Origin of the sequence: Exiguobacterium sp. s192, assembly GCF_018618795.1 — a bacterium.
Classification (GTDB): Bacteria; Bacillota; Bacilli; order Exiguobacteriales; family Exiguobacteriaceae; genus Exiguobacterium_A; species Exiguobacterium_A undae.
Genome location: NZ_JACSMS010000018.1, coordinates 1 through 41,565, shown reverse-complemented (window position 1 = coordinate 41,565; position 41,565 = coordinate 1). Strand labels below are relative to the sequence as shown.

Annotated in this window: 42 protein-coding genes and 1 rRNA gene; 15 read left to right on the top strand and 28 right to left on the bottom strand. The window is 48.0% G+C overall.

Going from position 1 to position 41,565, the window contains the following annotated elements; all coding sequences use genetic code 11:
* Positions 1-483 precede the first annotated feature (483 nt).
* From KNP87_RS16615 to KNP87_RS16590, 6 genes are all read left to right on the top strand, one after another.
* Entirely contained in the window at positions 484-1,116 is a 633-nt protein-coding gene (locus tag KNP87_RS16615) for an HNH endonuclease family protein (protein ID WP_026831610.1), read from the top strand.
* 15 nt (positions 1,117-1,131) lie between these two features.
* Positions 1,132-1,374 (top strand): hypothetical protein, encoded by a 243-nt coding sequence (locus tag KNP87_RS16610; protein WP_012371879.1) that lies wholly within the window; start codon positions 1,132-1,134, stop codon positions 1,372-1,374.
* A gap of 202 nt (positions 1,375-1,576) precedes the next feature.
* Entirely contained in the window at positions 1,577-2,362 is a 786-nt protein-coding gene (locus KNP87_RS16605; protein ID WP_026831609.1) for a hypothetical protein, read from the top strand.
* 140 nt (positions 2,363-2,502) lie between these two features.
* Positions 2,503-2,658 carry a hypothetical protein gene (locus KNP87_RS16600; RefSeq protein ID WP_214722324.1) on the top strand — a complete coding sequence of 52 codons (156 nt, stop codon included), beginning with the start codon at positions 2,503-2,505 and terminating at the stop codon, positions 2,656-2,658.
* 25 nt (positions 2,659-2,683) lie between these two features.
* Positions 2,684-2,872, top strand: coding sequence for a hypothetical protein (locus tag KNP87_RS16595; RefSeq protein WP_214722323.1), 189 nt, complete (start codon positions 2,684-2,686; stop codon positions 2,870-2,872).
* A 191-nt stretch (positions 2,873-3,063) separates the two neighbouring features.
* Positions 3,064-3,414 (top strand): VOC family protein, encoded by a 351-nt coding sequence (locus tag KNP87_RS16590; protein WP_214722322.1) that lies wholly within the window; start codon positions 3,064-3,066, stop codon positions 3,412-3,414.
* Positions 3,415-3,451: 37 nt separating this feature from the next.
* Here the strand turns inward: KNP87_RS16590 and KNP87_RS16585 are convergent, their stop codons facing one another.
* From KNP87_RS16585 to KNP87_RS16490, 20 genes are all read right to left on the bottom strand, one after another.
* Positions 3,452-3,805, bottom strand: a complete 354-nt coding sequence (locus KNP87_RS16585; RefSeq protein WP_051524762.1) for a hypothetical protein — start codon at positions 3,803-3,805, stop codon at positions 3,452-3,454.
* A gap of 113 nt (positions 3,806-3,918) precedes the next feature.
* Positions 3,919-4,362, bottom strand: coding sequence for a hypothetical protein (locus KNP87_RS16580; RefSeq protein ID WP_214722321.1), 444 nt, complete (start codon positions 4,360-4,362; stop codon positions 3,919-3,921).
* A 135-nt stretch (positions 4,363-4,497) separates the two neighbouring features.
* Positions 4,498-4,977, bottom strand: coding sequence for a 23S rRNA (pseudouridine(1915)-N(3))-methyltransferase RlmH (gene rlmH, locus KNP87_RS16575; protein ID WP_214722320.1), 480 nt, complete (start codon positions 4,975-4,977; stop codon positions 4,498-4,500).
* Positions 4,978-5,049: 72 nt separating this feature from the next.
* The gene (locus KNP87_RS16570) at positions 5,050-5,211 is read right to left on the bottom strand and encodes a CxxH/CxxC protein (protein ID WP_012371885.1); all 162 of its coding nucleotides are present in this window, start codon (positions 5,209-5,211) and stop codon (positions 5,050-5,052) included.
* A gap of 355 nt (positions 5,212-5,566) precedes the next feature.
* A complete protein-coding gene (locus KNP87_RS16565) occupies positions 5,567-6,859 on the bottom strand; it encodes a S1C family serine protease (RefSeq protein WP_035387548.1) in 1,293 nt (430 codons plus the stop codon).
* A gap of 106 nt (positions 6,860-6,965) precedes the next feature.
* Entirely contained in the window at positions 6,966-7,757 is a 792-nt protein-coding gene (locus KNP87_RS16560; RefSeq protein ID WP_026831603.1) for an MBL fold metallo-hydrolase, read from the bottom strand.
* 10 nt (positions 7,758-7,767) lie between these two features.
* A complete protein-coding gene (locus KNP87_RS16555; protein ID WP_026831602.1) occupies positions 7,768-8,604 on the bottom strand; it encodes a two-component system regulatory protein YycI in 837 nt (278 codons plus the stop codon).
* A 6-nt stretch (positions 8,605-8,610) separates the two neighbouring features.
* A complete protein-coding gene (locus KNP87_RS16550) occupies positions 8,611-9,927 on the bottom strand; it encodes a YycH family regulatory protein (protein WP_026831601.1) in 1,317 nt (438 codons plus the stop codon).
* Complete coding sequence (gene walK, locus KNP87_RS16545; RefSeq protein WP_026831600.1) at positions 9,924-11,774, bottom strand: cell wall metabolism sensor histidine kinase WalK; 1,851 nt, start codon at positions 11,772-11,774, stop codon at positions 9,924-9,926. The genes KNP87_RS16550 and walK overlap by 4 nt, the downstream gene beginning before the upstream one ends.
* 2 nt (positions 11,775-11,776) lie before the next feature.
* Entirely contained in the window at positions 11,777-12,487 is a 711-nt protein-coding gene (yycF, locus tag KNP87_RS16540) for a response regulator YycF (RefSeq protein ID WP_026831599.1), read from the bottom strand.
* A gap of 241 nt (positions 12,488-12,728) precedes the next feature.
* Positions 12,729-14,021: an adenylosuccinate synthase gene (locus tag KNP87_RS16535; protein WP_026831598.1), complete on the bottom strand. Its 1,293-nt coding sequence runs from the start codon at positions 14,019-14,021 to the stop codon at positions 12,729-12,731.
* A gap of 218 nt (positions 14,022-14,239) precedes the next feature.
* Positions 14,240-15,592: a replicative DNA helicase gene (gene dnaB, locus KNP87_RS16530; protein ID WP_026831597.1), complete on the bottom strand. Its 1,353-nt coding sequence runs from the start codon at positions 15,590-15,592 to the stop codon at positions 14,240-14,242.
* A 19-nt stretch (positions 15,593-15,611) separates the two neighbouring features.
* Positions 15,612-16,055 (bottom strand): 50S ribosomal protein L9, encoded by a 444-nt coding sequence (rplI, locus tag KNP87_RS16525; RefSeq protein ID WP_147512196.1) that lies wholly within the window; start codon positions 16,053-16,055, stop codon positions 15,612-15,614.
* On the bottom strand, positions 16,052-18,037 hold the full coding sequence (locus tag KNP87_RS16520; RefSeq protein WP_214722319.1) for a DHH family phosphoesterase: 1,986 nt from the start codon (positions 18,035-18,037) through the stop codon (positions 16,052-16,054). Before KNP87_RS16520 ends, rplI begins: the two co-directional genes overlap by 4 nt.
* 138 nt (positions 18,038-18,175) lie before the next feature.
* Entirely contained in the window at positions 18,176-18,406 is a 231-nt protein-coding gene (rpsR, locus tag KNP87_RS16515; protein ID WP_012371896.1) for a 30S ribosomal protein S18, read from the bottom strand.
* 47 nt (positions 18,407-18,453) lie between these two features.
* On the bottom strand, positions 18,454-18,981 hold the full coding sequence (locus KNP87_RS16510) for a single-stranded DNA-binding protein (RefSeq protein WP_012371897.1): 528 nt from the start codon (positions 18,979-18,981) through the stop codon (positions 18,454-18,456).
* 23 nt (positions 18,982-19,004) lie between these two features.
* A complete protein-coding gene (gene rpsF / locus KNP87_RS16505; protein WP_012371898.1) occupies positions 19,005-19,292 on the bottom strand; it encodes a 30S ribosomal protein S6 in 288 nt (95 codons plus the stop codon).
* Positions 19,293-19,415: 123 nt separating this feature from the next.
* Positions 19,416-20,516, bottom strand: coding sequence for a redox-regulated ATPase YchF (gene ychF, locus KNP87_RS16500; protein WP_026831594.1), 1,101 nt, complete (start codon positions 20,514-20,516; stop codon positions 19,416-19,418).
* Positions 20,517-20,771: 255 nt separating this feature from the next.
* Positions 20,772-20,960, bottom strand: coding sequence for a DUF951 domain-containing protein (locus KNP87_RS16495; RefSeq protein WP_012371900.1), 189 nt, complete (start codon positions 20,958-20,960; stop codon positions 20,772-20,774).
* Positions 20,932-21,861 (bottom strand): mechanosensitive ion channel family protein, encoded by a 930-nt coding sequence (locus KNP87_RS16490; protein ID WP_028105347.1) that lies wholly within the window; start codon positions 21,859-21,861, stop codon positions 20,932-20,934. Before KNP87_RS16490 ends, KNP87_RS16495 begins: the two co-directional genes overlap by 29 nt.
* A gap of 183 nt (positions 21,862-22,044) precedes the next feature.
* On the opposite strand from KNP87_RS16490, the gene yyaC reads away from it, so the two are divergent.
* On the top strand, positions 22,045-22,662 hold the full coding sequence (gene yyaC, locus KNP87_RS16485) for a spore protease YyaC (protein WP_035414299.1): 618 nt from the start codon (positions 22,045-22,047) through the stop codon (positions 22,660-22,662).
* A gap of 77 nt (positions 22,663-22,739) precedes the next feature.
* On the opposite strand, the gene KNP87_RS16480 is transcribed toward yyaC, so the two are convergent.
* The 8 genes from KNP87_RS16480 to rpmH all read right to left on the bottom strand — a co-directional run bounded on the left by KNP87_RS16480 (position 22,740) and on the right by rpmH (position 30,222).
* A complete protein-coding gene (locus tag KNP87_RS16480) occupies positions 22,740-23,507 on the bottom strand; it encodes a ParB/RepB/Spo0J family partition protein (protein ID WP_026831591.1) in 768 nt (255 codons plus the stop codon).
* 41 nt (positions 23,508-23,548) lie between these two features.
* Positions 23,549-24,385: a nucleoid occlusion protein gene (gene noc / locus KNP87_RS16475; RefSeq protein WP_028105345.1), complete on the bottom strand. Its 837-nt coding sequence runs from the start codon at positions 24,383-24,385 to the stop codon at positions 23,549-23,551.
* A 48-nt stretch (positions 24,386-24,433) separates the two neighbouring features.
* Complete coding sequence (gene rsmG / locus KNP87_RS16470) at positions 24,434-25,150, bottom strand: 16S rRNA (guanine(527)-N(7))-methyltransferase RsmG (protein ID WP_119923394.1); 717 nt, start codon at positions 25,148-25,150, stop codon at positions 24,434-24,436.
* 5 nt (positions 25,151-25,155) lie between these two features.
* Entirely contained in the window at positions 25,156-27,042 is a 1,887-nt protein-coding gene (mnmG, locus tag KNP87_RS16465; RefSeq protein ID WP_026831588.1) for a tRNA uridine-5-carboxymethylaminomethyl(34) synthesis enzyme MnmG, read from the bottom strand.
* 42 nt (positions 27,043-27,084) lie between these two features.
* The gene (gene mnmE, locus KNP87_RS16460; protein ID WP_214722325.1) at positions 27,085-28,464 is read right to left on the bottom strand and encodes a tRNA uridine-5-carboxymethylaminomethyl(34) synthesis GTPase MnmE; all 1,380 of its coding nucleotides are present in this window, start codon (positions 28,462-28,464) and stop codon (positions 27,085-27,087) included.
* A 151-nt stretch (positions 28,465-28,615) separates the two neighbouring features.
* Complete coding sequence (gene yidC, locus KNP87_RS16455) at positions 28,616-29,470, bottom strand: membrane protein insertase YidC (RefSeq protein WP_026831586.1); 855 nt, start codon at positions 29,468-29,470, stop codon at positions 28,616-28,618.
* A 99-nt stretch (positions 29,471-29,569) separates the two neighbouring features.
* Positions 29,570-29,920 (bottom strand): ribonuclease P protein component, encoded by a 351-nt coding sequence (gene rnpA / locus KNP87_RS16450; RefSeq protein ID WP_026831585.1) that lies wholly within the window; start codon positions 29,918-29,920, stop codon positions 29,570-29,572.
* A gap of 167 nt (positions 29,921-30,087) precedes the next feature.
* Entirely contained in the window at positions 30,088-30,222 is a 135-nt protein-coding gene (rpmH, locus tag KNP87_RS16445) for a 50S ribosomal protein L34 (protein ID WP_012371910.1), read from the bottom strand.
* A gap of 736 nt (positions 30,223-30,958) precedes the next feature.
* Between rpmH and dnaA the strand changes: the two genes are divergently transcribed.
* The 8 genes from dnaA to KNP87_RS16405 all read left to right on the top strand — a co-directional run.
* Positions 30,959-32,344 (top strand): chromosomal replication initiator protein DnaA, encoded by a 1,386-nt coding sequence (dnaA, locus tag KNP87_RS16440; protein ID WP_026831584.1) that lies wholly within the window; start codon positions 30,959-30,961, stop codon positions 32,342-32,344.
* Positions 32,345-32,531: 187 nt separating this feature from the next.
* Positions 32,532-33,665 (top strand): DNA polymerase III subunit beta, encoded by a 1,134-nt coding sequence (dnaN, locus tag KNP87_RS16435; protein ID WP_012368916.1) that lies wholly within the window; start codon positions 32,532-32,534, stop codon positions 33,663-33,665.
* Positions 33,666-33,805: 140 nt separating this feature from the next.
* Positions 33,806-34,027 carry a S4 domain-containing protein YaaA gene (gene yaaA / locus KNP87_RS16430; RefSeq protein WP_012368917.1) on the top strand — a complete coding sequence of 74 codons (222 nt, stop codon included), beginning with the start codon at positions 33,806-33,808 and terminating at the stop codon, positions 34,025-34,027.
* A 1-nt stretch (position 34,028) separates the two neighbouring features.
* A complete protein-coding gene (recF, locus tag KNP87_RS16425; protein WP_214722318.1) occupies positions 34,029-35,183 on the top strand; it encodes a DNA replication/repair protein RecF in 1,155 nt (384 codons plus the stop codon).
* A gap of 10 nt (positions 35,184-35,193) precedes the next feature.
* A complete protein-coding gene (gene gyrB, locus KNP87_RS16420; protein WP_200870747.1) occupies positions 35,194-37,107 on the top strand; it encodes a DNA topoisomerase (ATP-hydrolyzing) subunit B in 1,914 nt (637 codons plus the stop codon).
* A 27-nt stretch (positions 37,108-37,134) separates the two neighbouring features.
* Positions 37,135-39,780, top strand: coding sequence for a DNA gyrase subunit A (gene gyrA / locus KNP87_RS16415; protein WP_214722317.1), 2,646 nt, complete (start codon positions 37,135-37,137; stop codon positions 39,778-39,780).
* An 85-nt stretch (positions 39,781-39,865) separates the two neighbouring features.
* Positions 39,866-40,912 (top strand): HD-GYP domain-containing protein, encoded by a 1,047-nt coding sequence (locus tag KNP87_RS16410; protein WP_026831580.1) that lies wholly within the window; start codon positions 39,866-39,868, stop codon positions 40,910-40,912.
* A gap of 385 nt (positions 40,913-41,297) precedes the next feature.
* Positions 41,298-41,565 (top strand): 16S ribosomal RNA (locus KNP87_RS16405); the annotation flags it as partial.

The window sequence follows — 41,565 nt, the reverse complement described above, 5'->3', positions numbered from 1 at the left end:
GAACGAAGACAATGGAAACTACAAAAGATGACTCCGGTACAATACCGAAGCCATCTCATAGCAGCTTAAAACGTTAAGGGTGCTTTTATTAAACTGTCCAAACTCTAGGGCTCAGTTCATTCTTTGATTCGTTTGGTTTTTTATCAAATATTATTCTAGTTTTTTTAGTCGTCCATTTTTCAAAAAACGATCAGCTCACAATAAAGATCTGTAACCAAAGCATCCCAGTAGCGGGTGCTTTTTTCATGTTAAAAGTCTCTGTACTTTTAAATCATTCACTTCGTTTTGATCCGATATTGATTTTAATTTTTAAGTAATTTATTTCTCTGTTACTTTAGGCTTAATTCCAAAAAAATATTTTCGGTAAAAAGTATTCAACTTTTGTAATGTTTACATTATTTTAACCCTATCCAAAATATTCGGTGGCATACTGATTGAGTTGAGAGGGTTTTCTCATCACACTTACATAAGAGGAGGCAATTCATGTTCCAGAAAATCAAGCTACTCGCCGTATCGTTTGTTTTGTTTCTCACTGCGTTTCAGTTCGACCTCTCACCCGTTTCCGCACTCCCGTCCGGCATCCCGTCAAAAGCGACGGCTCAATCTGAGCTCAACGCACTGACAGTCAAGACCGAAAGTACGATGACCGGTTACTCCCGTGATCTCTTCCCCCATTGGAGCAGCCAAGGAAGCGGCTGTGACACCCGTCAAGTCGTCTTGAAACGCGATGCGGATTCTTACGTCGGCAGTTGTCCGGTCACGTCCGGCTCATGGTACAGTTATTATGATGGACTGACATTCACGAACCCGTCCGATCTCGACATCGATCATGTCGTGCCGCTCGCGGAAGCATGGCGTTCAGGTGCAAGCAGCTGGACGACAACGACACGTCAGGCATTCGCAAACGATCTCAACGGTCCGCAATTGATTGCCGTCTCCGCAAGCTCAAACCGTTCAAAGGGTGACCAGGATCCATCGACATGGAAACCAACCCGTGCCGGCGCAAGCTGTGCGTACTCGAAGATGTGGATCAACACGAAAAGCCGTTGGGGCTTAAGTCTCCAATCCTCTGAAAAAACAGCACTGCAAACGATGTTGAACACCTGTACATACTAAGAAGGAGTCGATTCGATGGAAACGAAAACCTCTACGTTTACCGCCACGCACGGTGTGATGACGAATGAAGTCGGCGTCATCAGCGGCGAACTGGAATTACGAACGACCTGCCAGGAAGACGGCACACTCGAACTCGCCATCTCCTATGTTGGCTCAACCGACGTTTACACATTACCTGGCAAGGATTATCAGCTGCATGATGTCCGCGATCACGAAGTCGTGCACCGGATGTTAGCGACGGTGTTAGAACGAACATAAAAAGTATAAAACAACACATTTCTTTTGATATCTCCCTTTATAAGACGAGCAGTTGAATGAATCTGCTTATCTTTATGAAGGGATTTTTCGTTACAACATATCTTTAAAGATGCTATCTCATTTCGTAAACACAGAATTCACATACCCATAGTTTAGATAGTGCTATTATTTGGTAATAATGGTCAAAGGAGGCGATATAGAAATGGATGATTCAATTACTCAACTGCTCATGAACAAAGTAAAAAAGTATAAGAAATGGACAGAGGGAGTGTTTGTTAATCCGGTGTATTGGATGGTAAATGGAACGCCTTATTATATGGCTGGATTTACTAAGAATAATGCTCCTGTGGCAACAGCATACTTGACAATCGGTGATGAAAAGCTAGACGAGGCATTAGAAGCTCAAAGACACTTGGCGATTTTTGCCGACTTAAATCATAATGTACTTGATATCGGCAAAGATTTTTTAAAAATTAATGCAAACTATTTTACACAACCGCTCAGTATACCTGTTGATGACTCTAATTTATCTGTATTGACTGGAAAAGAAGCATTTTCAGAGCTTTGGAAAAATCAACAAAAAATATTTACGCTAGTAACTGAATATAAGCAATATTATGAGAATGACGTATTAATACGCCGGGAAATCTTTATGAAAGACATTATTAAAACACAGGAAGCAGCAAATTTATTGACACTTTATCAATATTTAAATTTAAAAATTTTACTTGATAACAATGATGAAATACATGCTTTCTCTTCTTTTTTAAAGACAACGAAACAATGGAGGGAACTTGATCGACAATCTAAAAAATTCGTTCAAGGAATTAGTGGTAACCCTAGGAAAATGCGTAAGAGTATGGACAATCTGAACCTGATCATAGATGAGGATTTTGAAACCATGATCACCTTGAATTACAATAAAATGATAGAAGAAAATAAATCAATAATTGAAGGGCAGCGAAAATACATACGCTATCCTAAATAATCTACAGGTCGTTATATATTTTTCACTTACTCGTTACTAAATATTAAAAATACGTCGATTGATGTTGCTCCTATTTATTGAATATATTTGATTCATGATGAGAATTATTTATCAAATAATTTATTTAAGGGAGTTCTGTTATGAGAGAAGTTTTGATTGGATCAGGTGTAGCGTTAAGCAGTGCCGGTATTTTTATGTTGTTGTATGGACATATCCCACAGGGTTTTATCGGTTTGGTTACGGTCACTTTCGGTGTAGTCGTAGCAATGTTAACGAAAAAGAAGAAGGTAGATTGACCATTATGTATAAGGAGGTAACGTCATGATTCATGAATTAATACGAGCATCTGACGCTACCGCAATCGGTGGATCTATTGCAACGTGTGCTGACCCGATTTTAGCCCATGTCAATCCAGCGCAACTAAAGATCAAAGATTTGCTTGTCTCCATTCACAAAGATCATTCTATTTTTGCTGCGCGCATTCCTCTTGCAGAAGACGCATGGAACTGAATTGAACTCTCACCGGAAAATATCAAGAAACAAACCAGTCTGCCAGCTCCAAATACGTGTTACTTCGGCATCAAGCGGGGCGAATTACACGGAACATATCTAGTTTCGAATGATTTGATCGCAAACGAATATTTTTCAAATGAGCGGGATTATTTAGATTTCATCATGCTTTCAAAATAAGGAGGTTACTTATGAATCCGATTTTAAATCAGGTCGGGACCATCTTCATTCCCGTCAGTAACGTCGAAAAATCCCGAGATTGGTACTGTGATCTGCTCGGCTTACCATCCGACAGTGAGATTTTGTTTGGTCACCTGTACGTCATTCCGATGAATGGTGTAGACATCGTGTTAGACAGCAAAATTTTTTCAACAAACAATATTCTCAATACGCCACTTTTTCATTTTAATACAAACAATATCGAACAATCTTATACATATATGAAGAATAAAGGCATCGAATTGACGACAGAAATTGAACACGGTCACTGGTTCAATTTTAAAGATCTCGACGGTAATCATTTGATGATTTGTGCCTGTTAAGTCTATTTTAGTTAAGAAAAAAGCAGAAGAATACGTGTCATTCTTCTGCTTGCTTTGTTTCGTTGAAAAGAATGATTGGATCATAAGGTGCATTAGGATCATTTTTCAAATTGATAAAATGTCTTTGATCATTCCGATCCCCAAACTGCTCCGTATAGGGCATTTCCAATGACAGAAACGCTTCCTCATTTTTAGCCAGACCGACGTAGACTTCGTACCCTTCATCATCTGATGAGAAAAAGCCGCCTTCAGCAGCCTTAGTTTCAACCAGCGCTTCATCGATCAGATCTCTTAATTTCAATAATGCTTGTTTATTGCCAACAATAAAGGATTCTTGATGATTGGTATGCTGAGCATAAATATGCAAATACATCTGGTGTTTCCATGACATGATGCCTTCTCACCTCACCGGTTATTTTTTCAAGCGGACTTTTTATTTAGTATTGATTTTGAATATGGTCTAAATGTAATTGATAAAACCTTAAAACAAAAGGTACTTCATTTTTATCCCCTACTCCCATATCGATGCTGTTTTCCCATCCAATCATTTCTTTCTCTCCATCTAAGTTTTTTAGCTGATATCCAACTTACGTTCTGTTCGATATTGTTCGGATCGAAATCAATATCATCTGACCAGTAATAAGTATCATGCTGTTTTAAAATGACAGCCTCAAAAAGTATCGAGGAGAAATTTTCTGGTGTCGGAAGGATATGAATTCCTGTTACACCTTCAAACCATAATTCAATCGCAGACGGGTTTTTGAACTGACGTTGAAATAACAGTTTGATGTTTGTATCTAATCCGCTTGGAGCAGCCATCGTCAGATTCTCATCAACATACGTTTCGGTCCACATATGCATTTCCTTCAAACACCCGTCATGAAAATAACCAAAGTCCTCAAGTAATTCCCTGATTTCTGATTCCTCTTTTAGTTCAATCCAGTTCATGAGCGACCTCCCGTATACTGTTATCTAAATTTCAATATTCCTTGTTAAAAAATTTAATCCTTCTATGTCCAACATAAAAGACCGTATCAAATGAATAAAACATCATTTGATACGGTCTTTATATGCTAACTAGATTTATTTATGATACGGCTCATTCCGATTAATCCGATATGCCCGGTAAATCTGCTCACACAAAATCATCTTCATCAATTGATGCGGGAACGTCATCTTCGAGAAGGAAATCGTATCGTTCGCCCGTTGCATGACTTCCGGTGCGAGACCAAGCGATCCGCCGATGACAAACGCGATTTTACTTTTGCCGTACGTCGCCAGTCGATCGAGTTCTGTCGCAAACTGTTCACTCGTCCGTTGCTTTCCTTCGATAGCAAGTGCGTAGACATGAACATCCGCTCCAATCTTCGCTAAAATCCGTTCGCCCTCTTTTTTCTTCACTTGCTGCATCTCGGCGTCACTTAATTGTTCCGGTGCTTTTTCGTCCGGCACCTCGATTTCTTGAATCGAACAATAGGCGCCAAGACGTTTCGTATATTCGGCAATCCCTTGCTTCAAGTACTTCTCTTTCAGCTTTCCGACCGTGATAATGGTAATTTGCATCATTTTTCTCGCTTTCTGACAGAAAATTCAGGAGTTATCCACAGAGTTATCCACATGTCCACATGTTGATAATTATTTTTTGCTTGACACAAGATATGTCGCGGGCTGGTCACAGTACTCACACGTGACGTTTTTCTCTGCCGGCACCTCTTCCAAAATCGGGTACTCTTCCGTTTCATCGACTACTTCGTCGAGCGCTAACTCGACGTGTTCTAAACAGACATATTTATCCACAGGTCTTTTCCTCCTTTTAAGTTATCCACATTTATCCGCTACCAGTATAACAAAAATTGACTTCTCCGGCCGAAAAAAGTTATCCACAGCTTTGACGTTACTCACTCCACTGTTTCGCTATTCCCTTCATTCATCGTGTCCGCTACACGCGACTCCTACAGGAAAAAGCGCGGCTCGCCCGCGCTGTCAGAGGAAAACGAGACCCGGGCGTCGACGCCGACAGGCAAGAAGCCCGCGGCTTGTTCCTCGCCTGAGGAAAGCGCGTGACCGCGAATCACGATGAGAGCCGGAGACACCCTCTTTTCTGTGCACAAAAAAACTACCCGCACGCATACGAGTAGTTGATCTGAATCTGTTATTGCACCGTCGCCGCTTGCGCCGACAGTTTGACATCAAGTGTCTGTTTCTCGCCGCCCCGGTAGAACGTCACCTTGACGTTGTCGCCGACTTTCGCATCCCGGTACAGGACACTTTTTAGATCGGCAAACGAGTTGATGTCCTTGCCGTTGATTTCAACGATGACATCATTTTCTTTCATCCCTGCTTTTTCCGCTCCACTGTTGCCCGTCAAACCGACGACGACAATCCCGCGGGTGACGTCATTTGGTAACTTCAGACGATCTTCCCGGAACCCGCTCGGGAATTCCTGGACGTCCCGGATCTGAATTCCGAGTTGCGGACGAATCACTTCACCGTTTTGTTCAAGATCACGCATGATCGGCAAGGCTTCGTTGATTGGAATCGCAAAACCGACCCCTTCGACACTCGCTTCGGCAATCTTCATTGAGTTGATTCCGATTAATTGACCGGACGTATTGATGAGCGCTCCGCCTGAGTTCCCCGGGTTGATCGCGGCATCGGTCTGAATGACTTCGGTGTTGAAGTCCTGCTGACCGTCCTTGTTCGTATCAACCGGCACCGTCCGTTCCTGGGCACTGATGACACCGCGTGTCACCGAGTTGGCAAAGATCCCGAGCGGATTCCCGATTGCAAGGACCGTTTCTCCGGCACGTAACGTATCCGAATCACCGAGTTTCACGACTTGTGTCACTTTTGAAGCATCAATCGACAACACGGCTAAATCGTACGTCGGATCTTCTCCGAGGACTTTCGCTTCGAGTGCCGTTCCGTCCGATAACGTGACCGACAAGCGGCTGGCTCCTTCGACGACGTGATAGTTCGTGACGACATAGGCTTTATTGCCATCTTTTTTATAGATGACACCGGATCCGGCACCCGTCTCTTGAGCACCGCCTTGGAATGAGTTTTGCAGGTTCGTCACGCTGACGACGGCTTCTCTCGTCTGACTGACGGCGCCGACGATATCGTTTTCCGATTCCGTCGCGTTTGATGCCGCTTGTTCCGGTGTTGCCGTCGAGACCGGTGCCGGACTCGTCATCTCGTCACGGACGAACGGCCAGGCGATCAAGGCAATCAACAGCGCCCCGATGATCCCGCCGATCAAGCCGACAAAAAAGGCTTTTCCGCCGCCGCGGCGTTTTGGTGCAGGTGGTTCTTCTTCATATGATTCACGATAAGGACTGACCGGCTCGTCTTCACTTGGTCGTCGCGGCGGAAAGCCGCTTGTCTCATCGGTCGATGCGTAAGGCTGATCTGATTCGTTCCGTGGTTCTTCTGGTCGATCCATCGACACACGCCTCCTTCTAAACTCTCTTTACACAAGTATACCCCCATCACGTGGCGAGTTAGCCAAATGTGGGGGTCTTTTGAGCATATTCAGTAATTTCCCATAATCAGAGCTTTAAAAGCGGCGTCGGAATGACGGGATCGGTGTCGAGCAACTGGATCTTGCTGAGGTCGACATCGCGGCTCGCGAGCGTCTGGGAGACACTCATCCGGGCCAGCTCCTTCATGTTGTTGTCCTTACTCAAGTGGGCCATATGAATCCGTTTCGTCCGGTCGTCGAGCACTTCGCTCATCGCGATCGCGGCATCTTCATTCGAGACGTGACCGTAATCGCCGAGGATTCGTCGTTTGACGCTCCACGGGTAATGCCCCATCTGAAGCATCCCGATATCGTGGTTCGCTTCAAAAATATAGGCATCGGCGCCACGGATGACGCCTTTCATCCGGTCCGAGACGTAACCCGTATCCGTGATGTGCGCCAGCCTTTTTCCCTCGTGGGCGAACTGGAAAAACATCGGATCGGCCGCGTCATGACTGACGTTAAACGATTCGACCTCAATGTCACCGAACTGTTTGACCTCGCCGACTTCCCAGAGGAACTTCAGTGCGGGATCGATTTTGCCGATCTTCGCTTCCATCGCCGCCCACGTCTTTTCGTTCGCATAGAGCGGGATATTGTACTTCCGCGCCATGATGCCGACGCCTTTGATATGATCCGAATGTTCGTGGGTGACGAACAAACCGTCAATCTGATCCGGTGACCGGTGGATCTGGTCGAACAGGGCGAGCATCGCTTTTCCGGTCAGTCCGGCGTCTACGAGCAGGCGGGTCTGTTCACTTTCGATGTAGAGGGCATTCCCCGTCGAGCCACTGGCAAGGACGCTGTAGTGTAGGCTCATCGTGCATTCCTCATTTCTCTGAAACGGTATCAAGCCGTTCGATGGTCTGGACTCCGCCGTCAATCGCGTTGACGAAATACAGTTCTTCTCCGTTCAGTTCAATCTGCCATGTCGGCGGTAAGATCTGCACCGACTTCGTTCCTTCCGTCATCAGACAGAAGTAGCCGAGCTTTTGACTCGTCATCCGTTTTGAAGCCGGGAACAGACCCTGCTCCGACAGTTGGATGACGGACTCACTCGCGGACAATAACGTGACATCCTGAGCCTGACGGACGACTTTGTTTAAGTGACGTTGTTTGTAGCTGACGATTTCCTTTTGTTCGTTCAACTGGAGCACGAGTAACGACGGACCAATCATCGCATCATCCTCACGCGACTGTTGCGGCGTCGAATACAGCGGTTGTTCCTTGTACGTCTGAACGAACGTCATTTCTTTGCGTTTGCTGTCATACTTCCAAAACGTATAATCCGTCCCGTAGACAACTGATGCCTGGACAAATGATGTCGCTGAATCACGCATCGCCTTCGCTTCGAGCGGATGCGGCTTCGTCAGCCGGACGGACCATTCGATTTGGTTTTTGACCGATGTGATCGCATCCTGAATCGGTGACCCGGGTTTCGGAGCGAGTGAACTGGAATCCACTTCCGCCGTCAGATAACCAATCTCCTTCGAGACCGGCTGCAGTTTTTTTTCATCAATCTTCCGTTCTTTCAAAACGGTTTTCCCGTCCGCGTTCGTCGTTGCGATCCGGGGATCGACCATCCGATCAATCAGCTGAACGGCAAGATAGACGTTCAGAATCAGGAAAGTCAGAATCAGTAACGTTTTTGCTTTACTCCAATCCATGAATCCTTACCCCTCTTTTTCGGTAGCTTGATCGACCGTCATCCATTTCCCGTTTTGTTTAATGAACCATGTCGGTTTGAACAACGCAGAGCGACTTGTTGAAATTTGGTACGTCATCTCGTAACCCATTCGAATACCGGAAATCTGATCGCGCAGATCCGCTTCTTGCAGTTGTTGTTCAATCCGCTCGATCGACGGCAACGTCGTTTCGCGGAGCAACAGCTTCCGGTCGGCCCGCAGCATGCTCCGGCTGAGGGAACGGATTTGATTTTCTTCGAAGTTGATCTTGATCGTCGCCAAATCAAATTCCGGTTGCTCCAGCAACGGTCCCGTTTCGCCAAAAACCGGATAGCGGTTCAGGTACAGACGGAAGATTGCCGACTGTTCTTCATCCGATTTCGACATCTGGTCGAAGTAGTAGCGGAATCCGCTGCGTTGCGTCACCTGATCGAGCCAGCCGCCGTGAATGTTGATGTAGCTGACGAGTGTACTGTAATCGACGGAAGACGTCTGGGTGTTCGGTGATAACGTATTAAAACGAAACGCATTGTAATCCCGGTCGTACGTCGAGACACTGACACCGTCCGTCAAGACGTCGAGATCGTCCCGACTCTTGATTTGCTGGACGTTGGAGTTCTCCGTAAAGAACGCACTTTCAAGCCGCTTGAGCGGTTTCGGATCCTGTGCGACTTCATCGTAGACGAACACTTCTTCGAGCCGTGGCGGATTACTCGGGACATATGTGTAATCGCCGCCCTTGAGCTCCACTTTCGTCATCGGTTTCTTCTTATCGTAGGCAAACAGGCGTTTTAAGACCGTGTCATCGCCAATCAGCTTAAAGTCTTTGAAGCGGCCGGTCGTCGATTCGAGCCGGAGAATCGGTCCTTCGTAATCGAGCAGATACAGCCGCTTGATCGGTTCCGACATCGCAATCTGGTCTTCGCCGAGCAATTCCTCGAGCATCTTCGCACTGATCGGTGTCGGGAAAATCATTTCGACACTTCGTTTGCTGTTCGGGATATTCGACGCCTTATCCGTTAAGACCAGCACACCGACATCAAACGATGCGCCGATCCGGTTAAGAATCGTCCGGCCGATGATTTGTGTCTGGTAAGCCGTTTCCCCGTTCGAGTAGACGACGAGTTCCGGATTGACCAGCTGATTGCCTTCGACAGTCTTCGAAGCATCGATTTCATTAAACGACACTTCTTCTTGTTCAATCGATTCACTGCTCGGATGGTACGTCCAGAGCATGGCGGTCTGCACAATCGAGCCGCTGACCAATAAAATCAAGAGGATTGATTTCAGGCGCTGTCTCGTCATCCGATATCCACCTCTTCGATCACCTCATACGGAAGTGTAAAGTAAATCGTCGTCCCGCGTCCCCACTCGCTTTCTGCCCAGATGTCGCCACCGTGTGCCGAGACGACGTCTTTCGCAATCGAGAGACCAAGTCCGGTCCCGCCAATCTTACGGGCGCGGGCTTTATCGACCCGGTAGAACCGTTCGAAGATCTTCTGCAGGTTCGCTTTCGGAATACCGACCCCTTCATCCTTGATGCTGATGACGATCCGTTTAGCCCGGAGCATCGTCCGAACGGTGATCGTCCCGCCTTCCGGTGAATATTTGATCGCATTCGTCAAGATGTTGTCCGCGACCTGAATCAATTTATCCTGATCCCCACGGATGTAGACTTTGCGTTTCATGATTTTCCGGCGGAAGCGAATCCGTTCCGGCTTCGTCATGTCATGGCGGTCGAGAATCTCATTCAGGAACTGGATGTAATCAAAGCGGACTTTGTTCATCTTGTATTCCTTGCTGTCCATTTTCGACAGTTGCAACAGATCGGTGACGAGACGGATCATCCGTTCCGTCTCGTTTTGTGTCGTCTCGAGGAATCGTGGTGCCAGTTCTTCGTCCTGATACGCGCCTTCTGCCAAGGCTTCGAGGTAACTCCGCATCGTCGTCAGCGGTGTCCGGAGCTCGTGACTGACGTTCGCGACGAATTCGCGGCGGTCCTGTTCGACTTGTTCTTGCTCCGTGACGTCATGCAGGACGATGATCATCCCGGTAATCGGACCACTGTGTTTTTTGACCGGTGAGAAAAATGCCCGGACCAAAAATAGTTCATCTTCGCTGCTGAAATCAAGCAGGCGGGGCGGCATCGTTCCGTCTTCCGGAATCATGAAGTCGTCACCGAGTGCAAGCAGATCCTTCAGGTTCATGCCGACGATACCGGCATCATCCATCCCGACGATATCCTTCGCCTGATCATTCATCAAGATGACCCGTAACGTCCGGTCCGTCGCAATGACCCCGTCCGTCATGTTTTCAAGGACGCTCGTCAACTTCCGCCGTTCGGCTTCCGTCGTCGCATTGGCTTCAAGCAGCTCGTCCGTCAGTTCGTTGAAGGAGCGGGCCAGCTGACCAATTTCATCATCCGAATACACTTTTACTTTCCGCGAGAAATTCCCGCGCCGCATCTCAATCGCCTGCCGTCGCATATCGGAAATCGGACGGGTGATCGTCCGCGATAACAGGACACCAAGAATTGACGTGATGACGAGTGCAATCACTGTCCCCGTTGCCAAGATCCGTGTGACTTGTTGCATCTGGGCGTAAATCGATTCCATCGAAGCCCGGACATAAATCATGCCCGTCGTCGCGCCGGTCCGTTCCGAGGTGACAGGGACCGCAAAGATCCGGATCTTATCTTCTGTTCCGGGATCAAGGACCGTATCGACACGGGAGGAGCTGGTCGCCTGGGCCTTCTTGATCAGCGAGTTGGTCGCCCGTTGCCCGACAGCCGATTGGTTGTCTTCATCAGACGTCGCTTGGATGATCGAGTCCTGATCGATGATTTGGACTTCGAGAATATCGTTCCTTGAAGTGGAGCCACTACTAAACTCAGACAGCAGTTGCCCAAGAGAATCAGACAACTGCCGTTTTGAGGCTTCATCATCGCCTGTCTTATCAAATTCCTTACCGACATTGTACGCAACCAGTCCGGCTCGGTCTTCGACAGATTTTGAGAAGTTCGTAATGTACTGCTTTTCAAGCGAACGAACGAAATAAACGCCAATGACTTGCATCGCAACTAAAATCAACAACGCGTAAATGACGACAAGCTTCCACTGGATCGATTTAAAGAAGTTCGTTCCTTTTAACATCGTTATTCATTCTCCCCGTCTTGGAGATAATAGCCGACACCGCGGCGGGTCATGATGTAGATTGGTGTACTTGGGTTATCTTCGACTTTTTCACGCAAACGACGCACGGTCACGTCGACCGTCCGCACATCTCCAAAGTAATCGTATCCCCAGACCGTTTGCAATAAATGTTCACGGGTCATGACTTGCCCGATGTTTTTCGCTAAATAGTGCAACAGTTCGAATTCACGTTGTGTGAGTTCGATTTTTTGATCTTGTCGTGTGACGGTATGAGAATTCGTATCGATATACAGTTCTCCTACTTTCAACGGACCCGGTCCAGCATTGGCAGGCGTCGCCTCGACCACGTTCACATTCCGTAAATGTGCTTTGACACGGGCCAACAATTCACGTGAACTGAATGGTTTCGTCACGTAGTCATTCGCCCCCAGTTCAAGACCAAGAACCGTATCGATCTCCGAGTCTTTTGCTGTCAGCATGATGATCGGCACTTTTGACGTCTTCCGGACTTCCCGGCAGACTTCCATTCCGTCCATCAGCGGCAACATGATATCGAGGAGGATGAGGTCAGGCTTGAATTCTTCGACTTTCTCAAGCGCTTCGACACCATCGTTCGCTACGTCTACACTGTAACCTTCTTTTTCTAATTTAAATTTTAATATATCCGCAATCGGCTGCTCGTCATCGACGACGAGGATTTTACGTTCCGTCACTGGGTGTTCCCCCTTAGAAAATTTCTATTCAATCTATTTTACCTGTTTTTAATCCATATAGAAAGGTGGCGACGGAAACTCCCGGCGCCACTCGATGGACTACATGACTCGTCCACGTTCGTCGTTCCACGTGAAACATTACTTTCAGTATACGCTTTTTTGATTCATTTTGTGAATGTTTTCGCTTAGTGGGGTATAAAAAAAGCAGCTTCAGATCTGACATCTGAAACTGCTTTAACAATTACGCTTCTTCGTACAGGTCACGCAGGACAACCGTCTGTTCCCGTCCGGGTCCGACTGAGAATGTCACGAGTGAGATGCCTGTTAAATCAGCAATTCGTTTCACATAGTTTTGCGCATTGATCGGCAGATCCTCAAACTTGCGGATATGCGTGATATCTTCTTTCCAACCCGGTAACTCTTCATATACCGGGACACACGCTTCGAGATCACGGAAGCTTGCTGGATACTCGTCAATCTGTTTGCCGTTAAACTCGTACGACGTACAGATTTTGAGGGTATCGATTCCTGTCAGGACATCGATCGAGTTGAGCGAAAGGTCTGTTAAACCGCTTGTCCGGCGTGAGTGACGCACAACCACCGAATCAAACCAACCGACACGGCGTGGACGGCCTGTCGTCGTACCGTATTCACGGCCGACTTCACGGATCTGGTGACCGATTTCGTCAAACAGTTCCGTTGGGAAAGGACCATCTCCGACACGTGACGTGTACGCTTTACAGACACCGACGACATGATCGATCCGGGCTGGACCAACACCGACGCCTGAGGCGACGCCGCCGGCAGAGGCATTGGATGATGTGACGAACGGATACGTTCCGTGATCCAGATCAAGCAACACACCTTGTGCGCCTTCGAAGAGGACTTTTTCCCCTTTGTCGAGGCTGTCGTTGACGACGACCGACGTATCGCAGACATATTTCGCGAATTCTTGACCATACGCATAGTATTCTTCGAAAATATCATCGAACGCAATCGGTTCCGCGTCATACATCTTCGTGAACATCCGATTTTTTTGTTCGAGGACGATTTTCAGTTTTTCAGCGAATGTTTCTTTATCGAGCAAGTCTGCCATCCGGATTCCGATTCGTGCTGCTTTATCCATGTAGCACGGTCCGATTCCTTTGAGCGTCGTTCCGACTTTCGCATCGCCTTTCGCCTCTTCTTCGAGCTGATCCTGCAGTTGGTGATATGGCAAGATGACATGTGCCCGGTTTGAAATAAGTAAGTTATCTGTTGAAACACCACGATCGTGCAGATACTTCAATTCCTTGACGAGCGATTTCGGGTTGACGACCAAACCATTCCCGATGACACATTTCTTGTCTGAGTAAAAGATCCCTGATGGAATCAAGTGCAACTTATACGTCTCATTGTTAAATACAATCGTATGTCCTGCGTTGTCTCCACCTTGATAACGAGCGACGACATCGGCTTTTTTCGAAAGAAAATCGGTAATTTTCCCTTTTCCCTCATCGCCCCACTGTGTTCCGACTACTACTACTGATGACATATTCTCATCCACCTCCACGTACGATTCAAAACCACGACTAAGTGTAACGCGGAAAAAAACAGAAGTCAACCAAATACCGAACGATTTATTGTTACATTTCTCTTTCGTTCGTTTAAAACGCGATTTTAAATCACTTTTTTCCTTTCTCTTCAAGATATTCGAACATAACGATTCAAAAAACTCCCCTGCCAGAATCGGCAGAGGAGAATCGAATGGATTTAAGCGGGTGGTGCATACGAATTGCTTGGCTCAAGATCCACGAACTTATTAAATTCTTTCCGGAAGGCGAGTTTGACGGTACCGGTCGGACCATTCCGCTGCTTGGCGATGATGATCTCGATCGTGTTCGCATCTTCCGTTTCTTTGTTGTAGTAATCATCGCGGTACAAGAAAGCGACGATATCGGCATCCTGCTCGATCGCTCCGGATTCCCGGATATCGGACATCATCGGCCGTTTGTCCTGCCGGCTCTCCACTCCCCGTGATAACTGTGATAACGCAATGACGGGGACTTCGAGTTCACGGGCAAGCGACTTCAAGGACCGGGAAATCTCGGAGACTTCCTGTTGCCGGTTATCGCTTGAGCGGCCGTTCCCTTGAATCAATTGAAGGTAATCAATCATGATCATCCCGAGACCGTGTTCCTGCTTCAGACGACGGCATTTCGCCCGGATGTCGTTCACCCGGATGCCCGGCGTATCGTCGATATAGATGCCGGCCTGAGACAGACTGCTCATCGCAAGTGATAGCTTACCCCAGTCCTCGTCTTCCAGCTGTCCGGTCCGGAGACGCTGTGCATCCACATTCCCTTCCGCACACAACATCCGCATGACGAGTTGTTCCGCCCCCATCTCAAGACTGAAGATGGCGACGTTCTCGTCGGCACGTGTCGCGACGTTTTGGGAGATGTTCAAGGCGAATGCCGTTTTCCCGACAGACGGACGGGCCGCCACGATGATCAAATCGTTTCGTTGGAAGCCGGCCGTGACTTGATCGAGGTCGCGGAATCCGGTTGGAATCCCGGTCGTCTCACCGCTTTGTTTGTGCAGCTTGTCAATCGTCGCGTAGGCACTCGTCAAGACGTCCGAAATCGGAATGAAGCTCGCGCTTCCTTTTCCTTGTGAGACTTCGAGAATCTTCCGTTCTGCTTCATTCAGCAGGACATCGACCTCGTTTTGCCGTTCATAGCCATCCGTGACGATTTCATTGGCCGTCCGGATCAGTCGGCGTAACGTTGACTTTTGATCGACGACATTGACGTAGTAATTGATGTTCGCCGCAGTCGGAACCCCTTCGGCGAGTTCACCGAGGTACGCCAGTCCGCCGACTTCCTCGAGTATGCCGAGCGTACTGAGTTCCGCCGTGACCGTAACCAAGTCAATCGCTTCGCCGCGGTCCGACAAGACGAGCATCGTCTCAAAAATCCGTTGGTGCGCTGCCCGGTAAAAATCTTGTGGCAATAATCGTTCGGACGCACTGATCAGTCGATCAGCATCGATCATGATCGCCCCAAGGACGGCTTGTTCCGCCTCAATGCTTTGGGGTGGCGTATTTTGCATTAGATCACTCATCACCGGTCCCCTTTTCTAGTCACGCTTCTTTGACCTGAACGTTGAGCGTGGCTGTGACTTCATTGTGCAATTTAAGCGGTACTTTTGTGACGCCGAGTGTTTTGATCGGGTGCTCGAGTTCGATTTTACGTTTATCGATTTTGTAGCCCATCTGTTTTAACTCGTCGGCGATTTGTTTGCTTGTGACTGATCCGAAGACACGACCGCCTTCACCTGTTTTCGTCGAAACGATGATCGTTTCTTTTTCGATCTTGTCTTTTAACGCTTGGGCATCAAGTAACGCTTGTTTCGCTTCTTCGGCTGCTCTGCGCTCGTGTGCCTCATGTTGCTTGAGGTTCCCGGTCGTTGCCGGACGTGCTAGTTTCTTTTTGAATAACACGTTGTTTGCGTATGCATCGGCGACTTCTTTAACGTCCCCTGTTTTACCTTGGCCTTTTACATCTTGTAAGAAAATAACTTTCATTCTGTTTCCTCTCCTTTTGTTTCATCTTCTAAATAGTGATCAATCGCTTTTCGTAATTCTGTCGCGACCGTCAACACGGATTCGGTCATCTGGGTCGCGGCATTCGTTAAATGACCGCCGCCTCCGAGCGTCTCCATGATCAGCTGGACATTGACCTCACCGAGCGAACGGGCACTGATCGCCGTCCGTCCGTCCTGCAGTTCCGCAATGACGAACGCAGCCCGAATGCCTTGAAGGGACAAGAGTTGATCGGCTGTTTGCGCAATCAAGACTTGATCATGGATGACCCCCGGCTCAGCCGTCGCAATCGCCATCCCGGCGGCATAAATTTCTGTCCGCTCCAAGATCTGTGACTGCTCGACGTATGTCTCGAGGTCCTGACTGAGGAACTCTTGGACTAAGACCGTATCGGCACCTTGCGAACGCAAGTAAGAAGCTGCGTCGAACGTCCGGGAGCCGGTCCGTAATGTAAAGCCTTTTGTATCGACGATGATGCCGGCCAGTAACGCCGTTGCTTCGAGCATCGCCAGTTTTTGATTCGTCGGCTGATACTCAATCAGTTCCGTCACGAGTTCGGACGTCGACGACGCATACGGTTCGAGATAGACGAGGACCGGTTCTTCAATGAAGTCCTCTCCCCGTCGGTGGTGGTCGATGACGACCATCCGTTCGAAACGATCGAGTAATGCCGGAACGACGACGAGTGACGGTTTGTGGGTATCGACGATGATCAGTAAGGCTTGATCATCAATCAACTGATCCGCCTGGAAAGCGTTGACGAAACGGGTCGCAAGTTTCGGTTCCTCGCTGATTTCGTTCATCATCCGCCGGATGCCTTGACCGATTTCTGCTTCCGGCAGGACGATGTGTGCCTCTTTATCGTTCATCTCGGCGAGTTTCAGGATTCCGATCGAGGAACCCAGGGAATCCATATCCGGATTCCGGTGACCCATGATCAGGATCCGACTGGATTCCTGCATTAAATCACGCAGGGAGTTGGCAATGACCCGGGCACGGACACGGGTCCGCTTTTCGGTCGGATTGGTTTTCCCGCCGTAGAAGCGAACCTTACCATCCCGTTTGATGACGACTTGATCGCCGCCTCGTCCTAATGCTAAATCTAAACTAGATTGTGCCATCAGTCCAAGCGCAGGGATCGGGTCACTGCCGCAGCCGATGCCGATCGACAACGTCAGTTGGACACCACGTTGGCTTGTTTCTTCCCGGACCGTATCTAAAATCGAAAACTTCGAGCGTTCCAAGATCCGTAAATTTTCTTCCGTCGTCACGATGAAGTAACGGTCGGAAGCGGTTCGTTTGATATACGTTCCGTGATCGGCCGCCCAATGGTTCAACAGTTGTGTTACACGGCTGTTCAGTTCACTGCGCAGCTGATCCTCGATCCCTTGTGTCATCTCATCATAGTTATCCAGATAAATGACGCCAATAACGGTTTGATTGTCCACTAACTGTTGTTCGACCTGAGCTTCTTCTGTCATATCAAACAAATAGAATGTCCGGTTTTCACTGTTGGAAAAGACACGATAGACCGATTCACCGATCTCGAGCGTCGCCTGATCCTCATCCACAGCAATCATCTCGACGAACAACGGATCGAGATCCGTCAAGATGTTCCCCATCGCCAAGTTGTCAAAAATCTCGCGCATCGGATCGTTAAACCATGTGACGCGTGTCTCTTCGTCATACAGTAAGATTCCGATCGGCATGTTCGTCAGAGCGTCCTGACCTGTGTCTTCCACTTGAATCGAGATGCCGGCGACATATTTTTCCCACGACTTCCGACCACGTCGCTCCTCCAGAATATGAAGGGCAAACAGACCTGTCGTCAAGACGGCACCAATTGCTGCGATAACGGGGTGATCGACGGCGACGACAAACAGTAGAGCCACGATTAATAGATACGGAACGAAACGAAAGAATCGTCGTTCTCGTTCGGGTGATACCTGCTGACCTGACCCCATCGCGTCCTCCTTGTATACTGAATAGACTCTTCTTAAAAAATTCGTTAACTTGTATATTATAACCGAAAAGCAGGACAGGTTGAAAGCGAAGCGAAAAAAAGCGCTCTTCCTTCGAGAAGGAAAAGCGCCAGACCGTAATCAGTCAGCTACGTATGGAATTAAAGCCATTTGACGTGAACGTTTGATTGCGATTGTAAGTGGACGTTGGTATTTCGCTGAAGTACCAGTCACACGACGTGGAAGAATCTTTCCACGTTCCGAAATGAAACGTTTGAGAAGTTCTACGTCTTTATAATCGATATGAGTGATGTGGTTCGACGTGAAGTAACATACTTTACGACGACGTTTTCCACCTGGACGACGTGCCATGTGATTAACCTCCTTTTTAGAGTAAATTTTTCAATCCGACGTTCCCATTAGAATGGGAGATCGTCGTCTGAAAGATCGATCGAACTGCCGCCGCTGAACGGATCAGCGCCGAAGCCCGAGTTCGATGAAGATGAAGCCGGTGCTGGCGAGGAAGAGTTGTTCTGCTGTTGCTGTGAACCCCATCCTGCAGCATTCCCGTTTCCACCTGTATTTGAATTCGAAGAGTAGCTATCACTATCGGAAGAACGGCTTGCATTGCGTGATTCTAGGAATCGAACACTATCCGCGACGACTTCTGCACGATAACGACGTTGACCATCTTTATCGTCATAGCTACTAATCTGAAGGCGACCCTCAACACCTGCAAGGCTCCCTTTTTTCAAATACTGAGCAACGTTCTCTGCTTGCTTGCGCCAAACGACGCAATCGATGAAGTCAGCTTCTCGCTTCCCATCTTGTCCTGTAAACGGACGGTCACAAGCGAGTGTGAATCGCGTTACCGCAATCCCGCTCTGCGTATAACGCATTTCAGGGTCACGAGTTAACCGACCGACTAAAACGACGCGGTTAATCATCAGAATCACTCTCCTGTTTCAGCTTATTTCTCGTCTTTTGTGATCATTAAGCGAACGATATCGTCACTGATCTTCATGAGACGGTCAAGTTCTTTTGTAGCTGCTGGTTCAGCAGTCACGTTAAGAAGAACGTAGAAACCTTCACGCATATCATTGATTTCGTAAGCAAAACGACGTTTACCCATTTCAGTTGTTTTTTCAACTGTACCACCGTTGTCAGTGAGGACTTTGTTGAAACGCTCAACTAGAGCTTTTCGTGCTTCCTCATCAACTTCCGGACGGATGATGTAAAGTACTTCGTATTTACGCATATCTGTCACCTCCTCTTGGACTGGCGGCTCGATTCATCGAGCAAGGAGCAATAATTCATTACTCACATTTGTTAATACTATCAAAGTATTTTGGTTTATGCAATAAAGATTCGTTTGCTTCGCTTAAACGTTGAAGCGGAATGTGACAACATCGCCGTCTTGGAAGACATATTCTTTTCCTTCAGAACGGTAACGGCCTTGTTCTTTGACGGTCGCCATGTTTCCAGCTGCTGCTAAATCGTCGTAAGCGACAACTTCAGCACGAATGAAACCACGTTCGAAGTCAGAGTGGATGACACCCGCACATTGTGGCGCTTTCATCCCTTTTTTGAATGTCCAGGCGCGGACTTCTTTTTCGCCGGCTGTGAAGTACGTAGCCAGTCCAAGCGTGTTGTAAGCTGCATGGATCAACTGGTCGAGACCTGATTCTTCGATTCCGAGATCCACGAGGAACTCTTGGCGTTCTTCCGGCTCGAGTTCAGCGATTTCTTCTTCGATTCGGGCACAAATGACGATGACTTCTGCCCCTTCTTGTGCGGCGAATTCACGAACAAGACGAACGTTTTCGTTGCTGTCGGCGTCAGCGACTTCGTCTTCCCCGACGTTTGCGACGTACAGCATCGGTTTCATCGTCAACAATTGGAAGTGTTTGACGATTGCGGCTTGATCTTCATTTAATTCTGCGAGACGGGCCGGTTTTTCGTCTTCCAGTAGAGCCAAGACGATTTCGAGTGCTTCGAGTTCACCTGCTGCGTTTTTATCACGCGATTTTACTTGTTTTTGAACGCGTTGGATCCGTTTTTCCACCTGTTCGAGATCGGCGAGGATCAATTCGAGGTTGATCGTCTCGATATCATCGATTGGTGACACTTTTCCTGAGACGTGCGTGATGTTTTCGTCGATGAAACAACGCACGACTTGACAGATCGCGTCCACTTCACGGATGTTGGCCAAGAATTTATTTCCCAGTCCTTCTCCTTTTGACGCGCCCTTGACGATTCCCGCGATATCCGTAAATTCGAATGCTGTCGGGATGGTCTTCTTCGGATTGACGAGTTCCGTCAATTTACGAAGACGTGCGTCCGGCACCTCGACGACACCGACGTTTGGATCGATCGTCGCGAACGGATAGTTCGCCGCCTCGACACCTGCTTGTGTAATTGCATTAAAAAGTGTTGATTTTCCTACGTTTGGTAAGCCAACGATTCCTGCTGTTAATCCCACTTGGAATTCCTCCTTTTCGGTATTTCCTAGGAAATCCGTGCTAGCGGCCGCAGTGGGTAGAATGATTACACCACGTCAGCACATCTTTCACAATTATAGATAGTTCAATTTTTTTAAGCAAGGAGATGCTGGTTCTTTTTTAACCGTCCCGCTGTTTGATGTACGTTTTTTCGTAGTCTGAGGCAACGGATGACGTGTTTCCTGAAATCTGAACGAAAAAAAGAATCCGGCTGGTTTCCGGATTCTTCTTCAGAGTCATTCAGGTAATACTTTTTTGAGGCGTTTGTCAAAATCCCGGCGCGGCATCAGGATGCTCGCACCGCAACCTTGACACTTGATCCGGATATCCATTCCGACCCGAATGATTTGCCATCGATTCGTGCCGCACGGATGTTGTTTTTTCATTTCGACATAATCATGAAGATTGTACGTTTTTGGCATCATCGGCTTGACCACCATTCCCTTGTTCTGTGTTCATCATGACCATCCGTGGATATGGAATCTTGATTCCTTCCAGTTCCAGTCCTTGTTTCAGTTCTTTCCGGATTAAGCGTCCTGCCTGGAAGTGTTGCATCGGCGGGACTTCTGCCATCAAGCGGTAGACGACTTCAGACGGTCCAAGCGTCTGGACACCCAGCATTTGAATCGGTTCGACGAACATGTCTTCATATTTTTTGGTCGTCGTATCGGCAATTTGATGGAGAACCCGTTCAACCCGTTCCAAATCTTCTTCATACGAGACTTGAACATCGACTAAAGCAAAACTGTTGTCGACGGAGAAGTTCGTCACCTGTAAGATTTGACCGTTCGGGATGATATGGATTTCTCCATTTAATCCTTTTAACTTCGTCGTCCGAATTCCGAGTTCCGTCACGACCCCTTCGATCAAGCCGACCCGGACAAAGTCGCCGACTTTAAATTGGCGTTCGAAGATGATGAAGGCTCCCGTGATGATATCCTGAACCAAGTTTTTCGCACCAAACGAAATCGCAAGCCCGGCGATACCGGCACTGGCGACAAGTCCGGTGATGTTGATGCCGAACTGACTGAGCACCGTCAGCAACATGACGATTCCGAGAACGTACCGAATCGCATTTTGCAACAATTTCAATAACGTCTCGTTTTGACGTTGTGCCAGATAATCGTGTTCACTGATCTTTCGAATCGTAAATAGCCTCGACACCGCCCCCGTCAACACACGCGTCAATATATAAAAACCGGCGATGATAATCAGGGCGATCAACAACTTGAGCCCAAACCGGATCCACATGTCCGGATCCATGACTTGTTCAAAAATCCGATCCACTTGGGCGACTGAATTTTGTACATCTTGATTGGTAGCCATTCTCTCCATCCTTTCCATTCTCTCTATTACGACAGTATACGTGATTTTAAATGACTTTCAACTAAAGAACCGATTTTGACGTTAGATTTTCTTAAAAACCGGGAAAGGAAAATCATTACAGAACGCCTTCACTCTCACCATGACACCAAGACGCTGACACCAGGAGAAGAAAGGATGATCTCGATGAATTTTCGGTTCCATTCCCATGAAAAAAAGCCCTATTCCTTCTTTTTAGAATATACCGAACCGTTCGCCAAAGAACGACTCGCGGAACAACTACATGAGCAGGTCAGTGCGATGAAAGACAACCGTCCCGTCGTACTTGTTTGCATCGGCTCCGACCGCTCGACCGGTGATTCGCTTGGTCCACTCGTCGGGACCTTTTTGGAAAAAAACCGTCCGTCGAACATGCATGTCTACGGAACACTGGCCAAACCGGTCCACGCGTTGAATCTGGCAGAGACCATCCATTCGATTCAGACGACACACTATCGTCCGCTTGTCATCGCGATTGATGCCTGCCTCGGTCGATTGTCGAGTGTCGGGCACGTCTTCTTCTCCGAAGGTCCGCTTGCACCGGGTGCCGGTGTCCAAAAAGAACTGCCGGCCGTCGGTGATTTTAATATCAAGGCCGTCGTCAACGTCAGTGGTTTCATGGAAATGATGATTTTACAAAATACACGACTGCACCTCGTCTATGAATTGGCGGAATTGGTCGCCGACAGTTTTGCCTTACTCGACACCAAGCTGTCCGCCGAGACGACCCGTACCACGATTTCCTTCACACCACGCTCGATTTGATCGACTCATCTGTCCGACGATCCTGACGTACGTTCAATCAAAAGGATCCACTCCGCATTGGTACGGAGTGGATCCTTTTATTCGTGTTCTTCCGGCAGCAGCAGTTCGAGAATCCGGTTCAAATCGTCTTCATCGATGAAATCAATCTCCAGTTTCCCGGCCTGCTTCGTCGTTTTGATCCGAACCGTCGCCCCGATCCGGTCCCGTAAAGCTTCCTCGATGAAATCCAGTTCTGTCGGTTTCACCGCAACAGGTCGTGCCTGTTTTTTCTCCCGCAATTCCTGTTCGAGGCGGCGAACCGTCCAATTTTCCCGCATGACCCGTTCGGCCATCCGTTCGATTTTCAGCGGATTTTTTAAGGCCAACAAGGCACGGGCATGTCCCATCGATAACCGTTCTTCCATGACGGCTTGCTGGACATCAACCGGCAACTGCAACAAGCGGAGACTGTTCGTGATATGGGACCGGCTTTTCCCGACCCGATTCGCCAGTTCCGCCTGCGTGACGTTAAACTCTTTGAGCATCTCAGCGTACGCCATCGCTTCTTCAATCGCACTCAAATCGGCGCGCTGAATGTTTTCAATCAACGCCAGTTCCATGACACGGGTTTCATTCGCTTCGATGATCAGGACGGGGACACGTGAAAATCCGGCCTGCTTCGCCGCTTGATACCGTCGCTCGCCGGCAACGATTTCGTAAAACCCTTCGCGTGGACGGACGACAATCGGTTGGATCATCCCGTGTCGTTTCAAGGAGTTGGACAATTCCGCCAACGCCTTTTCGTGAAACTGCTTGCGCGGCTGTCCGGGATTGGGCCGAATGGCTCCAATTGGTATTTCATTCATACGTAATCTCTCCTAAACGTAGCGGAAGGCACGACCGCTCGTTACGGACGTGCCTTCACGATGCGGATCCGCACCTCGACATATTCTTCGCAATCCAGTTCTTCTTTTTCGACCGTCAAACCGGTCCGTTCGATCATATCAACGGAATCACGAATTGTATTTAAGGCAATCCGCGTGTCCCGGGCAAAACTTTTATGACGTTTTTTCGGAACTTTCGGCGTCAACAGACGTTCGACCCGTTGTTCCGTTTCCTTGACGTTCCATTCCCGTTCGATGATTTCGCTTAAGACCTGAGTCTGTAAGTCGGTTTCTTTTAACGGCAGAAGGGCGCGGGCATGCCGTTCCGTAATCTGGCGTTGCTTGAGGGCTTCCCGGACTGTGTCCGGCAACCGGAGTAAGCGGAGCTTATTCGCGATCGTCGACTGACTCCGTCCGAGTCGGCGCGCCAGCACTTCCTGGGTAATTTCTTGCATCGCCAGCAATCGGGCATACGCTTCCGCTTCTTCAATCGGCGTCAGCTCTTCACGTTGCAGATTTTCGATGAGTGCGAGGGCAGCTGTCGTCTCGTCCGTCATCTGTTTAATGATGGCGGGAATCGTATCCCATCCGAGCGATTGTACAGCCCGAAAACGGCGTTCGCCGGCGATGATTTCGTACCCTTCGCCTTGTTTTCGGACGACAATCGGTTGCAGTAAACCATGTTCTTCGATCGTGGTCGCTAGTTCAGTAATCCGCTCCCCGTCAAAAACGGTCCGCGGCTGGAACTGGTTTGCCACCAGTTCCGTTAATTTCAACTCACGGACAGTGTCTTGTGGATCCAGCTTAAGGGCAGCGGTTTGTCCTCCCTTACCGAGCAGTTTGGCAATTGCATTCTTCACGTTGGTGTACCTCGCCTTCATCAGTCATCGTTTCACGTGAAACGGTGTTTAACCTAGTGGATCTTTTGCCGGTGTACCTGCTTTACGCGGATATTTCCCGGGTGTTAATCGTTTTTTATCGACAATAACGATATTACGCTCACTTTCCTCACCTGGCAATTGGAATTGGAAACTTTCCCGCAAATTCCCACCTAACACTTTCAGGGCTGTTGCCCCTTCTTCGAGCTCTTCGCCCAGTTTCGCGGCTTTTAAGGCTACGAATTGACCGCCGACTTTGGCAAGAGGCAGACAGTACTCCGCAAGCACCGACATCCGGGCGACCGCACGGGCCGTCACGACATCAAAATGTTCCCGGAACTGTTTATTTTTCCCGAATTCTTCCGCCCGACCATGATGGAAGGCGACTCCTTCGAGTTCAAGTTCCGTCGCGAGCATGTTCAAGAAGCCGATCCGTTTATTCAGCGAATCGATGATCGTGACTTTCAGATGCGGGAACATGATTTTGATCGGCAGACTCGGGAAACCGGCACCGGCGCCGACATCACAGACCGTTTCGACTTGCGTGAAGTCAAAGTAGAACGCCGCTGTGATCGAATCGTAAAAGTGTTTTAAATAAACGCCTTCCTCATCCGTGATTGCCGTCAAATTCATTTTTTCGTTCCATTCGACGAGTAGTTCATAATACCGTCGGAACTGTTGCAATTGATGTTCCGAGACCTCGAGACCTTGTTCCGCCAATGCTGTTACGAATTGCTGTTGATTCATTCTCTTCACTCCGCAGTCAATGCGTATTGGCCTTGTTCGATATAGACGAGCAAAATCGAGATATCAGACGGGTTGACCCCTGAGATTCGTGATGCTTGTCCAATCGAGAGCGGACGCACTTGGTTTAGTTTTTGTTTCGCTTCAATCGCAAGACCACTGATGACGTCATAATCGAGACGTTCCGGGATCCGTTTTTTCTCCATCCGCATCATCCGTTCGACTTGATCAAGCTGTTTGTCGATGTAACCGGCATATTTGACTTGGATTTCGACCTGTTCCGCTGCTTCCGGAGAAAGCGCGACCGGTGCCGGTGTCATCTCGGCGATCATCGCATACGTGATTTCAGGACGTTTGAGCAGCGTGATGGCGTGTAGCGCCTCTTTTAACGGGGAAACACCAATTGCCGTCAACTGTTCGTTGACCTCACTCGTCGCTTTGATGACGACTTTTTCAAGTCGTTTCATTTCCCGCTTGATTTCGTCTTTTTTCTCGGCTAATTTCGCATGACGTGTCTCATTGATCAGACCTAGTTCATGTCCGATGTCGGATAGACGTAAATCGGCATTGTCGTGACGCAACAACAAGCGGTATTCGGCACGTGACGTCAACAGACGGTACGGCTCGTTTGTTCCTTTTGTCACGAGATCATCGATCATGACGCCGATATAACCTTGGGAACGCGACAGGATGAGTGGTTCTTTTTCCTGAACTTTGAGTGCAGCATTGATGCCGGCCATGATTCCTTGTCCGGCCGCTTCTTCATAACCGCTTGTGCCGTTGATTTGTCCGGCTGTAAATAATCCGGCAATCCGCTTCGTCTCAAGTGTCGGCCAGAGTTGTGTCGGGACGACCGCATCGTATTCGATCGCATAACCGGGACGCATCATCTCTGATTTCTCAAGTCCTGGAATCGACCGTAAAATATCATGTTGGACGTCTTCCGGCAGACTCGTTGAGAGTCCTTGGACGTAGACTTCTTCCGTGTCACGACCTTCCGGCTCCAGGAAAATCTGGTGACGGGGTTTATCGCTGAACCGGACGACCTTGTCTTCGATCGACGGGCAGTAACGGGGACCCGTTCCTTTGATCATTCCGGAGAACATCGGGGAACGATGGAGATTCGCATCGATCAACTGGTGCGTATATTCGGTCGTATACGTCAACCAGCATGGAATCTGTTCCGTAATCATCTGTGTCGTTTCATGACTGAACGGCAATGCGACAGCATCACCCGGTTGGATTTCCGTTTTCGAATAATCAATCGTTTTCCCATCGATTCGCGGCGGTGTACCGGTTTTGAAACGGGCCAGTTCGAAGCCCAGTTCTTCCAGATGTTTCGACAAGTTGACCGATGGCATCTGATTGTTCGGACCGCTCTCATACGACAACTCACCGATGATGATTTTTCCGCGCATGAATGTGCCGGTCGTGATGATGACCGCTTTTGCCCGGTACTCGGCTCCTGTATTCGTGACGACGCCGACACACGTATCGTCTTCGATCAACAATCGTTCGACGAGAGCTTGGCGCAGTAACAGATTCGGTTCATCTTCGAGGGCTTTTTTCATCCGATTTTGGTATTCGAATTTATCTGCCTGTGCCCGAAGTGCACGAACGGCTGGACCTTTTGATGTGTTGAGCATTTTCATTTGAATGTACGTGGCGTCAATCGCCCGTGCCATTTCTCCGCCGAGAGCATCAATTTCCCGGACGACGATCCCTTTTGCCGGACCGCCGATCGACGGATTACAATACATGAATCCGACCATGTCCGGATTCATCGTCAACATGACGGTTTTTGAACCCATACGAGCGGCTGCGAGGGATGCTTCAATCCCCGCATGACCGGCTCCGATGACGATGACATCGAATTCGCCTGCTTGATAAGCCATAACTGTGGTTCCTCCTTTTAAAAATCAACAACCTGGCAACGTTTATTTCCCTAAACAAAATTGCGAGAACAATTTATCGAGCAAACTGTCTTGCGCTGTATCTCCATTAATTTCACCGAGTGTATCCCACGCCCGGCGTAAGTCGATCTGGACCATATCAATCGGCATCGACGCTTCCGCCGCACCGAGTGCATCTTCAATCATCTGACTCGCCTGTTTGATCAATTGGATGTGACGGGCATTCGACACGTACGTCATGTCCTGACCTTCGACTCCTTGTTCAAAGAAGAGGGCGGCGATGGCCGCTTCAAGATCCATGACTCCCGCTTCTTCGAGCAGGGACGTCGTGACGATCGGACGGTCATCCGCCAACTGAGTGACGCGCTCGAGATCAATCTGTTGCGGTAAATCACTTTTATTGACGATGATGATGGCGTTCATGCCCCGAATCGCTTCGAATAACAAGACATCTTCTTCCGTCAATGCATCGTTTCCGTTTAAGACCAGTAAAATCAAGTCCGCTGAGTTAAGCGCCTGACGCGACTTTTCGACACCCATCCGTTCGACGATGTCTTCGGTTTCCCGGATCCCCGCCGTATCAATTAATTTCAGCGGGACACCACGAACATTGACGTATTCTTCAATCGTATCACGTGTCGTCCCGGCGATATCGGTGACGATCGCTTTTGCTTCTTGCACCAATGTGTTGAGCAAAGACGATTTTCCGACGTTCGGACGCCCGATGATCGCTGTCGACAAGCCTTCGCGCAGGATTTTCCCTTGTCGGGCCGTCGCCAGAAGTTCCGTTAAGATGCGTCGGACTTCGCCGGCGTCTTTCTGAACGATTTGTTGGGTCATCTCTTCTGCATCGTATTCCGGATAGTCGATGTTGACTTCAATCGAAGCAATCGTCTGCAACAATTGTTCGCGTAAATCCTGTACCAGTTTTGACAACCGTCCTTCGATTTGACCGACGGCAACCGTCATCGCCCGGTCGGTTTTCGCCCGGATCAAGTCCATCACGGCCTCGGCCTGGGATAAGTCGATCCGCCCGTTCAAGAAAGCGCGTTTCGTAAATTCTCCCGGTTCGGCGAGTCGGACGTCCGGTTGTTCGAGAATCAGTTCGAGCACCCGATTGACGGCGACGATTCCGCCGTGACAATTCAGTTCGACGACATCTTCCCGCGTAAAGGTTTTCGGCGCCCGCATGACGCTGACCATGACTTCGTCGACGACCTGTTCTGTCGTCTGCTCCACTAACTTGCCGTAATGAATCGTATGCGTCGGGACATCGGTTAATCGGTTGGCACCACGGTAAACACAATCCGCCGTTGCGACCGCTTTTGGACCGGATAAACGAACGATTGCAATCGCTCCTTCGCCCATCGGCGTCGAAATTGCGGCTATCGTATCAAATTCCATCATCTGTTGTTCACACCTCGTTTTCTGCAATCTTTTCTATAGTTAATGTTCAGGAATATATAAATGGGTATAACGTGACAACTATACACGAAATAGCGCAAAAGAAAAAGAGCGACACTCTGTAAAAACGGAGTATCGCCCTCATTTGTGATTAACGTTTCTTTTTCGGCTTTTTCGGAGCAGGAGCTGCTTGAGCCGCTTCTTTTTCACGTTTTGAAGCAATCGTTGCTTCAGTCTGTAATTTGATCTTCTCACGCATCGGTTTCATGATGACGATCGTCACGATGATCGAGAAGATGTAACCTACGACCCAGTACAATGACAAGGCAGATGGTAATGTCACACCCATGACGAAGATCATGATCGGGAAGACGTACAGCATGATTTTCATCTGTGGATTGTCGTCTTGACCTGCCATCGAGATTTTCTGTTGCAGGTACGTAAAGATTGCCGACAAAATCGGTAAGATGAACAACGGATCCGGTTTTCCGAGGTCGAACCAGAGGAACGAGTGTTGGAAAATAGCCGGTGTATAGATGATTGCGTTGTAGAAGGCAATCAAGATCGGCATTTGAATCAAGATCGGTAAACAGCCGGCAAGCGGATTAACGTTGTGCTCTTGGTACAACTTCATCATCTCTTGTTGCAGTTTTTGCTGTGTTTCTTGATCTTTCGAACTATATTTCTCACGAAGCTTCATCATTTCCGGCTGGATGACTTGCATACCACCCATACTCTTCGTTTGCTTGATCATTAACGGTAAGATCACCATTCGGACGATCAAGGTCGTGATGACGATCGCAATCCCGTAATCCCCATTAAAGTATTCCGCGATTTTTCCGATCAACCAAGCCATCGGCCAAACAAAGTAATGTTTCCAGAAACCTTCTGTATCAGCAGTAATCGGTTCACCTGTCCCGTATGTTCCAGGGGTACAACCAGATAGAACGATTGCGAGTACGGACATCAGCCCAAGCGTCAGCCAAATCTTAGTTCTCTTGTTCATAATTCCTCCTAGTAATGTTTACACGTGGTCGGTACTCGTATTTCTATATGATAGAAGTAGGCGAGCGGCCGCTACAAATCAACAGGATATACTACACGTTTATTTAACTTGTCGCTTCCAGACACCAGAACGTTTGAAGACATGGCGCAAACTGTCTGCGACTTCTTGAGCCGTCATCTTCGCAGCCGGATTGCGCGCGATGATCACAAAATCATAATTCGGGGCAAGCGATGCTTCATGAAGCTGACACGCTTCACGAATGTACCGTTTGACTTGGTTGCGGACAACGGCGTTCCCGATTTTCTTACTCACCGATAAACCAATCCGAAAGTGAGTCTGCTGCTCTTTCTTTAGTGCATATACGACAAATTGCCGATTTGCGACAGAGGCTCCTCGAGTAAACACCGCTTGGAACTCCTTGTCTTTCTTGACGCGGTATTCCTTCTTCACCTTGATCACACTCCATCCTGACATCACGAAAATTCGTCGTCTTTCATCATATCATAGAATAAACCCGCTCTGCGAGAGTCGTCTTGTGACAAAAGGACGAACATCCTCAAAACAACAAAAAAAAGATCACTCCAGGCATCGCCAGAAGTGATCTCATCATCGCTCGATTATACAGTCAAGGCTTTGCGGCCTTTAAGACGGCGAGCAGCCAAGATCCGGCGGCCACTCTTCGTTGCCATGCGCGCACGGAATCCGTGAACTTTTTTGCGCTTACGGTTGTTTGGGTTGAAAGTTGGTTTCATTAGTCTGCACCTCCTTTAAAAAATACTCTATAAAAATCATCGTTTTCTACTTTAAGGCAGTCTTGTACATTATATAAATCAAAAGTGACCTTGTCAATGAAAGTTCAGAAGATTTATCATGCGCATTTTCATCCTATTGCAGCATGAATCGTGAAAATAGAATCAGTGGGTCTGTTTCATATCATACAATATGGTTTGTTTGACAGAATGGATCGAAACCACTCCTCTTTAAACTATCCACAGACTTATCCACACTATCCACACTTTCCGTGGATAACTTATCACTTTGTCTACAATAGTATTTTTTAAAATCAACGTCAAGGTCTGTTTTTGGATTTTCTTAAGACCTCTTCTTGTCGTTTTGTGCATAACTTTTTTGGACGCTTCCTCTTTAGAAAAGTTATACACATCTTATCCACAGTTTATCCACACTATCCACACCCTGTGGGTAACTGCCTGTGTATATGTCGATTTACTTGTGGATAAATCATTCTAACCATTGCCAGACCTCATTTCATTTGATACACTAATTGTGCATAACAAGAACGCAAGACAAATTGATTCTTCAAGTTATACACACCCTGTGGATAACTTTATACACAGAAATCAACCCCTGTGGATAACGTTATCCACAGTTTTTATGTTCTGGGGATAAGTCGTGTTCCTTCATTAACCTTGTCCTGTGCATAAGCCTGTGTATAGTTTTTTATATCATGATAGAAAAAGGGGGGTATTTATGAAAAACGCTGCCGAACTTTGGCACAATGTATTATCTGTAATTGAGGAAGAGCAACGTACCCCAAAAGCCAGTTACGACATGTGGTTAAAGTCTACGGAAGGTGTCACGCTGAACGGAACGACGTTGATCGTCTCTGCACCAGCCGCCTTCACGGTCACTTGGCTCGAACGTCAATACTTATCTTTACTAGAAGATACCGTCGAAGAAGTGACGGGAAGCCGGCTTGATATTCAATTCATCGAGGAAGGTCAAGCTAAACATATGCTCGATCGTCAAAATGAGGAAGTAATCGAAGTCGCTCCGAAACCGAATGTCCAAAAGACACGCAAACCGACGGACGAACTTGTCATGAGTGAACTGGGACAGTTAAATGCCAAGTATACGTTTGATACGTTTGTCATCGGATCCGGAAACCGATTTGCTCACGCTGCTTCATTGGCCGTGGCGGAAGCACCGGCGAAAGCATACAATCCCCTCTTTATCTATGGTGGAGTGGGGCTTGGCAAAACACATCTGATGCATGCGATCGGTCAGTATGTTCAAGATCAAAACCTTGGTACACGCATTGCATATGTCTCGTCTGAACGCTTTACGAATGACTTCATCAATTCGATCCGTGACAACAAGACGGTCGAGTTTCGGAACAAGTATCGAAACATCGATGTTCTATTAATAGATGATATTCAGTTCCTGGCCGGAAAAGAGCAGACACAAGAAGAGTTTTTCCATACCTTTAATGCGCTCCACAACGATCAGAAACAAATCATCATCTCGAGCGACCGCCCGCCTAAGGAAATCCCGACACTTGAGGACCGGTTACGTTCCCGCTTCGAATGGGGACTGATCACGGACATCACACCACCGGATCTTGAGACCCGGATTGCGATTCTCCGGAAAAAAGCCAATGCCGAGCAGCTGGATGTCTCAAATGAAGTCATGCTTTACATCGCCAGTCAGATTGATACGAACATCCGCGAACTCGAAGGGGCTTTAACACGTGTCATCGCCTATGCGAACCTCGTCGGACGGACGATTGATCCGAATGTCGCTGCTGAAGCGTTGCACAACATCATGCCGGCGAGCGAACCCCGGAAAGTCACGATCCGTGATATTCAGGAATCGGTCAGCAAACACTTTAATCTGCCGTTTGATGATTTAAAAGCCAAAAAACGGACAAAATCGATTGCTTTCCCCCGTCAAATCGCGATGTACCTGTCACGGGAGATGACGGAAAGCTCGTTACCGAAGATTGGCGAGGAATTTGGGGGACGTGATCACACGACCGTCATCCATGCACATGAAAAAATCAGTACACTTGTCAAATCAGACGGGGAAACAGGAAAAGTCATCGAGCAAATCAAGCACGAATTGAAACATTCCTGAATCCTGTGGATAAGCTGTGGATAAAAGAGGTTAGTTATCCACAAGTTATCCACACGCGTTTTGGCTCTATACCAAGTTATCCACCGACTTATCCACACTATCCACAGCCCCTAATACTATTATTAAAAAAATATATTATTATGTTATGATGGTGTAACGCCCATTTTGAGAGGAGCTTAACGACAATATGCATATTACAATTCAACGTGATACTTTAATCCAAGCAATTCAAGATGTAGCAAAAGCAGTCTCATCCCGAACGACGATTCCGATTCTGACAGGAATTAAACTCGAGGCCCATGGAGACGGCATGACGCTCACTGGTAGTGATACAGAAATCTCAATCGAACGGACCATCTATGCGGAAGAGAACGGTACGTCGTACGTTACGGTCCACCGTGCAGGAAGTGTCGTCTTAAATGCCCGCTTCTTTGGAGACATCGTGAAAAAGTTACCCACAGATGAAGTCATCTTAGAAGTCTCACCAAATTTCATGACACGGATTCAATCCGGTACCGCTGAATTCCATCTCAACGGACTTGATCCGGATGAGTTCCCGCGCCTGCCGCAAGTCGACGGTGGACAACAGTTCCGTTTACCGGCTGATCTGTTACGGTCAATGATTCGTCAAACGAGTTTTGCCGTCGCCGTCCAGGAAACACGTCCTGTTTTAACAGGGGTTAACTTCTCGGCAGACAAAGATATCCTGACATGTGTCTCGACGGACAGTCACCGACTGGCGTTACGACGCGCCCAGTTCGAAACGGACAACGAGATCTCATTCCAAAATGTCATCGTTCCGGGGAAAAGCTTAAATGAATTATCCAAACTACTTAGCGACGGTCATGTCGACATCACGATTACGAATCAACAGATTCTGTTTAAGATGAAACACGTCTTGTTCTTCTCGCGTCTGCTTGACGGTAACTACCCGGATACGTCACGTCTGATTCCGGAAGAGTACCGGACAGCGGTGCGCATGAATGCCAAGGAATTGCTTCAGGCGATTGATCGTGCGTCGTTGCTTGCACGGGAAGACCGTAACAACGTCATCAAGTTCGCAGCAGAAGGAACGACGGCTGTCGAAATCTCGTCTCATTCACCGGAAGTCGGTAAAGTATCTGAGCAAGTCAGCATCTTATCGCTTGAAGGCGAAGAGCTGAAAATTTCGTTTAACTCGAAATATATGATGGATGCCTTAAAAGCCCTGGATGCGACGGATATCGAAATCCAGTTCACGGGTTCGATCCGACCGTTCATTTTACATCCTGTTGATCAAGATAACGTTTTACAGCTGATCCTGCCGGTTCGAACGGCATGATGTGCACCCAAGGAACCGTTCGTGTTCCTTGGGCTTTTTTTGAAATCCGTATATACGTTCGTTCATTTTGCTAAATCGTGAGTTTTTTAGTACAATAAAGAGTACGTCATTTATAATATGTAGGTAGGAGGAGTCAAACCATGAATCAAATCAAGATTTCAACAGAATACGTCACATTAGGTCAGTTCCTGAAACTTTCTGATATCATCTCGAGCGGTGGACAAGCTAAACCATTTCTCGCTGAGGTGCCCATTCTCGTCAACGGTGAAGTCGATCAGCGACGTGGTCGTAAACTACGGGATGGAGATGTCATTGACGTAGAAGATTACGGTCAATTCATCATTAAGAACGAGGGCAACTAACGTGCGACTGGATTCGGTCCGACTCAGTCACTATCGCAACTATGAGTCGCTAGAATTATCTTTTTCGGAAAAGACGAATGTTTTGATTGGTGAAAATGCGCAAGGGAAAACGAATCTGCTTGAGGCGATCTACGTGCTGGCACTGGCGAAATCCCACAGGACGACGCACGACAAAGAATTGATCCAGTGGGATGCCGAGGCGGCGCGTGTCGAAGGACGGGTCCATAAACGAAGGGGAGACCATTCGCAGGAGATCACGATTTCAAGCCGCGGCAAAAAAGCGAAGTTGAATCATCTCGAACAACGCCGGCTCAGTGATTACGTCGGTGCCTTGAACATCGTATTGTTTGCACCGGAGGATTTGCACATCGTCAAAGGCAGTCCTCAAATCAGACGTCGTTTTTTGGATATGGAAATTGGTCAGGTCAGCCCGGTCTACCTACATGAATTGAGTCAGTATCTGAAAGTCCTCAAGCAACGTAATGCCTTATTGAAGCAGTTGTCGATGAAAGGCGGGGATGAGACTTTTCTCGATGTGTTGACGGAGCAGATGATTACGCTAGCCGTTAAAATCGTTCAGCGGCGTCATCACTTCATCGCCCAGCTTGAAAAATGGGCACGGCCGATTCATGAAGGAATCAGTCGCGGACAAGAAAAGCTCGTCCTGATTTATCGTTCCGATACATTCAGCAATGATTTGCTTGATGTCGAAGGAATGACTGCTTCTTATGCGCAGAAGTTTGGTAAAATAAAAGAGAATGAAATCCGAAGAGGCGTGACGTTGTTTGGACCCCACCGCGATGACTTTGAAATGGAAGTCAACGGACGGAATGTCCAGACTTACGGTTCGCAAGGACAGCAGCGGACGGCGGCACTCTCTTTGAAGTTAGCAGAAATCGAATTGATTCATGAAGAAGTAGGGGAATATCCGTTATTACTTCTAGACGATGTCTTATCCGAGCTCGATGATCATCGTCAAACCCATTTGCTCGATACGATGCAACAAAAAGTGCAGACCATTCTGACGACGACAAGCGTTGACGGAATCGCACATGAAACGATCAAACAGGCGAAATTGTTCCACGTGAAACAGGGGGCCGTCATTTTGGAAGAGACATCATACAAAGAAATAGTAGGTGAGAAAACCGATGAGTAATCATGAAGATATGGAATTAGAACAAGGGTACGGTGCCGATCAGATTCAGGTGCTTGAAGGTCTAGAAGCCGTTCGGAAACGTCCGGGTATGTATATCGGATCGACTGCATCGAAGGGGCTTCACCACTTAGTGTGGGAAATCGTCGATAACTCGATCGATGAAGCACTCGCAGGGTATTGCGACACAATCAAAGTGACGATTGAACCAGGCAATTCGATTCTGGTCGAAGATAACGGTCGGGGAATCCCGGTCGATATCCAAGAGAAGATGGGACGTCCGGCAGTTGAGGTCATCTTGACCGTGCTGCATGCCGGCGGTAAGTTCGGCGGCGGCGGATATAAAGTATCCGGCGGTCTGCACGGTGTTGGGGCATCCGTTGTTAATGCGCTCTCGACGAAACTCGAAGTCTTCGTCAAACGGAATGAAAAACTGTACTACCAAGCGTACCACCGCGGTGTTCCAGCCGCAGACTTAGCAGTCATCGGAACGTCAGAAGAGACAGGAACGATGATTCGTTTCTTCCCGGATGATGAAATTTTCCAGGAAACACTCGAATACGATTACGATCTGCTCGCAACACGTTTACGTGAGCTGGCATTCTTAAATAAAGGATTAACGATTGAAATTACGGATGATCGGGCAGATGAGCCGATTACACGCAGTTTCCATTACGAAGGCGGAATCAAATCATACGTCGAACATTTAAACCGTTCGAAAGAAGTCGTTCACGAAGAACCGGTCTATGTGCATGGTAACCGCGACGGCATCGAAGTCGAAGTCGCGTTGCAGTACAATGACGGATTCGCAGCCAACATCTACTCGTTCACGAACAACATCCCGACGCATGAAGGTGGAACACACGAAACCGGTTTTAAAACCGCGTTGACCCGTGTCATCAACGACTATGCGAAGAAGTTTGGTCTGATGAAAGAGGCGGACGGCACGTTGTCCGGAGAAGATGTCCGCGAAGGGATGACGGCAATCGTTTCGATCAAACACCCGAATCCACAGTTTGAAGGACAAACGAAAACGAAACTCGGTAACTCGGATGCCCGGACGGCAACGGATACGTTGTTCTCGTCTGCGTTTGAACAGTTCATGATGGAAAATCCGACAAGTGCCCGTGCGATCGTTGAAAAGGGTATGATGGCGTCGCGTGCCCGGATGGCCGCAAAACGTGCCCGCGAATTGACACGACGTAAAGGGGTTCTCGAAGTCAGTTCACTTCCAGGAAAGCTTGCCGACTGTTCGTCACGCGATGCAACGATCTCTGAAATCTACATCGTTGAGGGTGACTCGGCCGGTGGTTCAGCCAAATCAGGTCGTGACCGTCACTTCCAAGCGATCTTACCGATCCGGGGTAAAATCTTGAACGTCGAAAAAGCACGTCTTGATAAAATTCTCGGCAGCAATGAGATCCGGACGATCATCACGGCACTTGGGACAAGCATCGGTTCTGAATTCAACATCGAGAAGGCACGGTATCATAAAGTCATCATCATGACCGATGCCGATGTCGATGGTGCCCACATTCGGACACTGTTGCTGACATTCTTCTACCGCTACATGCGTCCGCTTGTCGAGCACGGGTATGTCTATATCGCCCAGCCGCCGCTCTACGGCATCAAACAAGGGAAAAACATCACGTACGTCCACAACGAACGTGAGCTGAACGAAGCATTGGCAGCACTTCCGGAAAATGCACGATACGACATTCAGCGTTACAAAGGTCTCGGTGAGATGGATCCAGAGCAACTTTGGGAAACGACGATGGATCCAAGTGGTCGTCAAATGCTCCGCGTCGAGTTGCAGGACGCGATCGAAGCAGATGAGGTCTTTGACATTTTGATGGGAGACCAGGTAGAACCACGTCGTGACTTTATCCAGTCGCACGCACACTATGTGAAGAACTTGGATATTTAACGTTGAATAGAGAGGGTGGCCATACGAATGTCCGATCAACAAGGGATCATTAAAGATATCAACATTAGTCAAGAAATGCGTACGTCCTTCATGGATTATGCGATGAGTGTCATCGTCGCCCGTGCTTTACCGGACGTCCGTGATGGTTTAAAACCGGGTCACCGTCGTATTTTATATGCGATGAATGACCTCGGTATCCGTGCGGACAAGCCGCACAAAAAATCCGCCCGTATCGTCGGTGAAGTTATCGGTAAGTATCACCCGCACGGTGATTCAGCTGTTTACGACACGATGGTTCGGATGGCGCAGGACTTCAGTTACCGCTATGAGCTCGTCGACGGTCACGGAAACTTCGGATCCGTCGATGGCGACTCTGCCGCTGCCATGCGGTACACGGAAGCCCGTATGTCTAAAATCGCGATGGAAATCATTCGCGATATCAATAAAAATACCGTCAATTTCAAGGATAACTACGACGGATCGGAACGGGAACCAGAAGTCTTGCCGTCCCGTTTCCCGAACTTGCTTGTCAACGGTTCGAGCGGGATCGCGGTCGGGATGGCAACAAACATTCCACCGCATCAGCTTGGTGAAGTCATTGACGGCGTGTTGGCTTTGTCGCACGATCCGGACATCACGATTCAGGAACTGATGCAGCACATACCGGGACCTGATTTCCCGACAGCCGGTGAAATCTTAGGACGCAGTGGAATCCGCCGCGCGTATGAAACCGGCCGTGGATCAATCATCGTCCGGGCGAAAGCTGAAATCGAACAGACGAAAAAAGACCGCGAACGAATCATCGTGACGGAGTTGCCGTATCAGGTCAACAAAGCCCGCCTCGTTGAAAAAATCGCCGATCTCGTCCGTGAGAAAAAAATCGAAGGCATCACTGATTTGCGTGATGAGTCGGATCGCCGTGGTATGCGTATCGTCATGGAGATTCGCCGTGATGCGAATGCGAGTGTCATCTTAAATAATCTGTATAAACAGACGTCGATGCAAACGACGTTTGGGGTCAACATGCTCGCGATCGTTGCCGGTCGTCCGCGTACCTTGACACTCAAGGAAATGTTGTACCACTATCTCGAGCACCAAAAAGAAATCGTCCGTCGCCGGACACAGTTTGATCTCGAGAAAGCAGAAGCACGCGAACATCTCTTAGCTGGTTTACGGATTGCCCTTGATCACCTCGATGAAGTTATCAAGATCATCCGTGCGAATCGGACAGCGGATGCTGCCCGTGAACAGTTGATGGACCGGTTTGCTTTATCCGAGAAACAATCGCAGGCGATTCTTGATATGCGTCTCCAACGGTTGACGGGACTTGAGCGTGAGAAGATTGACGCCGAGTACGAGGAGATCATGCAATTGATCACGGAACTCAAAACAATCCTCGAAAGTGACGAAGTCTTACTCGAATTGATTCGGACGGAACTCGAAGAAGTGAAAGAACGCTTCAACGATAAACGCCGGACTGAAATTCGAATGGACCACATCGAATTTGAAGATGAAGATTTGATTCCGGAAAAAGATATCATCATCACGTTGACAAGCAGTGGATACATCAAACGCTTGACGACGGATTCGTACCGCGCGCAACGCCGTGGCGGTCGTGGTGTCCAAGGAATCGGGACGAATGATGCCGATTACGTAACACGTCTGTTGTCGTGTTCGACGCATGATACGATTCTCTTCTTTACGAACCGTGGAAAAGTGTACCGGATCCGTGGTTACGAAGTGCCTGAAATGAGCCGGACATCAAAAGGTGTACCGATCATTAACTTGATTCAGATCGAGCGGGACGAAAAAGTCGAGACGATGATTCCGGTCAACTTCAAACGTTACCTCGAAGAGCAACAGACTGCGGAAGCACCTGAAGCCGTCATCGATGTAGACGTAGAAGTGGAAGCGGATGAAACGGAAGAGGTTCTGGATACGGAAGAAGTGATGCAAGATGAGCAAAAATCGCTGATCTTCATGACGCGTAAAGGACGTGTGAAACGTTCACCGTTGTCCGCTTACGCCCGGATCAATAAAAATGGACTGATTGCCATCCGTCTGTTTGAAGATGATGAATTGACATCGGTTCGACTCGCGTCGACGGAAGATGAAGTGTTCACCGTTTCCAACAGCGGGAAAGCGATTCGTTTCCCGATCACCAATGTCCGCTCGATGGGTCGTGGTGCACGCGGGGTCAAAGCGATGAATTTATCCGGTGACGCGATCGTCATCGGGATGGAACTGGCCCGTGACGAACAGGATGTTCTCGTCATCACGGAAAAAGGATTCGGTAAACGGACGCCGATGACGGAGTTCCGGACACAATCGCGTGGCGGTAAAGGTTTGATTGCAAGTAAGGTAACCGATCGTGTGGGTCAAATCGTTGCTCTTCGGATTGTCGACGTCGATGATGACATCATGATCATGACGGAAAGCGGCATCGTCATTCGAACGGATTCACAAAATATCTCAAGTGTCGGACGTAACGCACAAGGGGTAAAAGTCATCCGGATCGAAGAAGGCGATCGTGTTGCAACGGTTGCGAAGCTGAAAAAAGAAGAAGCTGTCGAGGAAGAAATTGCAGCTTTAGAAGAGGGAGCACTTGTTTCAGAAGAACAGACGCTTTCCGATTCTGAGGTAAGTGAAGCATCCGAGCAGACGGAAGAATAAAGGAAGTGCAGCAGAGTGAGGACAAGTTTGTCTTTACTCTGCTATTTTTCTAAAAAAATTGGTGATGGAAAGGAACGAAATAAAGATGCGTGTTGCAACTGAGCGGCTCATCATTGGTGACCGAATCACAGAGTCCCTTTTTTTACATACAGATATTCCGATTGTCGCGGCAGGAAAAAAACTTGGAACAGATGAATTGAGACGAATCAAACGCTTTTTGATTAAAGAAGTAGAGATTGAAGAACGACCGGAGGGAATGGTGGAAGAAACAGCATTGGATGTCACGTCAGACGAGGCAACGGACACCAACCGGTTTGATGAATTGATCGAAACGTACAACCAAGTCTTCACCTCATGGGAACAAGGACGCGTTCCGAATGTGTATGATGCGTTACGTTGGGTCAAGGAATCGGTTCCGGATCGTGTGCAACGTGAAGAAATTCTTCCTTATTTTCTTGAACGGGGGACAGAAGCCTATACCGTCCGCCATGCGATTTATCGTGGCGCGATTGCCCAACTCTTGGCAGAGGCGGTCGGGAAAGAGCGGAAAATGATTCATGATCTCTGGGTGGCATCGTATTTTGCAGACTGTGGACTGGCACGAATCATGGAATGGCGTCATACGAAACGGTATGAAGCGATGCAACAGGAGATTTTCCACCGTCATCCGGCGATGGCGTTCCAAGCGTTACAAAAAGAAAGCATCATTTCGGATACGGTCAAACGATTGATTGTCCAACACCACGAACGTTTGGACGGGTCCGGTTATCCATTGAAAGTCAAAGGCGATAAAATCATGGATCATACACGACTGTTCATCGTCGCGGATGTATTCGCAGCGATGACGAGTTGGCGTCCGTACCGTGAAGCCTATACGTTGTATGATGCCTATTGTTACTTAAAAGTACGCCCGATGCAGTACGACTCTAAATACGTCATGTTGCTTGGACAACTGTTGTTGCCGATTGAAGTCGGTGACCGTGTCTTGATCAGCAACGGTAAAATCGCAACGGTCCTCCGCAAGAATATGGTCTTTGATCGTCCGGTGATTGCGTACGAAGAACATAATCAACGTATCGTCAAAGACTTAATGGAAGAACGTCAATTCAATATCATCCAGCTGATGGATTAAACGAGGCTGCTCCTTCCCGGTCTTTTCGTGATCATCATGTAACGTATATATAGAAGAAACACTCTTTTGAGCGCTGTTCATTCAGTGAAAAAAAGAGTTTTTCTTTTTTTATAAAAAATGCTTGTACAATAATAAATCCCATGGTATATTATTTCTTGTCCTTACGAGGACGAGCGCACTGCTGGAAACAAGAAAAAAACTTCTTTTAAAAAGTTGTTGACTTATTGTTTCAGACTTGGTATTCTAATTGAGTCGCCAAAACAGGCGCGGACGAACTTTGAAAACTGAACGATGAGGCAAAAAACGTATCTTCGGATACAAACAATGAATGAAGCGCAAGCTTCGTCAACGTGACTTCGGTCACAAAAACGAGCAAGTCAAACACTTTATGGAGAGTTTGATCCTGGCTCAGGACGAACGCTGGCGGCGTGCCTAATACATGCAAGTCGAGCGCAGGAAGCTCACGGAACTCTTCGGAGGGAAGTGAAGGGAATGAGCGGCGGACGGGTGAGTAACACGTAAGGAACCTGCCCTAAGGATTGGGATAACTCCGAGAAATCGGAGCTAATACCGAATAGTTCTTCAGACCGCATGGTCTGATGATGAAAGGCGCTTCGGCGTCACCTTGGGATGGCCTTGCGGTGCATTAGCTA

Coding starts and splice junctions, on each gene's coding strand:
- KNP87_RS16615 (WP_026831610.1), top strand. CDS start 484: ATGTTCCAGAAAATCAAGCTACTCGCCGTATCGTTTGTTTTGTTTCTC.
- KNP87_RS16610 (WP_012371879.1), top strand. CDS start 1,132: ATGGAAACGAAAACCTCTACGTTTACCGCCACGCACGGTGTGATGACG.
- KNP87_RS16605 (WP_026831609.1), top strand. CDS start 1,577: ATGGATGATTCAATTACTCAACTGCTCATGAACAAAGTAAAAAAGTAT.
- KNP87_RS16600 (WP_214722324.1), top strand. CDS start 2,503: ATGAGAGAAGTTTTGATTGGATCAGGTGTAGCGTTAAGCAGTGCCGGT.
- KNP87_RS16595 (WP_214722323.1), top strand. CDS start 2,684: ATGATTCATGAATTAATACGAGCATCTGACGCTACCGCAATCGGTGGA.
- KNP87_RS16590 (WP_214722322.1), top strand. CDS start 3,064: ATGAATCCGATTTTAAATCAGGTCGGGACCATCTTCATTCCCGTCAGT.
- KNP87_RS16585 (WP_051524762.1), bottom strand. CDS start 3,805: ATGTCATGGAAACACCAGATGTATTTGCATATTTATGCTCAGCATACC.
- KNP87_RS16580 (WP_214722321.1), bottom strand. CDS start 4,362: ATGAACTGGATTGAACTAAAAGAGGAATCAGAAATCAGGGAATTACTT.
- rlmH (WP_214722320.1), bottom strand. CDS start 4,977: ATGCAAATTACCATTATCACGGTCGGAAAGCTGAAAGAGAAGTACTTG.
- KNP87_RS16565 (WP_035387548.1), bottom strand. CDS start 6,859: ATGGATCGACCAGAAGAACCACGGAACGAATCAGATCAGCCTTACGCA.
- KNP87_RS16560 (WP_026831603.1), bottom strand. CDS start 7,757: ATGAGCCTACACTACAGCGTCCTTGCCAGTGGCTCGACGGGGAATGCC.
- KNP87_RS16555 (WP_026831602.1), bottom strand. CDS start 8,604: ATGGATTGGAGTAAAGCAAAAACGTTACTGATTCTGACTTTCCTGATT.
- KNP87_RS16550 (WP_026831601.1), bottom strand. CDS start 9,927: ATGACGAGACAGCGCCTGAAATCAATCCTCTTGATTTTATTGGTCAGC.
- walK (WP_026831600.1), bottom strand. CDS start 11,774: ATGTTAAAAGGAACGAACTTCTTTAAATCGATCCAGTGGAAGCTTGTC.
- KNP87_RS16535 (WP_026831598.1), bottom strand. CDS start 14,021: ATGTCATCAGTAGTAGTAGTCGGAACACAGTGGGGCGATGAGGGAAAA.
- dnaB (WP_026831597.1), bottom strand. CDS start 15,592: ATGAGTGATCTAATGCAAAATACGCCACCCCAAAGCATTGAGGCGGAA.
- rplI (WP_147512196.1), bottom strand. CDS start 16,055: ATGAAAGTTATTTTCTTACAAGATGTAAAAGGCCAAGGTAAAACAGGG.
- KNP87_RS16520 (WP_214722319.1), bottom strand. CDS start 18,037: ATGGGGTCAGGTCAGCAGGTATCACCCGAACGAGAACGACGATTCTTT.
- rpsR (WP_012371896.1), bottom strand. CDS start 18,406: ATGGCACGTCGTCCAGGTGGAAAACGTCGTCGTAAAGTATGTTACTTC.
- KNP87_RS16510 (WP_012371897.1), bottom strand. CDS start 18,981: ATGATTAACCGCGTCGTTTTAGTCGGTCGGTTAACTCGTGACCCTGAA.
- rpsF (WP_012371898.1), bottom strand. CDS start 19,292: ATGCGTAAATACGAAGTACTTTACATCATCCGTCCGGAAGTTGATGAG.
- KNP87_RS16495 (WP_012371900.1), bottom strand. CDS start 20,960: ATGATGCCAAAAACGTACAATCTTCATGATTATGTCGAAATGAAAAAA.
- KNP87_RS16490 (WP_028105347.1), bottom strand. CDS start 21,861: ATGGCTACCAATCAAGATGTACAAAATTCAGTCGCCCAAGTGGATCGG.
- yyaC (WP_035414299.1), top strand. CDS start 22,045: ATGAATTTTCGGTTCCATTCCCATGAAAAAAAGCCCTATTCCTTCTTT.
- KNP87_RS16480 (WP_026831591.1), bottom strand. CDS start 23,507: ATGAATGAAATACCAATTGGAGCCATTCGGCCCAATCCCGGACAGCCG.
- rsmG (WP_119923394.1), bottom strand. CDS start 25,150: ATGAATCAACAGCAATTCGTAACAGCATTGGCGGAACAAGGTCTCGAG.
- mnmG (WP_026831588.1), bottom strand. CDS start 27,042: ATGGCTTATCAAGCAGGCGAATTCGATGTCATCGTCATCGGAGCCGGT.
- mnmE (WP_214722325.1), bottom strand. CDS start 28,464: ATGGAATTTGATACGATAGCCGCAATTTCGACGCCGATGGGCGAAGGA.
- yidC (WP_026831586.1), bottom strand. CDS start 29,470: ATGAACAAGAGAACTAAGATTTGGCTGACGCTTGGGCTGATGTCCGTA.
- rpmH (WP_012371910.1), bottom strand. CDS start 30,222: ATGAAACCAACTTTCAACCCAAACAACCGTAAGCGCAAAAAAGTTCAC.
- dnaA (WP_026831584.1), top strand. CDS start 30,959: ATGAAAAACGCTGCCGAACTTTGGCACAATGTATTATCTGTAATTGAG.
- dnaN (WP_012368916.1), top strand. CDS start 32,532: ATGCATATTACAATTCAACGTGATACTTTAATCCAAGCAATTCAAGAT.
- yaaA (WP_012368917.1), top strand. CDS start 33,806: ATGAATCAAATCAAGATTTCAACAGAATACGTCACATTAGGTCAGTTC.
- gyrB (WP_200870747.1), top strand. CDS start 35,194: ATGGAATTAGAACAAGGGTACGGTGCCGATCAGATTCAGGTGCTTGAA.
- gyrA (WP_214722317.1), top strand. CDS start 37,135: ATGTCCGATCAACAAGGGATCATTAAAGATATCAACATTAGTCAAGAA.
- KNP87_RS16410 (WP_026831580.1), top strand. CDS start 39,866: ATGCGTGTTGCAACTGAGCGGCTCATCATTGGTGACCGAATCACAGAG.